Raw genomic sequence first — 57671 nt, forward strand, 5'->3', positions numbered from 1 at the left:
TTTCAAAAACCATTGCACTTTTAGTAAGAACAACAAAGTCCACCCATTATATTTTCCACTTCCATGCTCATATCCATATAAAATCATGAATATGTTTTTAATACGTCGTTAAGCGTTTCAACTAGCTGCAAAAAAATATAAAAATTTATGTTGACAGTAGAACCATATGATTTTATAATTATCCTTAATTAAAGATATTTTAATTCGAGATTTTAAATTGATGAAAAAATAGGAGGAATAAAAAATGGTGAGCATTGGTTTGTTGTTAATACGTTTAGTCATTGGGTTATCTTTTATGGCTCATGGAACTCAGAAATTATTTGGATGGTTTGGCGGGCACGGCTTAAAAGGAACGGGCGGCTGGTTTGAATCCATCGGAATGAAGCCAGGTGTTAGAATGGCGTTAATGGCTGGATTATCCGAGTTAGTAGGAGGAGCTTTATTTGCTGCAGGACTTCTTACACCGCTTGGAGCGCTTTTGATTGCGGGAACAATGGTCATGGCGATTGTGAAAGTACACGGCCCGAATGGATACTGGGCAACACAAAATGGGTATGAATATAACCTTACGCTTTTAGTTGTAGCAATCGGTGTAGCAATTGCAGGACCAGGTTATTATGCACTAGATACGTTTATTTTCTAAAAGAGAAAATGGGTTGAATAAGAAAGACGCTTTTATTTTTTGACTAATATCTCGAATTCGAGATATTTGCGATAAATAGTTGTAATTGTAAAAGGGATCACGAAACATATGACGAAAAATGTATCGAAGGAGATGGTGGTAATGAGTAAAAAAACAGCGGGTATTCATCATATCACGGCGATTGTAGGTCATCCTCAAGAAAATGTTGATTTCTATGCGGGCGTGCTAGGATTACGCTTGGTCAAACAAACGGTAAACTTTGATGATCCAGGAACGTATCATCTTTACTTTGGGAATGAAGGGGGAAAACCTGGAACGATTATTACATTCTTCCCGTGGGCAAATGCACGACAAGGAAAAATAGGTGACGGGCAAGTTGGCGTAACTTCCTATGTGGTTCCAAAAGGTGCGATGAACTTTTGGGAACAGCGATTAGCAAAGTTTGGGGTTCCAGCTACAAAGATGGAGCGATTCGGAGAACAGTATTTAGAGTTTGACGATCCTCATGGTTTGCATCTAGAGATTGTGGAAAGAGAAGAAGGCGAAAAGAATACGTGGCAAGCTGGTGAAATTAAACCTGATGTTGCCATTAAAGGATTCGGAGGCGCTACGTTATTATCTGTTAAGCCTCATGAAACAGCTCAGTTATTAGAAAGCGTAATGGGTCTACAAAAAGTAGGGCAAGAAGGAGATTTTATACGCCTTCAATCATCAGCTGACATTGGAAATGTGATTGATTTAAAATTAACAACCATTGGACGCGGGCAAATGGGCGTTGGAACGGTTCACCATATTGCATGGCGAGCAAAAGATGATGAAGATCAGTTAGAATGGCAGAAATACGTAGCCGACAGCGGATACGGAGTAACGGCTGTTCGAGATCGAAATTACTTTAATGCGATCTATTTTAAGGAGCACGGAGAAATTCTATTTGAAATTGCAACAGACCCTCCAGGCTTTGCACATGATGAATCACTTGAAACAATGGGAGAAAAGCTCATGCTGCCTGAACAGTATGAAACTCATCGAGATCAAATTGAAAGAGCTTTGATTCCTTTTGAAGTGAGAGACTTAGACTGAATTTTACTAAAAGAATTCTTTTAGTAATAGTAAAACACTAGTTAAATTCTAAATTAGGTACAAAGAAGGAATTAATTTATCTATATATAAAACTAATATCTATATTTGAAACACCGTGGTAATATGAAATTAATTCCAAGTAAGGAGGTGAATAGATGACAAAAACCATTGGTCTTATTTGTGGAAGTTTACGAAAGAATTCGTATAACCGAATGATTGCTGAGTCATTGACTACATTAGATGACTCAGCTCAATATCGCTGGATTGAAATAAGCAGCCTGCCTTTTTTTAATGAAGACTTAGAAGCTGACGGATCACCCGAATCTGTCGCATCCTTTAGAGCTGCGATTCAAGATGTTGACGGCGTTATTATAGTTAGTCCAGAGTACAATTCAGGAATTCCAGGAGTGTTAAAAAATGCCTTAGACTGGGCATCAAGACCTCGGACTTCTTCTGTTTTAAACAGAAAACCAGTTGGACTAATTGGCGCAACACCTGGAGGCTTCGGTACGGCTTTTGCTCAAATGCAAACGAGAGAAGTACTGGAAGCTATGCAAGTTAATGTTTTACCCTTTCAAAAAATGCTGATTTCGCAAGTTCACGAAAAAGTTGATGCTCAACAAAAGGTACTAACCGATGAATCAACAAAACGTTATCTTCAACGCTACCTACAGCAGTTCATTCATTGGATTGATCAAGCGCCTGTTCCTGTTCTAGATTAAGAAAGAGAACACACCTCACGAACCTTCACCTCAGAAATAGCTTTTCTTTCTATATATGTTTTACCTAACAGATCATAAATGAAATCCATAAAACCGTTCAAATTATAGACCGCTTGTAAGGAATGGAAGAGGTACATGTATCCTTACTTGCCTTAATTTAAGGAGGATTATAAAATGTCTGATCTTTACTCTCGCCTTTCAAAAGATGATGCTGCCGTGCTTTTAGTTGACCACCAAACGGGGCTTATTTCCGGCCTTGTACGTGACTATGGTGTTGATGAATTTAAAAACAACGTATTGGCTCTTGGTGATACGGCTAAATTCTTTAATTTACCGGTTATTTTAACAACTAGCTTTGAAAATGGACCCAACGGCCCGCTCATGCAAGAACTCATTGACTTGTTTCCTAATGCGCCAAAAATAGCTCGTCCTGGACAAATTAACGCGTGGGACAACGAAGAGTTTGTTAAAGCCATTAAAGCGACTGGGAAAAAACAGCTGATTATCGCCGGTGTAGTAACAGATGTCTGCGTTGCTTTTCCTGCACTTTCTGCCATCAAAGCAGGCTACGAAGTGTTTGTTGTGACGGATGCTTCAGGGACGTTCAATAAGCAAGTAGCGGATGCAGCATTAACGCGTATGGCTCACGGGGGTGCACAGCTTATGAACTGGTTTAGCGTAGCGTGCGAGCTGCAGCGTGACTGGCGCAACGACGTTGAAGGTTTTGGTAATTTAATTTCTAGTCATCTTCCTGGTTATCAAAACTTAATGGGCAGCTATAGAGGAGCTCAGCGCGATTTCAGCAAGCAGAGTGTCTAACATAGCGGAGCTTCATCTTGCTAAAGGTCGTTCTCTTTACATATAAGACATGAAAGTAGAATGGCATCTGTGGATCATTTATGTGACGGAGAAAACGTAACGACATAAGATAAATTGTTAGATAGGTGAGCCGGCTGATGAACAGCTGGCTCACCTATCTTTTACTACGCTACCTGTCATGATGCGTCTCTTGTATATAAAATAAAGTATATTAACGACAGCCTGATAAATGATAGGAAGGGATGCGGAGTAGTGGAAGAAAAAAAAGTTACGTGGCTGGAGCTTTTTTATGATTTGTTATTTGTGGCAGCCGTTGCGACTGCTACGCATGTTTTGCTTCACGTTGAACAAGGGTATATTCATGGAGAGTATTTGTTAAAGTTTGCACTGATCTTTATTCCGATATGGTGGGCGTGGACGGGACAAACGATGTTTATCAATCGATTTGGACAAGATTTTTTACATCAGCGCATCTTTATGATTTTTCAAATGCTGTTTGTTCTTATCATGATCTCAAGCCTGTCCGTAGATTTTGATCAATATTACGTGTCTTTTTTGATTGGCTATATCGGGCTAAGAGCGTTAACCTCAATTCAATATCTTATTGTTCAGAAATTTGAACAGGGTGAGAGAAAAAAAGTTGCTGTGTTTTTAGGAACATGCTTTGGAATTGGGATTTTTATCTCGCTTCTGTCGCTCTTTTTTGATTCATGGGTCCGCTACGCCGTGTTATATACGGGAATTGCAGTGGACATGATTTTACCTATTTTAGGACATAAACGGTTAGCGAAATTACCCACCAACACCGCTCACTTGTTAGAACGCTTTGCGTTACTAACATTAATTCTGTTTGGAGAATCCGTTGTCAGCATTCTTGCTGTGATACAGCCACAAAAAGGGGACTGGAATACCATTTTATTTGCGGTTATTTCATTTGTCCTGATCATTGCCATGTGGTGGCAGTACTTTGAGAACGTAGAAAAGAAAGTGAACAAGTCTATCCAAAGAGCCGGACAAACGATTATTTACGGACACTTACTTATCCTCATGTCTCTAAGCATGATTGCAGCATCGATTAAGCTGATGTTTTTACACGAAGTTCAGTACACATTCAGCTTATATTTTGTATTCGGATCCGTGCTGCTTTACTTCATGGCAACCACTCTTGTTTTTCACCAGTATAGATTCGAAGAACATCGTTTGAAAGTGTATCATTTAGGCTTGTTTTTAGGGATTTTAGCTGTGTTTTTTATTATTAACTTACTTTTAGTCGTCCCGAGCACCCTCATCATAGGAGAGTTAGCCATCTTTTTTATTATCTACGCTAGGTTTACGACCACTTAACCAAATAAAGAACGACTATATACTGGAGGTAGCGAAATGGCAAAAATTAATGTAGGAACAGAAAATGAAGCACCTATTGAACTATATTACGAGGATCATGGGACAGGGAAGCCGATTGTCTTAATTCACGGCTGGCCGCTAAGCGGACGATCTTGGGAATATCAAGTTCCGGCTCTTGTTGAGGCTGGACACAGAGTCATAATGTATGACCGCCGAGGATTCGGAAAGTCTTCTCAGCCATGGGACGGCTATGATTATGATACATTCGCTGCTGATTTACATCAGCTGCTAGAACATTTGGATTTAACAAATGTGACACTAGTTGGGTTTTCAATGGGCGGCGGAGAAGTAGCTCGCTATGTAGGAACTTACGGAACGGATAGAGTAGAAAAAGCTGTATTTGCAGGAGCTGTACCACCATTTCTTTATAAGTCAGAAGATCATCCTGAAGGAGCATTGGATGATGCAGGAATCCAAGAATTTGAAAACGGCGTAAAAAATGATCGCTTAGCTTTCCTTGATGATTTTACAAAAACATTTTTTGGGGTTGAAGCCGGAAATGACTTAGTCAGCGAACCATTTCGACTTTACAACCGGGATATTGCAGCCGCCGCATCGCCTAAAGGTACACTTGACTGCATAGCTGCTTTCAGCAAAACGGATTTCAGAGACGATCTAGCCAAATTTACAATACCTACTCTTATTATTCACGGTGATGCAGACGAGATCGTTCCATTTGAATATAGCGGAAAACGAACGCATGAAGCTATTTCTGGTTCCAAATTAGCTTTAATAAAAGGCGGTCCGCACGGCTTAAATGCAACGCATGCACACGAATTTAACGAAGCGCTGTTGTCATTTTTAAGAAACTGAATGCAAGTGAATGTTTGATAAGTAAAAACAGCTCGGCAAATAGTTAATGAACAGAAGAAGTGACCAAAGGGTCACTTCTTTTTTGTTTTTTTAAGCCGATAGAAAAGCTTACTATAGTAAGGGATGTCATTTAAATTGCTTTACTATAGATTTAAAAGATAAAAATCAAAAAATATACGTTTGTCATTCTGGGGTGCGTTATATTAAACTTTTAAATGGAAAATATAACCTTCAGTCCAATAGCTATTCTAAAACGACAACAAAGATTGGATTGAACAGTTATGTAATCGCTAACACTTCTATTTTATAATAAACATGAGGAGGATAATAAGATGTTTGATCATAAAACATTGCAGCTGCTTGAGCAGATGATTAATTACCCGAAGCTATCAATTCCGGAGTTGAGGCTTCAAATAAATTTATCACCTCGACAATTTGCTTATACGCTTGATAAGTTGAACAATGCATTAAGCAATTTAGATTTACCGAAAATTCAAGTGATTGATATAGAATTTAAGGTTGATGAAAGAATTAAAAACTATTGGAAACAAGAAGGAACATCGCTTAACCGTCAGCAGTCAGTTTTTCAAGAGACTGAGCGGATATACTTAATTTATTTATACACGTATATTCGAAAAGAGCCGATAGCAAATATACATTATCAGTCTTTTCTGCAGGTAAGCAGGAATACAGCACTAGCGGATATTAAAAAGCTTCGTTCGTACTGTGAGAAAGAAGGCATTCAGTTATCTTATAACCGGACAGATGGCTTTCACCTAGAAGGAGAAGAGAGGCTTAAGCGTCGATTTGCAACTATTTGTATTGGAACACTTTTGCAATTGCCAATGGGCATTTCAGGGATGAAGCAGGTTCTTAATAGTTGGAATTATGAAAATACAGGTTCAGCAATTAGAGAGAACGTAAATGATTTAGCTAAAAAATATCGGATTGATTTTGTTAGTAACCGGCTAGATCAGCTAGTTTATGAACTCTTATTTCTACAGTGCAGGTCAGGGCATCATAAACTGATTCTACCAATCCAGCAAATTAAATTAATGAAAGAACAGCCCTTACTAAAAATGGGGGAAGAGCTATCAGCATATTTATTTGATGAAGTGGCTGAAGCAGAGGTTATCTATCTAACGGTTCAATTGTTATCTGCTATGCAGAATATAGAAGAGCTCCATATTGATGAAAAGCTTGCCCTTGTATCGAGTACTATTATTTCAGAAGTAGAGCGCTTAATATTAGTACCATTTAAGGAAAGGCACATTTTAAAATCGCTCTTATATAAACATTTGGTACCAGCCTATTTTAGAATCATCTGTGAAGTGCCATTATCAAATCCGTTGATTGACACAATTAAAACAGAGCACGGTGTACTCTTTGAATTTGTTAAACAGGCGTTGAAGCCACTTTCTGAATATACGGGAAAATGTATTTCAGATGAAGAGATAGGGTATTTTACGATTTTATTCGGTGGGCATGTTCGAAAACTAGAGGCTAAACCTAAAGTGTATAGAGCCACAATCGTTTGCCCAAACGGGATTAGTTCCTCTATGATGCTGCGAACGCAATTACGACAATTGTTTCCGAAATTGCATTTTACAGAATCATATTCGGCTGCAGAAATCGAAAAGCTGTCACCAGACAGTTACGATATGATTTTTTCAACTATTTATTTGGAATCATCCAAGCCTGTTTATTTAACACGTCCATTATTAACAGCGCTAGAGGAAAACTATTTGCAGCAGGCTGTGGCAGCTGATTTCAATTTGCCGGTACAATCAACTATCCCAATGGATAAGTTAATGGCGACCATACGAAAATATGCAACTATTAAAAATGAAAAAGCGCTTTATGAAGATTTAACGAAACATTTAAGACAGAGCCATACACGTGAAAGGAGTTACGCCCCTATGCTTTCTGAACTTTTAACAGAGGATAAGATTCAATTCTCTGACGCTTCTCTAGAGTGGGAAGAAGCAATCCAACTAGCAGCAAAACCTTTGGAGGAACAGCATTATATTACTTCAGCCTATACTCAAGCAATGATTGATAGAGTTTTAGAAATGGGAGCTTTTATTCATATAGGGAAAGGGATAGCTATTCCTCATGCCCGGCCAGAACAAGGTGTACAAGAGCTTGGTATGTCCCTTCTACGAATGAAGAAACCAGTTTTGTTACTGAACCAAGAAGAACATGCAATTGACTTGTTTATCTGTCTAGCAGCTATTGATAACAAATTACATTTAAAAGCGCTGGCAGAATTGACCTCATTTTTAGTAAATGAAGACTCATTAAAACGTTTAAAAGAAGCTGAAACTTCAGCTGAAATTATAGCTATGATGCGAAAAAAAGGAGAAGATGAATAATGAAAATTTTAACAGTATGCGGATCAGGATTAGGAACAAGTTTTATGGTAGAAATGAATATTCAACAGTTGTTGAATGAGATGGGAGTAAGCGGCGTAGAAGTAAATCATTCTGATTTAGGTTCTGCAACACCAGAGGATGCAGACGTGTTCTTCCTTGCAAAAGATATTGCAGAAGGCGGTGCAAGCTTAGGAAACGTCGTAATTTTGGATAATATTATTGATTTAGAAGAATTACGCGCTAAATTAACAGGGGTTCTGCAAGAAAAAAATCTACTGTAAAGAAATTGAGAGGTGATAGAGATGAATCAGGTGTTAAATGTATTAATTAACGTTCTGAGTGAACCCTCAGTTTTAGTAGCCATAATTGCTCTAGTAGGTCTACTGGCACAAAAGAAAAATCTTTCAGATACACTAAAAGGAACAACAAAAACGTTTGTTGGATTCCTGGTTATTACAGCAGGTGCAGGGATTCTTCAGCAAGCCCTCGCTCCATTTGGAGAAATGTTCAAAGCAGCATTTAACGTAAACGGTGTCGTTCCAAACAATGAAGCCATCGTTGCGATTGCACTGAGTAAATATGGTTCTTCGACCGCATTAATTATGTTTTTTGGTATGATTGTAAACCTGCTGATTGCTCGTTTTACACGATTTAAATATATTTTTCTGACAGGACATATCACTTTGTACATGTCATGTATGATTGCCATCATTTTATCCGTAAGTGGTTTTACATCGTTCTCATTAATTCTCTTTGGTGCTTTAACGGTGGGAATTTTCATGACGCTTTCTCCAGCCCTCGTTCAGCCTTTTATCCGTAAACTAACAGGTAATGATAATGTGGCATTAGGACATTCTGGAGCAGTTGGTTTTGCAGTTGGTGGTCTCGTAGGGATGGCTGTAAAGGGAAAGAAAGAGATTGTATCAACAGAAAAAATTAACTTTCCAAAAGGGCTCGGCTTCTTACGAGACAGTACGGTTAGTATTGCATTAACTATGGCGATTTTCTACGTTATTGTCGCTCTTTTTGCAGGGCCTGGTTATGTCGAAGGAAAATTAAGTGACGGAAAAAACTATATTTTATTTGCGGTACTTCAAGCAGGAATGTTTTCTGCGGGCGTTTTCGTCATTTTAGCTGGTGTACGATTAGTATTAGCTGAAATTGTACCAGCATTTAAAGGAATATCTTCTAAAATTGTGCCAAATTCAAAGCCAGCATTAGATGTTCCAATTATATATACTTATGCACCAAACGCTGTATTAATTGGTTTCTTTTCAAGTTTTTTAGGCGGCATTGTTAGTATGTTAATACTAGTTTTATCAGGAGGAATCATTATTTTACCGGGTGTAGTACCTCATTTCTTTACGGGTGCAGCTGCAGGGGTGTTTGGAAATGCAATGGGTGGTGTACGCGGTGCGATTTTAGGCTCATTTGTGAACGGCCTTTTAATCAGTTTCATGCCAATTCTATTAATACCCGTGTTGGGAGATTTGGGTCTATCAAATGCTACATTTTCAGATTCAGACTTCGGTATAGTGGGACTATTCTTGAGTGGACTAGCTCATTTCGGTGGAAAAACTACTATTATGGTTGGTATTGGTTTAGTGTTGCTGATCATGATCTTGGCCAGTATACGCAAGCAAGAAAATCACGCAGTGCCTTACAAAAAAGTCGAGAAATAAAAAATGATATGCAAGAGCTTGAAGTAGTATCATCAATCCATTCATTATCAGTTCATGCAATTAACAAAGGCATTCTGACCGCTTCAAGGATTCTTTAGGATGCCGGCATCTGATTCGTAAGCATAAGGTTACAAATAAAATCCCTTAGAAGCTCATCAGTTTCTAAGGGATTTTAACTGCTCTTTCTAAATAAAATTGCTTCAAAAGAAAAGGTGGTACAACTGACTAATCTGTTAAAAAGAATGTAATAAAAAGTTCAATATAGTGTTTTGCAGGTCCTCATGAAACTCCTTGCGATTAAAGCCTTCCGAATCCTGAGAAGGGAGGAAGGTAGGAGATTTCATAAAGTCAGGAAATGGGCTAAGAAATGAAAAATGCCCTCCATTTTCTACAACGATATGCTGAACTTTTTCCGCATCAGAAACCCCGTTTAACACAAATCTCCCGTGAAAAGAAGGAGTAATCGTATCCTTTTCGCCTGTAATCATTAAAATAGGTATATTCACGTCTTCAAGAGCGCCTCTTTCTCTGAACCATCCGGTGGCTGGCGCTAAAAGAATAAGTGATTGAACTCGCTTATCCTGATCAACAGATAAACAATAAGGCTTTTGATCAGGAGATTCAGAGTGAAAAGAAGTGGGAACTCCACCTGCTACAGCAAGAGCCGTATATCCTCCCATTGAATGGCCAATAAGAGAAATATTATTTGATTTAATGGACGGAGAAAAGGGACTTTCTTTTAAAAACCAATCAATTACAGTACGTATATGGGTAGGCCGATTTTTTAGGTTATCTATTGTTCCAGACAGCGTATTATTTTCTCGATTATTAAACGGATGTTGAGGTACCCCTACAATAAAACCATTACGTGCTAAAAACTGGGCAAGGGTCCGATAAGCAAGAGGCGTGCTTCCATCGCCATGAGAAATAATGACTAAAGGAAATGAACCATTTAAAAGCGGAGCATCTTGCGCAGCGCTTATCGTGTAAGGTCCCATCTTTTCAACTTGTTCTTCTTGGTATGTAGGATACATAATAAGGAGAGGTAAGACGTTCTCATGTTCATGATCTTCTATATCTACGAATTGACATCCGGCATAAAATGACTGTCTTTCATGTTTTCTTATTTGCACTTATATACTCCTCCTTGCTTTTAAAAATCTTTATTATAACAAACTTATATATGAAATTTTTTTGAGTTAGCTCTCCTGAAAAAGAGTAACTAACTTTTATTTTAATTATTCCTTGGGCTGTTTTTGTATCGATAAAGCACATTATGATAACTAAATTTGTGCATGCACTTATATAATGAAGACAGTGATATGTATTAAGGGGGAAATCAAATGCATTGTTTAGAACCAAAAGATTATTACAAGATAAACAATATGTTAGAAGCGTCATTTAAGACTCCTACATTTGCTTTTTCTGTTGTTAATCATGTTATTCCAGGAACCGTGTACGTAAATGATATTGTGAGGCCATCATCAGGATTTCTTAGAATAGGTGCAGGTGACTATTATGTATTTGGACAAGGAAATGACGTGGTATTTAATAACTTTCTCTATCGTTATTTTGTTGAGAACGTGTATGGTAAGGAGAAACGATTTACAGTTTTTACTCCATCGACTGATTGGGAAACTGTTTTTGACGAAACTTTCAAAACGTATGTAAAGAAAATGACGCGTTCTAAGTATAGGTTTCTTCCTTCAAAAGTTCATTCCACGTACAGCCTGTCCAATCCCTATGAGTTAAAAGACTTTAACGCTGATTCTTTAAGGGAAAGTGAGAATTTCAATGAATTATATATAGTGGAGTACTGGGGATCAAAGAGTAATTTTCTGAAAAACGGATTAGGAGTTTGTCTTATCCATAAAGAAAAGATTATCGCTGAATGTGTGTCTATTTTTCATAGTGGAACAATAGCTGAAATCGATATTGTGACTAACCCTAACTATAGAGGACAAGGATTAGGAAAGATAGTAGGCCAGGCGTTTATAAATAAATGTTTGGAAAAGAACGTTATGCCCGCTTGGGATTGCGATAATAACAATAAAGCATCGAAAGCACTAGCCAATAAACTTGGGTTTTCGAATGAAGAGGATTACGCTTTATATGTATTAAAATGAAAAGAGAATGAGACATAGATAAATCAATACAATCTCCAGGCGAACGAATGGAATGCATAAGCAAATCGCTTGTTGCACTGGGGTTGATTTCCGTGCAAGACGTCGCTTTCCGCAGGCGGCCGATAAGCCTTGCCCTCTAATTAACAGAGCACAAGATGATTTTGCTGTAAGCTGAATCCTATGCTCGTTAGGTGTAACAGTATCTACTTTATTAAAAGATCCTGAATTAATACTTAAGCAGGGGGACCTTATGATATCACTTCATAGAGTGTTAAAATTACGTGATTTAGAAATTTTTCAAGTAGAAAGAGAGGGAACTATCTTTTCTTATGTAGTCATAGAAGACACGAGAAAGCCATTTACAGAAGAAGATAAAAAACTAGATCCATTATGTTATATGGAGGAAGAAGATATTAACGCAATTTTAAATGTATTTAGGATTGCATTAATTAATGATGAAAAATTAAGTGAAGAAGATTCACTTTTTCTAAAATCGTTCTTTTCAGATTTTGTTAACAATACAAATTTAACGAATTTTATTATTACGGAATACCTTCAAGAAGATTTGTATGATCATGACGTTAATATAAAATTTTTTAATAAAATTTTAAAGGATATAGGTTCAAATTATATTATTGAAGAATTTGATGAAAGGAACTGGATTTATTTATCTCAAGATTAAAATATAACGATGTATACCATATATAAAGCTAGTTTACATAAATACTTTTCTGGGAACTCAATTACATTTATTAATTTAAAAACATTCAAAAAAACGCCATTATAGTGTGAAATTACACTATAATGGCGTTTTTTCTTAACAGAGGGAGAAAGAAATGAATAGAAAGAGCATCTAAATGAATAGTTAGATGCTCTTTTTATTGTCTAGAACGATGAAGTATATTCTATATATGAAGAAAAACAACTTGAACTAGGTATATTTTGTATAATATGTTTCTAGAAGCGAAATCGTATAATTTTAGGGAATAGGAGTACAAAAATAGCATGAAGTGGACGAAAGTAAAGAAAAATATGGAGAATTTATTCTGTGATAAGTTGAAGTATAGATTGAGTATTCATTTGACTAAATATAACGTTTCTTTTGGAGAACAGGCACGTATTTGGATTACTCTAGATAAGAAGGAGATTTTTAATGCTTCTTCAGCAGAATATTTAATGGAACATGATAAACTTTGGAAGGAAGTACAGAGAAAAACAAGCAACCCCTTTCCAGAGTGTTTATATGAATGTTTCCCGGAGTTCATCGGGAAGGTAAGTGATATGGACTACACTGTAAGTATTCTAGAATATAGAGGTATTTTTAACGTTGATCATGTTTATAACCCCCTCATCCAGTATCCTCAGCTATCCATTGATCGAGCATTAAATTCTGGGAACGTTATTTCTCAAGCTCTTGCATTAGTAGATAGAAGGTTAGGGAAAAGGACGCTGAAAGCTCTAAAGTACAATTCGGACGTGCACCCTTTAATTATGCAATTTTATGAACTAAGATGTAAGGTTGAAAATAGTAAGCCCAGTTAATAAAAGAAGGAGGCTATACTGTGAAGCCCACAAATTTCTTCATTAAAGATATCAAAGAATTTCAATCCGCTAATAAAAATCTAAAAAATATCTTCAACACAAATAAGGAATTGCCCCATCAAGTATTTAACCAAAGGTGTGACTATTACTTATTTGAAGAGGTCTACTGGGGCATGTGTGAGGAGTTTTGGCCTACTGTACAATATTTAACAAAAATCTTTAGTGAAAAGGAAGTTACCGTTGCGGTTTTAGATCCACATCCCACAAATTATTTTTATAAAGAGTTTGGCTATTTTAATTACTTGAAGCTTCCTACTTCTTTATCAAGTGAAGAGTATAGGAATGTCCTAGAAATTGGACCGGAGGACTACCCTGCGGATGCTCCATACTATCATTCAGAAAAAATTGTATGGTTTTCTTCTTCTAAGAAGTGGGCGATATGGGGAGAGCGGAGCTTAGATATATGTGTCATAGGTTTTAATGAATCTGTTTTGTTAGACCATTTAATGAAATCACCATCTAAATGGTCGTATTTAAATGAAGATGTTGAAGATTTAATTGGCTTAAATTTTAGAGATATGAAGCTTCCTCAAGATTTTAAAGACAGCTTATCAAAAAACTATGCTCATGATAGAGATAGTGGATGAGTATTATATTAATCTGTAAAAGGGATCAAACTCTCTATAACTATAAAAAATCCTTCGCTTCCAGAGCAGAGGATTTTTTAGGTGAATACGTTATTCTACGTGAGTACTGATCTACGATAACGAAGATTTAATTACCTCTACAACATTCTTTTTTGTCTGACTCAAATAGGTTCTTTTTTCAACAGACATTAATAATCCTATAGGCATCTCAGGGTCAAACCCTTGTACTTTAAACGGGATATTAGTTGGTTTTAAACTGGTGCCACTAGGGATAATTCCTACTGCATATCCAAACATCATTTCTGGAATGAGGTGCAGGGCACTGCAGTTGTAGACTTGTTTAAAGGCTAAATTATTCTCGGATAAAAAGTGGTTGACGGATTGATAGTAATAGCAGCTATTTTCTCCTATTAAAATGGGATAGTGAATAATATCGGCTATTTCAACTGATTTCTGCTGTAGCAGCGGATGGTTAGGCGTATTCACAATAAATTGAATTTGTTCTTTACCAAGCGGAGTAAAAGTTACGCCGGAAAGGCTCATATTCTGTCCGCAAACAGCAAAGTCCAGGTTATCTTGACGTAATAGTTCTGATAAAAGTGCCGTGTTTCCAATGGTAAAATCGCAGTGGATGTAAGGTTTTTCGTCATTTAAATAGCTTAATATAGCTGGCATCAGCTTTTGAGCAATCGATTCTGATAAGCCTATTTTGATTGTTCCTGTTTCCTCTTTGCTTATACGCTGTGCTTGAGAGACTGAATACTCCCAGTGCTTCAATAAGCTATCTACTTCTTCTACAAATAGTGTACCTTCCTTTGTTAATTTTGCTTCCCAGCTCCGTTCAAACAAAAGAAATCCAAGATCTTTTTCTAACTTTTTAATATGAGCAGTGACGGTAGATTGAGCGTAATTCAATTTTTTTGCTGCAAGTGAAAACGTTCCTTCTGCCACAATTGTTTTAAACGTCGTTAATTCTTTAATTTCCACTTCCTAACCCCATCTCTATCGGTTTTTTCGATAATTATTAGACTTATTTTCAATTATACAAATGAAGAGTATGGAAGTACACTGGATATAGAAAGGAAGATGATAGATGCCATTTGTTAACGTTTATTATCCAGAATGTCAATTAAACGATAAGGAACTAAAAGAAGTAAGCAATTGTATTCATCAGTCTTTAATCCAACATTTTCACATTCCAAAAGACGATTATTTTCAACTGTTTTTACCGTATTCACCTCAGCATTTTTTCTATGATTCACAGTATCTCTTAGAAAATGGGGGAAAAAGAACAGATCAAATGATTTATATCTCCATTACATGTGGGGAGGGGAGAACGATTCAGCAGAAAAAGAATCTGTATCAATCTATTGCAGAGGAGCTTTCCACTCACTTGAATTTCTACAAACAATATTTTTATTACATTAAACGAGACACGGCTTGAAAACTGGTCATTTGGGCAAGGAATCGCACAAATGGTGAATCCAAAGGAGGAAAAATAGAATGAATAATCGCATTGAGTCTAAGCTACTGGAAGAAATGAGAGATCTGGCTCCTGACTTTGTGAAATATGGAGAAAATATCTTATTTGGAGAAGTGTGGAGAGACCCGACTTTAACCTCAAAAGAAAGAAGTTTGAGTACAATTTCTGCTTTAATCAGTATTGGCAACACCGAACAAATGTCTTTTCATCTGCAGTTGGCAAAAAAGAATGGCGTTACTGAAAAAGAAATGATCGCATTAATAACCCATATGGCTTTTTACGTGGGGTGGCCAAAAGCAGCTGCAGCATTGAATATAGTAGCGAAGCAATAATAAAAAATCAAAATTATGTTTAACAATAAGGGAGGGCGTTTAATCATTAGCGGCATAGAAAGTGGCAAGACTACTTCCTATGCTTCTTGAATTTTTGTATTATTTAGGTGTTTATGTTAGGTTATGGATATCCTTCTGTTATGTTAGAAAGGAGTGAATTCATATCTTAAAAATAGCAATTGCTTCAATCATTGCAGGCCTTTTGTTTAGTCTTTGTACAAAATTAGTGATGTATACAAGATGGTCCAAGCTGTTTGTAAAGGCTAATGAAGATACTCATAGGCCACTTAACTTTGCTCTTCTGGGGGCTTTATTTACCGTTATTATGTTCATTATGTTTTTAATTGTAAAACCTTTTACATAGGAATAACGTTATAGCTGGAGTGATCAATTATTAATCTTTCATATTTAGGAATAGGTTTTGTAGCTATTTTTTTCTGCGTTTTTGGTGAAAACGTTTGTTGCCAATGATACGCTATCTACTATTTTTTCAGTTTTGACTGCTGCTGTAGGAGCAGCAGCGATTTCTCACTTTCGCAGAAAATATAAGGAAAAATGAATTTAAACAGGGGCTGCAGTTAGTGTGGGGCTTAAAGCAACAATGCTTCATTTCATGTGACGGACTGGAAAATAAATAGAAAAAGCTCCCTTTCATAAGGGAGCTTTAAAAGATTTTACTTAATCCATTCAAATTCTTTTAAAGGCCAATAAGCTAATTTAGCTTTTCCTACGATTTTGTCCACGGAGATTGTTCCTACTTCGGGTGATCTGCTATCTAAGCTGTACATTCTATTATCTCCCATGACAAATAATTGACCCTTTGGAACGGTTTTGCTGCCTGTATGATCTCCAAGTTTAAAATCCTCAGTTAATGGGCCTGTTCCTATTTCTTTTTTATATTGATCTAAATAAGGCTCTTCATATCTTTTACCGTTTACATATAGCGTGTCATTGCGATATTCTATATGATCACCAGGTAAACCAATGACTCTTTTAATATAGTCTTTTTCCTTTGTAGCATGAAAAACGATAATATCAAATCTTTTTATATTATCTACGTTATTTTTACCCAGTTCATTAAGAATGATATGTTCACTATCTTTCAAAGTAGGCATCATCGATTCGCCGTCTACTACTATAGGGGTAAATAGGTACTCTCTCACCACAAAAGCTAGAATACAGGCAATAATAATGGATTTAATCCATGAAAACAATTCTTTCTGTTTCAAATTAAAACTCCTCTACAACCGTAATACATGTTTAAAAGTATAGCATAATATATAGAAAAAAACCTTTAATTTAACAATTGAAGGTTATATATGCTAGCACTTACAACGGAAAAGAAGTAATTAACTCTGAGTATATTGGAAATTCTAATTATGCATATAATATAGGGGAGAATTAGTATTTAGTAAAAAATCCTTACTTATGGGTGGCGGTGGAGTAGGAGTTGGACGACCAGAAGACTCTAAAGATAAGAAGACAATAAAAAAGGGTTACAATGTTGCTATCGTTCGTACTCGGATAAGTATGAATGAACACTTATAAAGAGCAGCCTCGTCATTGGCAAAAGAAGCTGCTCTTTAATTTTTTTAGATACTTGTCATACAAATTTTATTTTTCATCTTCACACGCAGAAAAGTTTGTGATATAATTCACATGTGAAGATATCCATAAGGATCTAACACACTCTTGAATGTAAAGTAGAAAAAGCTATTTCACTCCGATGCCAATACGATTGAAATAGCTTTTTTTGCGTTCAGATTATAGATGAGAAAAAATTGTTAGCATAATAAGGGAAGTTTATTTTTTGATTTTAACTAATGTTTTTTCAGGCATTTCAATAGCATCTATATCAAAATAATGGATGTTTAAAGTTAGTGCTCCTTCTCGCTGTTTAGCTTCTTCTCCTATCCAACAGCTATACAATTCAAAAAAATCTCCTGATTTAAGATAGTGATCCATCAATCGACACAGTGCAAGTAGTTTCTCTTTTGATTCTTTCAGTCTGCTTTTATTCATATATTCCGTAATTTCAATTCCCCAGTCACTTGACACTTCATAAACATAAGAAGTAGTAAAATGATGTTTCTTTATGTTTAATCGATGCATTTCATCTGAAAAGCAGCTCCCAATAGTAACTATATCATCCAGTTCGTCATTAATAGGTAATTCTACATTTGAACCTATATAGGTTGCTAAACTCATTTGTATTCACTCCTTTTTCCATCTGAATAATCTATTACATTTCATAGAATTAACCTAATAAAAACTTACATAGCATAATCAAAAGGGTTTTTCCTTAAATTTTATTATAGATGGTCAGGTTTTATTCAAGCTTGACTATTATTCTATTTAATATAAAGGGTAAAATTCTAATTTTTATAAAAAGAAAATATTGAAATGCCAGAAAAATAACTGTTTGTTAGAGGAGATGAAAGTGCCATTGAAAGGGTTTCTTAATAATTTAATTCCTAATGCAATTCAGTAATTTATTTCTCAACACTTTACAGAAACTTACTTCTTTGAAAGGAATCTTTTCAATTTCTATGGATAAAAAAATTGTTTTATCAGGTATATTGTTAAGTAGTACTTGCGTGTTTACGGTATTAGGTATGATCAGTATTTTTGGATGGCTACTCATGTACAAGACAAGAGATATAGATAACAGGAGCTCTACTGATAAACTATCTTTTTAAAAGAAAACATCTTACCGATAAAAATTATAAAAAGAGGGATGTAAATGAAATTTGATGTAGCTGAATTAGTTGAAGCAAAACGTCAAATTGATTCAACTTTACATAAACTCAGACAGACAGTAAAAACGTTTGAAGCTAAAGAAAACGCTGGTAGATATAAATCTCAAATCACCTTAGCTAAAAGACGGATACAAGCATTCGAAATTTCAGTAGCTCTTATTGAAAGGGAGATAAACACACTTTCTAAAAGCTAGATGCCAGCTTTCAGAAAGTGTGTATTCAACGACGTTATTTACCTTATGAATTACAAACCGTCGGAAAACGCTATATCACAGTAAAAGCATTTTAGTTCATCTTCAATTGTCGCTTAGAGTGGAATATTTTAAAAAAAGAAACCTTGAAAATACGAAGGTTTCTTTTTTTGTAATTAGTACTCTGCAGATGTCAGTATACCTTTTGAATTTTGGCTAAACCTGCTTCCAAAGCGGGCAGTCTTTGCACTTCTCAAAACGTATCCACGCTTTCTTTATCGCATTAAAAATAATTCATTCATTTATTTAAAAATAAGGGTTGAAGGTGACGCAACGTAATCTAATATAGTTGAACTATGACATATCAAGAAGGGGAGTAACGAAAATAAACAATCCTTTTTAGGAACGTTATTAGAATAAACGTAACGGGTGGGGGATAAGAAGTGAAGAATAAAAAACGAATTCGCTCTTTAGATATATTAAGAGGATTAGCGATTCTAGGAACATTAGGAACGAACATTTGGCTGTTTGCCTATCTGGGAGATATAAATTATATATTTACTTTTACCCATAACAAATGGTGGTTATCAGGAGATGATTTTTTAAGAATCCTTTTTCTATCCTTAATTAACGGGAAATTACTTGGGCTCTTAGCTATTATGTTTGGTGTTGGTTTAGAACTGAAATATCAGCAGTCAAAACGATTAAATCAGACTTGGCCAGGAAGGTACATATGGCTGTCTTTGATTTTATTAATGGAAGGGCTTTTGCACTTTATTTTTGTCTTAGAGTACGACATTCTAATGTCTTATGCAGTAACTGCCATTGTCGTATCGTTTATCGTAAAAATGCGGAAGACGATGATACGAATAACAATGATTAGTGCAGCAGCGATTCATCTTTTCTTTATAGTACTTGTGTTTTTAGGTGTGCTAACTAACTCAATAGGAGATGAGCTAGTTGCTGTCCCAAAAGAAGTGGTGAACCTTTACCAACATGGATCATGGATGAACCAAATGCAGTATCGACTTTTTCATTTTTGGGAGTTGCGCACAGAAGCAATTTTCGTCATTCCATTTAATATATGTATGTTTTTAATTGGTGTTTTACTAGTGAGAATAGGGGCTTTTGACAATAATTCCAATGGTATTAATATCAGAAAGAGGATGATGAAGGCGGGTCTTTTAGTTGGGTTACCTCTAAACCTATTATTATTTATTCCTGGAGGATACTTTGATTTTCCAGTAAGGTATGTGTTTGCCCCTATTTTATCGATTGGATACATGGGAGCCATTAGTTTTTTAATTGAAAAATTTCAGGCCTTTTCATTATGGAGCGTTTTAGAGAAAGTAGGTAAGATGTCTTTAAGTTGCTATGTGTTACAAAATGTTTTAAGCTCAATTTTATTTTATGGATGGGGCCTTGGATTGGGTGGACACCCTCGTTCATTCTTCGTCATTTTTGTTTGGGTATTAATCTGTTTGTTTCAAATGTTATTTGCTACTTTGTGGCTTCGCTATTTTAAAATGGGTCCTATGGAATCAGTGCGTAAACGCCTAGCCAATTTAACTATAAGGAAAAATATAAAGAAAGATCTTAAAATGTAAGTCAGCTTCTTTTGGATGAATATCAAACATGTTATAAGAAGCAAAACTTTTACATAGAATTTTATGTTAAAGTGATATTAGGTATTGGAAATTTTAACCAATCAATAGTCCGCAGAGGAGAATTAAAGAAAATGGCTACCTTTTTCTTAATACTTATCGGTCTCTTTATTATCATTGCAAATATCGTTGGATTTATCTCCTACAAAAAAAAGAAAAGTCTATACGCTGCTGCTTTTACAATATTGATACTGGCGGCTTTATTTGGGGCAATAGGCGGTATATTAGCACTGTTGATTATTAGAGACGCGTTTGCCATATTTTATGGTTTACAAGTTGGATACTACTTACTTATAAATAGCGCAATTGTTCTGTTACTGGCAGTTACAATTACAGTTATAAAACAATATAACAATAAATAAAAAATTTGCTTAGTAAGACTTATACTTCGTAAGTTTATAGTTGTCATAACCAGCATTACAGCAAGCTATAAATTAAAAAAAGGGAGATTACATTTGTGGACTCCCTTTTTCTTATATTGAAATAGTTATTATTGAATCAGCGTTATTTTTTTGATACTGGTATCCAAATCTCACTTTTAAAAGTCGGTGAGGTTACATCCTTATGTTCATTCCATAAAATTTCTGGTCCCTCTACTTGTTCGTAATTTGAGGATGGAAACCATTCGGAATAAATCCGCCCCCATACATCTTGTAAAGTATCAGGAAATGGCCCAACGGCTTCAAATACAGCCCATGTCAAAGCAGGTACTTCAAGCTTTATTAAATTATGGGGGCAATTCTTGGTTGTTGCTACCCCGATGTAGTGATCAAGCTCCCCCTTTTCCTCCATTCGTCCTTCAGAAAAATTTACAGACGCACTAAGCAGCCCTAATGGTTTAACATTAGAAAGTTTTTTTAGTGTATCTATTGTTTCACCCTGTAAACTTTCCCACATAGCAGCAATCTTTGGGTTAACTCCGTGAAAAATTATAGGAACTCTTTCTTTAATGCCGACTATACGAAATGCCTCTTTTTCTTCAATTCGATAGTTCATTTCATCTCCTCCTTTAATCGATAGCTGGAAGGTCATGGGTGGATAAGCCTTAAGTGAACGGCCATCCTTTTTGGCTTCTGAAGGGCTTATACCATGCAAGTTTTGAAAAGCTCGTGCAAAAGAATCCGGTGAGTTGTATCTGTATTTAATCGCAATATCAATAACCTTCACGTTCTTATCTTTAAGTTCGAATGCTGCAAGAGTAAGTCTTCTTCTGCGAATGTATTCTGACAAAGTGATACCTGCAAGAAAAGAAAACATTCTCTTAAAGTGATACTCCGAGCAAAGAGCTAGCTTTACTACTTCTCTAAAATTTATATCGTTAGTTAGATTCTCTTCAATGTAATGCAAAGCTCTGTTCATATTTTTAAGCAAATCCATTTTTATGACCTCCCTTATTGTCAGAATAGCAGGATTCAAACAATGCTATCCGACATTTTATGCACAATTATGTAGGTTTTTTCTCTATTCTAATCTATATAGGATATCCCTAACTAGTATACATAAACCGTTCTTTCCGGCACACAGCCAAAAAGAATCCTTGGTAGGGAAGGGGTTCAATGAAGCTACAATTTTTGTTTTATACCGTTCTTTATCCATCCTCGATATAACGAGTTTTTTTCTCTTTATGGAATAGCCCAAAGGTAGATGTTGAAACACTCTCTACGTGCCGCTCAAAATTGTTAACGAGGAGTTTATAAGAATAGGGTAGCCTTACTCCTCAAGAGATAGCTATAGAATTTTAGTATTATTTTTTTCTCTTTTTTTAAAAATAAAATAAAAAAACACTTGATAATTTGTATGCGTTTTCATATTATAAATAAAAAGGTAGTAACTTTTTTAAAAACGTTGTGATGTTATGGGAGGGGATGGTGATTTCAGTATCAACCTAGAGGAGATTATAAGTTTGGAAGTGTATCAAAATTGTAATCTCCTATGTGATGCATCTTTAATGTGAAGTCTTAAAATGTGTTAAACAAAGGGGGAGAACTTATGGAACAGCCATTGGTTCAAAATGTAGAACATTCAATTAATACACCTAAGAAACTAAGACTTAAAGAGAAGGTTGCTTATGGATTGGGAGATGTAGGAAATAACTTTATGTTAGACTTGGGTCAAATTTATTTGCTGAAGTTTTATACCGACGCGTTAGGCTTGCCTTCTGCAACAGCAGGTTTAGTATTTTTAATTACGAAAATATGGGATGCGTTCGCTGATATTACAGTAGGTACCTGGATTGATAACCGTAAGAAGATAGGTCCTAAAGGCAAATTTAGACCATTCTTTCTTTACGCTGCAATACCGCTTGCTTTGATAACAATAGTCAGCTTTACTAATCCGGATTTTTCACTAACCGGAAAGATTATATGGGCATATGTAACGTATATGGCATTTGGAACGATTTATAGCATTTCAAATATTCCTTATGGATCAATGGTACCTGCGATGACAAAAGATCCTGTTGAAAGAGCAGAAATGGCATCATTTAGACAAGCAGGTTCAAATTTAGGACTTCTTATTACAACTGTAGGGTTTATGCCGATTGTCTTAATGTTTAACAATCAATCTACGGGTTATTTAGTAGCTGTATCTATTTTTGCATTTTTGGGCGTTTTGTTACAAGTCTATTGTTATGCCAATGTAAAAGAAAGATATGTGTATGAAAAACCCCAAAATATAAATGTAAAGCTGACCGACAGCTATAAAGGGCTTTTTAAGAATACGCCTTTACTCATTCTTTGTTTAGTTAATTTGTTTACCTTTTCAGCTTTTAACGTCAAGCTTGCTGTACAAGTCTATTTTTGTCAGTACGTATTAAAAAACGTAGCAATCGTTCCTTACATGGGCTTTTTCAGTATTGGTTGTGTATTTATCGGTGTGGCAATGGTTCCTTTCATGGTCAAAAGGATTGGAAAAAAGTCTACGTACATATTGGGGTGCGCGATTTGGGCTGTAGGAGATATTTTAGCTTATGTTTTTGCAGATAATGCAGTGATCTTTATTACATTAGCCTGCTTTGCTTTCTTCGGAAGCTCATTTGTAAATAGTTTGAACTGGGCATTAGTTTCTGATGCTGTAGAGTATGGCGAATGGAAAACTGGCAATAGATCGGAAGGCGTCGTGTATTCTTTCTTTACTTTCTTCCGTAAACTTTCTCAAGCGCTTGCAGGCTTTATTCCTGGCGTTGTATTAGGGATAGTGGGTTACGTTCCAAATGCGGTGCAGAATGCAAATGTGCTGCAAGGAATTAGAGGATTAATGTTTATTTATCCAAGTACATTAGCCATTGCAACGATTATTGTAATGTTTTTCTTTTATAAACTTTCAGATGATAAATACAGTAAAATCGTAGCGGATCTTGCTAAAAGTAAAAATAGAATACCAATGTAAGATGATAGGTAAATTGGACGAAATACAAAATTAATTTAATAATCTAGCAAAAAGTACTTGAAATATTGGTGGCGTTTTCATATTATAAATACAAAGGTTATTACAAATTATATAAAGGTTATTATCTTTAAAGGGTAATAGTCACTTAACTGGAGGTATAAAGATGAAGTATTTTTTAGATAGTGCCATTTTAGAGGAAATTCGTTACGCGTATGAAAACTGGGCAATTGATGGTGTTACAACAAACCCTCGTCATATTATGAACAGCGGTAAGCCGTTCTTAACGGTTCTAGATGAATTTGCAAGTGAGTTTAAAGGAATCGAAAATTTCCCAATTTCAGTAGAAATCAATCCTCATTTGGATAATGCCAAAGATATGGTAGAAGAAGGGACAAAGATTGCTAAGTTATCTTCAAACTTTGTTATTAAAATTCCATGCACAGAACCTGGTTTAATTGCAGCAAAGGAATTTGAAAAACAAGGTATTTCTACTAACGTCACTCTTGTCTTCTCGCCATCACAAGCACTTCAGCCTGCAAGAATTGGCGCTAAATTTGTATCTCCATTTGTAGGTTGGAAAGAAAATAGCGGGGACGATACAACTCAATATATTCAGGATATTGTGAATATCTATAAAAACTACGATTACAACACAGAAATCATTGTTGCTGCTTTACGTAATGGTAAACAAATTGTAGATGCGGCAAAAGCTGGTGCGCATATTGTGACCTGCGGATTTGATGTATATAAAGAAAGCTTCCAGCATGCGTTCACAGACTATGGATTAAACAAATTCCGTAATGCTTGGGATAATACAGTCACAGAAGCTCCTGTCTTAAAATAAACATATATATTTTATAAAAGGCGCCTCTTAGAATCTTATTATCTTCTTTGAGGGGCTTTTTACATAGAAAAGGAGAGAAGAAAACGTTGCGCAGCTTTGAACACATGAAAGACTTAAACAAACATGTGCCTTTCTATCATATAGAGGACAGCAAATTTAAACCTTATGGAAGGGCAGTAAACGAATATGACTTCAGTGAACTAGAAACATATTTGGATAATTTAGCTATTCCTCAAGATCAGAATGTATATGTAGCATCCGTCGCGGAGATGGAAAATACCATTATTAAGAACCAACTTCAAGAAGCTTTTTATGGTGATATGCCTATTCAAATTGGATATTGTAATGGTCCTAATTCAACCTTAAATGGCCTTGAGTATCATAAAAGCAGTGAAATCAACATCGCTATAACAGATATGGTTCTTTTATTAGGAAAGGTACAGGACGTTGAGGATAACTTTTTTAATTCAAATGATGTAATCGCTTTCTTCGTGCCTAAAGGAACAGCAGTTGAGTTATATAGTACGACATTACATTTTGCTCCTTGTAAGGTAAATAATGAAGGATTTAAAACAATCGTTATTTTACCTAAAGGAACAAATGATCCGTTATCAACTAATATTCAAAAAAGAACAAAAGAAGATGAGTTATTGTTCATGAAAAATAAATGGTTAATTGCTCATCCTGAAAGAGAGCAATTAATCAATAAAGGTGCACATCCAGGTATAAAAGGAGAAAATATTAAAGTTTATCAATAGAGCGTATGAATGTTAGACAAAAGACTAAGCTCTATTAATTGATGGGAGAGATAAAAATGTCAGGTACCTTAAATGTAACTAAAGGGGTAAATGTGGAAATCTTACAAGATGGATTTGAAGTTGCTCTTAACGGTGTAGCTCTACTTCAGCATACCATACAAAAACCAATGCTGTTTGTTGGTTATGGAGAAGAAACGATTGAAATGTATAGAGGTAACTTTGATATTAAAGATTACGTTACTGAACGTGCAGCTCTTCGCTACGCAACTGTTGAGGAAGTAGAAGGCGCATATAAAATAGATTTCTCTAACTATGAAAATGGAGATAACATGCTGTCTCTTATAGTTAAAGAAGAAGAGAATCGTCTAAAAGTAGAATACCAAAAACACGATGCGAACATTAACCGCTTTTGGTTACGAGTAGCTGCAGATAAACAAGAGAAAGTATATGGATGCGGAGAACAACTCTCTCATTTTAATATGAGAGGGAAAAACTTTCCTTTATGGACATCTGAGCCGGGCGTAGGAAGAAACAAACAGACATATGTAACATGGCAAGCTGATGTAGTTGATAAGGCTGGAGGAGATTATTATAATACTAACTTTCCTCAGCCTACATATGTATCTAGTAAAAAGTACTATTGTCATGTTGAAACAACGGCATACGCGGACTTTGACTTTCGCAATGAGACATTCCATGAACTGCAGGTTTGGGAAGTACCTGAATATATGCTGTTTGAAACGGCGGATACGTACCTTGAACTAGTTGAAAAAATTACGGGTTTATTTGGAAGACAGCCCGAGCTACCAGACTGGGTATATAACGGCGTGGTTTTAGGTATTCAAGGTGGTACAGATGTTGTTGAACAAAAATTAGAAAAAGTTTTAGCAAAAGGTATGAAAGTATCCGGAGTATGGTGCCAAGATTGGCAGGGCAAACGTATTACTTCTTTCGGTAAACGTTTAATGTGGAATTGGAAATGGAACGAGAATGAATACCCAGAGTTAGATAAAAAAATTGCAGAGTGGAAAGAAAATGATATTCGTTTTCTAGGTTACATTAATCCATATGTAGCCATTGAAGGTGATTTATATAAGGAAGCTGAAGATAAAGGATACTTAGCATTAAATGCGGAAGGAAATACGTATTTAGTGGATTTCGGTGAATTTTATTGCGGAGTTGTGGATTTTACCAACGAAGAGGCTACTGAATGGTATAAACAAGTTATTAAAGAGAACATGATTGATTTTGGATTAGATGGGTGGATGGCCGACTTTGGTGAATATTTGCCAACGGATGTTGTGCTCAAAAATGGAGTCGACGCTAAGATTATGCACAATGCTTGGCCGACAATGTGGGCAAAAGCAAACTATGAAGCGGTATCAGAAGCAGGGAAACTTAGTGAGATTGTATACTTTATGCGTGCCGGATATACGGGCATACAAAAATACTGTACGCTTCTTTGGGGCGGAGATCAAAGCGTAGATTGGTCGCTAGATGATGGTTTAGCTTCCGTTATTCCTGCAGCTTTATCATCAGGAATGAGTGGTTGCGGCTTACACCATAGTGATATTGGCGGGTACACAAGCCTACATGGTAATAAACGTTCAAAAGAGCTGCTGATGAGATGGGCAGAAATGGGAGCCTTCACACCTATGATGAGGACACATGAAGGAAATCGTCCGGATGATTGTTTCCAGTTTGACGGTGATGAAGAAACATTAGAACATTTAGCAAGAATGTCTAATGTTTATGTAACGATGGCACCTTATATTAAATCGCTTGTAGAAGAAAATGCCCGACGAGGAATTCCTGTTCAGCGACCTTTGTTTATGCACTATGAAGAAGATGAAAAAACATATGATATTCAATACCAATATTTATTTGGTGAAGATGTACTTGTTGCGCCGGTTCATCAAGAAAACCAAACAGAGTGGGAAGTATATTTACCAGAAGATCAGTGGGTCCATGTATGGAGTGGTGAAGAGTACACAGGAGGATCGGTTACTGTTCAGGCGCCATTAGGTTATCCACCTGTATTTTACCGTAAAAAATCGATTTGGAGTGAGTTGTTTTCTAAACTAATTCACATCTAATTTAAAAGCTATTTATATAAGAAATGTAGTCAAACGGAAAAATAGTGTTGATAAAGGTAATGATGTATTTTAAAATGGTTATAACAAATAGTTTTATGACAAGGGGAACTCTATATGCAAAATACAACAGCTTTATATGTGCCTATAGGTAGAAAAACATTTGATATTGAAGCAGCTGAAATTTATCGTCAAAAAAGTATGGAGTGGCTGAAAGGTAACTGCAGTACTGTGATTGCGCCGGAGCAAATTATAACTTCGGTTGAAGAACTACAGGGGTTTCTTGATTCAATTAAAGGGGATAAGATTGATACCGTTTTATATCAAAGCGTTACGTTTGCCGATGGTGAATTTATGGTTAAGATATTGGAGTATTTTAAACAGCCTGTAATTGTTTGGTCCGTACGTGAGCCAAGCGTAGGTGGACGTTTACGTTTGAACTCGCTAACAGGTGGAAATAGCACCAGTAATGTACTGCGCAACCATCAGCATCCGTTTGCATTTGTATTTGGAAATCCAGATGAGAAAGCTTTACAGGATCGTCTATTAAGACAAATTAACGTTATGCGCGTGCTAAAAGCATTAAATGAATTAAAAATTGGGGTAGTGGGAGATTATCCACCAGGATTCTTTTTCTCAGCAACAAACGAAGAAGAATTAAAAAACGCACTTGGCGTAACCCTTCATAAGATGGATTTACAAGAAGCGTTTAAAGAGTGTGTAAAGCTTCCAGAACAAGAATGGATAGGAGAAGTTGAACGGGCAGAAAAGCAGGTGATTGGTCTAAATCGAAATGACGAGACCGTTACTAAATTTGCTCAATTTTCCACATATATTAAAAAGCACATTCAACGTGAAGAGTTAGATGCACTAGCTATGCGATGCTGGCCGGATTTCTTTAATGATTTAGGAGCTGCTCCGTGCTCAACGCTGTCTCAGTTTACGGAAGACGGAATGGTGACATCCTGTGAGTCCGATATTCATGGATCAATCTCCATGTTTATCCTGCGTGAGTTAGCAGGCGGAAATGCACCTTACCTTGGAGATTTAGTTCACATAGACGAAGAAAAAAACTCGGTTGTTTTTTGGCACTGCGGTGCAGGAGCATATTCACTTGCCAATCCTTCTACCGGAGCAACAGCAGGGGTGCATCCTAACAGAAAAATTGGTTTTGCAATGGATTTTGGATTAAAAGCAGGAGAAGTAACGATCTTCAGGGTAAGTCATACGCCTGATGGCTATCGTCTTCTAGTGATGAAAGGAAATGCATTAGATGTAGAGCAGCCTTTTACAGGTACATCTGTAGAAGTGGAACTGGCGACAAATGCATCAGACACACTTTATGAACTTATGCACGCGGGGTATGAGCCTCACTTTGCACTAGTGTATGGTGATGTGACAGAACATCTAATTGAACTAGGGCGTATGCTTAATTTAGAAACAAAGGTGTATGTCTAAAAAGATCCTACTTCTCTGCTACAGTAAAAGTTAGCCAATACTATATAATAATACCAAACGCTAACTTAAAAGGAGTTTGAGAAAATGAAAGATACAATAGGTTCTAATAAAAATATCGCGCTTTATCTTCAAGTAAAAGATGTCTTAATTAAACGTATACAAGAAAAAGTTTGGAAGCCCAATACGTTAATTCCAACAGAACAAGAATTAATGCAAGAGTTTGACGTAAGCCGTACTACCCTAAGACAAGCTATTTCTATGTTAGTACAGGACGGGCTGCTGGAAAAAAAACAAGGCAGGGGAACAATTGTAAAGCCTCAGCCACTTATCGGCGGCAGCTTAGGCAAGCTTAAAGGCCTAGCAGAAGAAGTAGCGGAAAAAGGATTAACACCGAATTCAAAGCTCATTCGTACTGATTTTAAAAAAGATTTGTATCATGAAACTTCCATGCTGGAATTGGATGCTGGAGAAGAGGTTTTAGTTATTGAACGAATTCGTTTTGCTGATGAAGTGCCTATTGCGATTGAACGTTCTTGCTGGCCTCTGCATATTGGGAAAATACTAGTTGAACAAGATTTAAATCGTGCAAAATTTTATGAAGTACTAGAAGAGAATGAAATATTCTTAAAACGAGCTAAAGAGAAGGTATCTGCCATTAACGCAACGATTTATGAAGCAGATCTGTTAGGCATACGGGGCGGAGAAGCTTTACTTGAAATGACAAGAGTAAGTTACGGTTTTGATGATAAGCCACTTGAATTTACGGTAACAAAATATCGCAGTGACAAATATCATTACAATATCGAACTTACAAGATAAAATGCTAATACAATTGGGGATGTGGAGATAATGACGAGTTTAACTCAAGTCAAACAATATGGTTTATATGTAAACGGGGAATGGGAAACAACAGCAGAAAAAATGGAAGTCTTAAATAAATATACACAGCAGCCTGCAGCTGAAATCTCAGTAGCAACAAAAAATGATGTAAATAAAGCTGTGGCCAGCGCGAAAGATGCATTAAAAAACACTTTTTCACCGTATGAACGCTACGAGGTATTAATGAAGGCAGCTAAGCTATTACTAAGCCGTCAAGAAGAATTTGCTGAAATTTTGGCTACTGAAGTTGGAAAGTCTATTCGTGAATCTCGCGGAGAAGTTGAGCGTGCGGCTACAACTTTACAAATTTCAGCGGAAGAAGCAAAGCGTATTCATGGAGAAGGTGTACCTGTTGAATCGGCTCAAGGCTCGGAGAATCGCATGGCTTTTACAGTAAAAGTCCCAGTTGGCGTTGTTGCAGCTATCACACCGTTTAATGTACCTATCAATCTAGTTTGTCATAAACTCGGACCTGCACTTGCAGCTGGGAACAGTGTAGTATTAAAACCTGCTGAAGTTACTCCAATTTGTGCGCTCAAGCTCGCTGAATTAATGGAAGAAGCAGGACTGCCAAAGGGGCGCCTTCAAGTATTGACTGGAGATGGGGCAGAAATTGGTGAATGGTTATTAGAAAACCAGGATGTTAATATGTTTACTTTTACAGGAAGCCCAAGAGTAGGAGAGCTCATTCGATCTAAGGCAGGTTTGCGTAAAGTTTCACTTGAACTAGGAAATAATTCGGCTACTATCGTACATAAAGACGCTGATTTAGAAAAAGCTGCATCTTTAATTTCTCAAAAAAGCTTTAATAATGCGGGACAGGTTTGTATTTCCGTTCAACGAATTTATGTTCACACGAATATTTATACTGCATTTGTTAATAAGCTAAAAGAAAAAACAGAAAAGTTAGTAGTCGGTAATCCAATGGATGAGCAAACGGATATTGGACCTATGATTCGTCTCAAAGAAGCAGAGCGAGTGGAAGAATGGGTAAAAGAAGCGGTGAAAGAAGGGGCGAAAATTGAACTAGGAGGAAAGCGTGATGGTGCTTTCTATCTTCCTACAATTTTGACCAATGTAAATGATGATATGAAAGTTTGTCGTCAAGAAGTATTCGGGCCAGTAGTAGCTATTGCTCAATATAATGAGATTGATGAAGTGATTTCAAAGGTAAATGATTCTGACTATGGGTTGCAGGCAGGCCTTTTTACGAACGACTTACAGTTTGCTATGAAGGCAGCTCGTGAAATCGAAGTAGGCGGATTAATTGTAAATGATGCTTCAGCGTATCGTGTCGATCATATGCCATATGGCGGTGTGAAAAAGAGCGGTAACGGAAAAGAAGGGCCGAAGTATGCAATTGAAGAAATGACTGAAGAACGTATCATTGTTCTAAATTTATAATTTATCAGTTTAAATGAAAGACCTAGATTTTTAATTTTCTAGGTCTTTCATTTGGAAAATAACAAAGAAAAAATGACGAAGGTGAACAAATATGGAGTTCCTAACAATCCTTCTTCCTATTTTCGGGATTTTTGCACTTGGATTTATTGGACAAAAGAAAATAGGATTTGATACAAAAACGATTTCAACAATGGCACTTTATTTGATGTCTCCAGTTCTCGTGTTCAAAACATTTTACACAACCAAATTTACGATTGATTACTTATATCTTACGTTATACACATTTGCACTTTGCTTTGCATTAATTGCTGTCGTCTATATGATTGCTTATTTTCAGCGATATTCTACTTCAGAAACCTGTGGAATGATATTAGCGTCTTCATTTATGAATAATGGCAACTACGGTACACCTGTTGTTTTATTACTTTTCGGCGTTACAGGCTTAGACTCTGCCATTATTCTAATGGTCATACAGCAACTGGTCATGTGTACAGTTGGAGTTTATTATGCCGCTAAAGGGAGTCCACAAGGAAATGGTATAAAATCAGCCATTGACGCAGTTCGACGAATACCAATTGTGTATGGGGGACTTTTAGGAGCTATATTTCAGTTTCTTCATATTCCATTAAGCAACTCTGTAAAAGAAGCGGTTGATTTAGTAGCGGGTGCAGCTATTCCTACCATCATGATTGTACTTGGAATGCAGCTAGCTAAAATATCAATTAGAAATTTAGCCAAAGCAAAAGTTTCATGGTCATTAGCTATCAAACTTGTGATCTCGCCATTTATCGCTTATATCCTAACACTTCTGTTACCGGTGGATGAGATGGTGAAACAAATTATGATTATTATGGCTGCTATGCCCACAGCTGCGAATACAACTATGTACGCGCTTCAATTTAATACAGAGCCGGAGTTTGTATCAAGTGCAACGTTAATTAGTACCTCCTTAAGCCTTGCTACATTACCTATCATTTTTCTAATTGTTTTATAAAATGACACAGAAACATGTTCGAATATAGGTTGAAAAATAATTTTATTATATGACTTTAAAAGGAGTAGTCAACGTGAATTCTCCTCATAACGCAGTTTTAAAAAGATATTTAAAATTTATTTTCTATTTTAGCTTTGTGTTCTTCTTATACTTCTACTTCACATACAGTTTTCAACACTACCTGACGAAATATTTGTTTCTTAATTGTTTGCTGACAGGGATATCTTTTCTCATTCGAAATTTAAGAGGTTATACGGAAAAACTGTAAAAGAAAAAAGCTATTTCACTGCGATGCAAATATCATTGAAATAGCTTTTTTACGTTCAGATTATATATGCGAAAAAATTGTGTTACTGGCACTTAAAGGAACAAGGAGCTTAATTTAAGCTCCTTGTTCTAATTTTTATCATAACCTTCAAAAACTTATCCAATATAGATTCGCACTAGCAACCAACCCAAAAGATGTAAATCCCGCAATTTTTACAGGGTGAGTAATTTTATATGCAACAAAGGGGTTAACTCTTCTTACTTACTTCTGCGAAGAGTAGAGTACCTATGGATGCGAGTGCTAGTCCAAGCAACAAAGCATTCTCCTTTAACTGAACAAAATCAAAAATTAAATAAATGAGAAAGACCCATAAATAAGCTAAAAAGATATTTAAAACAATAGATAATAAAAAATCTTTATTTTTCATGATTAGCTCCCATTACAATTTTTTCTAGTTTCTATGATTTTATCATGGAAACTTTTTTATATTGCTATTTATTAATCATTTCTCAGGAACTGTCATAAATATATTTATTTAATTTGTAAAAATATTTTGAATTAATGATCGGTCTATGATAATATTTAAATCAGTAAATCATATATAAAATTTAAAATCACATATGTGATTCAGAAAGGGTTTCTTCATGTCAGTAAAATCAGCAGAACGTGTATTGAGGGTATTTGAATTGATTGCTCAACATCCCGAGGGATTAACAGTAAAAGAGGTTAGTGATTTACTTTCGCTTCCGCAAAGCAGTACGTTTAACCTTGTGGGAACACTTCACAATGAAGGTTATTTGAATCAGGACTCATTAAAGAGGTACAAGCTAGGGCCAAAGCTAATTCAAATTGGGACAGCGGCTATGGAATCATTGGATATTTCTTCTGAAGGAAAGCCGTATTTAAAGAAACTGATGGAGGATGTTCAGGAAACGGTGTTTATGGCTTTGCTGTCAGATGGAGAATTAGTCTATGTTGTTAAGATTGACAATAATCGCTCGATTAGAACAACAGCTCAGCCTGGTAACCGTAAGCCGCTCTATTGTACAGGGTTAGGAAAAACCTTTTTAGCTTTTCTTCCTAAAGATCAGCGAGAGCAGCTGCTTGAACATATAGAGCTACTGCCTATTACGGATTATACAATCACAGATAAAAAAGTGCTTAATGATAATCTAGATTCTTTTATTCAAATGGGCTATGCAATTGATGATGAAGAAAATGAAGAAGGATTATTTTGCCTTGCTGCACCTGTATTTGGAGCAAAGGGAAGCATTGAAGCTGCTATTAGCGTAGCTGGCCCTAAGGAAAGAATGCTGAAACATAAGGATTTTATAGTAGAAAGGCTGCTTCAAACGTCAGCTAATATATCTTTTATCGCTGGATATGAAGAGGCAAAGAGATAAATGAAAAGAGGGGTAAAATGGATGTGATAAGCATGGGGGAAACGATGATTCTGTTTACCCCACACTCGAATGGAAAGATGCGATATGCTAAAGATTTTTCTTCGAAAATTGCAGGGGCAGAAAGCAACACGTTGATTGCCCTGTCAAAACTCGGTTATCAAACGGGATGGGTTAGCCGATTAGGAAAAGACGAGCTAGGAGAGCGAATTCTTTCAAGTATTAAAGGAGAAGGAATAGATGTAAGACATGTGATATTTGATGATAATGCTCCTACAGGTCTGTTTTTAAAACAAAAAACAAATGAAATGAACAGTAAAGTCTTTTATTACAGACAAGGTTCAGCAGCAAGCTTTATGAATCCGCGTGATATGAATGAAGAGTATATCTCTTCTGCAAAATACTTATACGTGACAGGAATTACACCTGCACTGAGCGATTCCTGCCACGAAGCTATTTTTCAAGCGATGAAAGCTGCTAAAAAAAATGGTGTGAAAATAGTGTTTGATCCAAATTTGCGAAAGACGCTGTGGGATGAAACAGCTGCGCGCCAAACACTAACTAAAATGGCTGCATATGCGGATATTATCTTACCAGGAATGAATGAAGGCCAGTTTTTATTTGAGAAGGATAATCCTGAAGATGTTGCATCAGCGTTTCATCAATTAGGTGCAGAACTAGTCGTTATTAAGCTAGGTGAAGAAGGAGCTTATTATTCGACTGAAAATGAATCCGCTTACGTGGAAGGTTTTAAAGTTGCTAGAGTGATAGATCCAGTAGGAGCTGGTGATGGGTTCGCCGCGGGGATACTATCGGGACTAATAGATAAATCCTCTTTAAAAGAAACGGTTAGAAGAGGGTGTGCTATAGGAGCTATGGTCGTAACCGTAGAGGGTGATATTGAAGGCTTGCCTGATAAGAAAGAGCTTTACGAATTTATGAATGCGATTACAAGAGAAGACGTTATACGATAAAAGAAAGGGGCTTACCAATGACGGATAGTTTATCACATTTATTAGAGCATAAAATCGTTGCGATTATTAGAGGAGCCAAACCGCAGGATGTAGTGAAAATTGCTTCTGCGCTTAATGACGGCGGTGTAAAAAATATAGAAATTACTCTAAATTCCCCTGATGCACTTTCAGCCATTAAAGAGGTTTCTACAGAGCTGGGTGATCAAGTGTTAGTAGGAGCAGGTACAGTGCTTGATCCTGAAACAGCACGTTCAGCTATTTTAGCAGGAGCAAAGTTTATCCTTTCTCCAACTGTTAACACGGAAACGATTAAACTAACGAAAAGATACGGTGCAGTTAGTATCCCAGGGGCTTTTTCACCTACTGAAATTCTAACGGCATATGAAAATGGCGGAGATATTATAAAAGTCTTTCCTGCTAGGCTGGGTGCTAGCTATATTAAAGATATTCGAGGGCCGCTTCCCCATATTCCACTTCTTCCAACAGGAGGAGTGAGCTTAGACAATATTCAAGAATTTGAAGAAGCAGGTGCCGTAGGGTTTGGTATTGGAAGTTCTTTAGTTGATACAAACTGTGAAATTACGCATGCATACCTGCAGGAGCTAACACAAAAGGCTAAAGCATACGTAGCCGCAGTGAATGGTATAACGAAAGGGGAAAAAGTACATGAAAATTACTAATTATGAATTGTTCCAAGTGCCGCCACGCTGGTTATTTTTAAAAATAGAAACAGACGAAGGAATTGTTGGATGGGGAGAACCTGTTATTGAAGGAAGAGCCTCTACTGTTAAAGCTGCAGTAGATGAGCTGATGGAGTATCTTATTGGCAAAGATCCATTAAATATTGAAGATCATTGGAACGTTATGTACCGAGGCGGTTTCTATCGAGGCGGACCTATTTTAATGAGTGCGATATCAGGAATTGATCAAGCATTGTGGGACATAAAAGGAAAATATTACGATGCTCCTGTACATCAACTGTTAGGCGGAAAAGCAAGAGAATCCATTAAAGTATATTCTTGGATTGGAGGAGACCGGCCTTCAGATGTAGGCGAAGCAGCAAGAGAAGTTGTTTCACAAGGATTTACAGCAGTAAAAATGAATGGAACAGAAGAGCTTCAATATGTGGATTCATATGAAAAAATTGATCAAGTAGTAGAACGTATTGCTGCTGTTAGAGAAGCAGTGGGACCTTATGTAGGAATAGGTATTGATTTTCACGGACGTGTACATAAGCCAATGGCAAAGATTTTAGCTAAAGAACTAGAGTCCTATCGTCCAATGTTTATCGAGGAGCCGGTTTTGCCGGAAAACAATGAGGCGCTAAGAGAAATTGCCAATCACGTATCCATTCCTATCGCGACAGGAGAAAGAATGTTTTCAAAATGGGAGTTTAAAAAGCTCTTAACGGACGGATACGTCGATATTATTCAGCCTGATTTATCACATGCAGGAGGAATTACAGAATGTAAGAAAATTATTTCGATGGCTGAAGCCTTTGATGTAGCGGCTGCGCCTCATTGCCCATTAGGACCAATTGCATTAGCGGCGTGTCTTCAAGTAGATGCAACGTGCCACAACGCATTTATTCAAGAGCAAAGCTTAGGCATTCACTATAACCAAGGCAGTGATTTACTAGATTATATTGTTGATAACCACGTATTTAAATATGAAGAAGGCTTTGTAAAAATTCCTGATGGACCTGGTTTAGGTATTGAGATTAATGAAGACCATGTTAGAAAAATGGCTGATATCGGTCATAATTGGCGTAATCCAGTATGGCGTCATAAAGACGGTTCTGTAGCGGAATGGTAAAGGGGAAACCATTTTAGTAAAAAAGATCTGATTGATAAATGACCGTCAGTCAGATCTTTTCTTAAACTATTATATACAGGGGGATAAGGGAATGAAGGGGTATAGCGAAAAGCCGACTCGCGTTAGATTTCGTGTTTTAGCATTTATTTTCGTGAGCGTTGTCATCAACTATATGGATCGAAGTAATATTTCTGTAGCTGCCACAGCCATGTCCAAAGATTTAAAGCTATCATCAGTAGAACTGGGTCTCATATTTTCAGCCTTTGGATGGGCTTATGCTGCGTTACAAATACCAGGAGGGGTAATGGCTGACCGCTTTGGCGCTCGTGCTACGTATGCCTTTAGTTTAATTACCTGGTCTATTGTTACGCTGCTGCAAGGATTTACTAAGGGATTTGTGAGTCTTTTTGGTCTGCGTTTAGCGACAGGAGCATTCGAAGCACCGGCTTTTCCGACCAATAATAAAGTAGTCACCAGCTGGTTTCCAAATCAGGAAAGAGCATCAGCTATTGCTTTTTATACTTCAGGACAGTTTGCAGGACTAGCATTTTTAACACCTACACTAGTTACCATTCAGCACTTTTTAGGGTGGAGAGGTCTGTTTATTACTACCGGGATTATCGGTATAGCGTGGGGCATTATATGGTATATCTTTTATCGTGATCCTTCTCAGCATAGTAAAGTAAATAAAGCAGAGTTACAGCATATCGAAGAAGGTGGAGGCTTAGTTAAAGCTGCTGATACGAAAGGAGAAAGAGCAAAGTTCGAATGGGGAAATCTTAAAGAAGCCTTTTCTCACAGAAAGCTATGGGGCATCTACTTAGGTCAGTTTGCCGTCAACTCTACTTTATGGTTCTTCCTTACCTGGTTTCCAACGTACCTTGTGGAATACAGAGGGTTAGATTTCTTAAAATCAGGATTCTTAGCATCAGCTCCGTTTTTAGCAGCGTTTGTAGGAGTATTATTATCTGGCTTTGTATCGGATGCCTTAGTGAAAAAAGGAGTATCATTAGGTATTGCAAGAAAAACACCTATTATCGTAGGGCTGCTTTTATCAACTTCAATCATTGGAGCCAATTATGTAAATAGCACATCTCTCATTATCACGTTTATGGCTATTGCGTTTTTTGGAAATGGCTTAGCTTCTATTACATGGGTCTTTGTCTCAACGCTAGCGCCTAAACATTTAGTCGGTTTAACGGGTGGAGTGTTTAACTTTATCGGAGGTCTAGCTTCTATCATCGTCCCAATTGTTATTGGTTTCTTAGCAAAAGGAGGAAACTTTGCTCCAGCGCTAGTGTTCATAGCGGCATTGGCCCTTTTAGGAGCACTTTCGTATATCTTCCTTGTAGGAAAAGTAGAAAGAATTAAAGTGGTTAAAGATGAAGAATTGAATCGAGATATTGTGTAAGGGTGTTTATCATTTTATAGGAATCATACATCTGGAATTATTTGTGGCGGGATTAAAAGAGAATTCTTAAAAATTCTATTAGAGAAAGAGCATAAATTTTGTTGGAGAGCAACGGGTTTATGCTTTTTTGTTACCTATAAAGAAGAACTTCAGTCCGTACAAGAATAAGATCATTAGATTAGGTAGTAGTGATATTCATGAATATAAAAAGCATGATAAAATATACAAAGTTCCTACCTTTTATTAACAATAGTCAAAGAATAATAGATAGAAAATGGTTATTAGACAATGGAAGGTGTATTTATGAAAAAGGTTTTAACAACTTCTGCTGTATTATTGCTAGTGGTATCAGTTTGCAGTAGTAATCAAAACAAGTAAATAAGAGCAGACCTTCTTTTACAGGGGCTGTTATTTCTCTACCTGTCAAAGTCAGCAATATAAGCAGGTTTTATTCATAGGTGATTGTTACAATACTAACAGTGCAGGTTCGATTAAAAGCCTAAGAAAGAAATAAAATCGGAGGTAGTAAAATGGGGAAAAGTGAAATGTTTAAAGACTTTAATTTTAAATTAGTGGTCATTGAAGCTTTATTAGATCAAGATCCGTTATTTCTAGAAGAATTAACCGATTTAAAAGATAAGTATACCAATAATTTTGAATGGTATTCTGGATCTGGACCCATTATTGAAATCAGAGATTATTTAGAAGAGTTAACGTTGGAAATGAGTGATTTGGAAAAGATTGAATCCCTTTGCTTTGATGGAGGTAATGAAATTTATCATATTCTAAAGCCAGACTGGGATGGAGAAGACAGTTCATTTGACGTACTATCTGTTGAAGGATTTCAGAACTTAAAGAATCTAAAAGCAGTGGACTATATTTCAATGTGCGATCCAGAAGTATTAGAACCATTCAAAGAAGCCGGAATTACGATTGAGGATTAATGAGAAGGACGTTATTGTAGTAAGGGAAGCAATTCGTCTTTATGAAGAATAAAGAGAGAACCAGTAATGAAATATAATGTTCAAATCTATGAAGATAACCAAGGAATGTTTATGTGGGATGATGCTGTTAGAAATAAATACGCAGAATAGAAATTAATTAATTTAAAAGTATGGTGGAGCCTTTATACGAGATGAAGAAAAAAATAAATCTCTTATAAAGGCTTCTTTTTGTTTCTTTTTAGTTAACATAAAAGGAAATAGGTATCTACAAAAATAAAAAAGAAAATTATTGTAATCGACCTTGTATATAATTAGGAATCTATATTGAGTTCATTAACTGAAAAAAGTATTCGGACTTCTGAGTTTTATTTAAGCTATACCACGAATCTAATGTATTTGATGCAAATACATCTAATTTTTTTAATACGTCTCTCGCGAATTCTAAAGGTGCTACTCCTGAAGCAGTAATCATGTTATTATCGGATACTACAGGTCCAATCTCATACAACTTCTCCCCTTTATAATTAGGACAGACCATTTTTGTATATTCTAAGTTATTAAGCGTATGCTTTCTAGAATCTAAGTATCCATTATTTGCAAGGGCATCAGTAGCACCACAAATTGCAGCTACAATAGTACCAAGCTCTAAAACTTCCCCAACTTTTTTCAATATAGGTTGATGAATCTCCTCACTCCATGTAGTTCCTCCCGGTAGAATTAAAAGATCTTTATCCAGAAGAGTGCACTCATCAAGAGAAATATCTGGCTGTATACTCAGCCCCCCCATTGTTTTAATAACTTCTTTATTAACTCCTACCGTCATTACTTTTAAAGGGGCTAAACCTTGCCTGAAATATCTTCCTGAATTTAGTTCAGCAATTAAATATCCATACTCCCAATCTGACATTGTATTAAATACATAAATATAAACTTTTTTTGTTTGCATATTAAGCCTCCCGAACTGACGTTCTCTATATTATACCATTTTAAAGGCATATATCTATAAAAATGTTAAAATATTCAGAAAAAACAAGGAGATTGAGAATCATTTGAAAGAAAACAAAATAGAAAAAGTCGTAATAGTAGGATTAACAACTCCACATTGTGTATCAACTGTTACTCGAATGAGTGATAATTTAGGGTTTAAAACGTATCTCGTATCAGATGCCACAGCTGCATTTGCAATAAAAGGAGCAGATAATGCATATTATCCAGCTGAACAAATACATACTGTGTCATTAGCAACTTTAGATAATGAGTTTGCCAAAGTTTTAACAACTGAAGAATTGATCAAAAAGTTAAATTTGACTGAAGCAATACAATCATAAGATCGTTATTTTAACTGTATATCTTCTACAGAATTAGTTAACATAATACCTCTGCTAGGAACAAAATAGCCTATACGACTCTATATATTATCTTGTCTTATTCCAATGAGATAGGTATCTATAAATAGTTGTCGAACTAATTCATACTCCCCTTAAAAAAGAGACAAAGTGAAAAATACAGTAAACGGAGGAATTAGCTTGCAAACTATGTTTCATTATAACTGGTTGGTTAGAGAAGAATGGTATCAATGGTGTGAGAATATTCCACTAGATGAATTGCTTCGGAAACGAACAGGAGGAGTAGGAGGAATCTTGCATACTCTCTTTCACATTGTTGATGTAGAGTGGAGCTGGATTCGTGTTCTACAGGGAAAAGATGATTTCCAAGAGGATTTTGAGAAATATCAAAGCTTAGAAAAAGTTCGCCAGCTAGATACAAGCTTTCAGTTTGAGATAAGAGAGTTTGTTAGGTCTTGGAATGCAGAAAAAGAAAAGAATATTCTTTATGATCCGCAACCAGACGGAAGTATAGCAACTGACACTTGGGGAGAAGTTATGCGTCATGTGATTGCTCATGAAATACATCATATTGGACAATTATCGGTATGGGCTAGGGAGATAGGGGAGAAACCAGTTTCAGCCAATCTTATTGGTAAAGAACTTAGTCATACATTGCCAAAAATTTAAGTTAATAAACTTTATTGATAAAACTCATGCTTGTAATTAAAAAAGTATGAGTTTGCACTTTTCGGCACCTTCTAGTATATACAATGAATTTCGCTAGTAAAGGTAGGAAGACGTTCTTAAGAATGGTTTCCTACCCAACTATACTAAAAATTCGTGTAATATGCCCCATTGATTTGTCCTTTTTAGTTTCCATAAACCCCTTTATCGGTACCTATTAAATAAATGAATTAAAATATGTTTCTTTATCACATATGAAAGCTTCAAGGTTTAGGGGTTTAATTGTATCCTCAATATTTGTATCTTTTGCTAAAAGCAATGTTATAAACGAATCATAGATCCCCATAAATGCAAAATCCATATTTTCATCTGTGATAATTGACTCGTTAGGAGATAAGTTAGCTATTTCTAAAGGTGACATATCATTGACTTTAAATGAACCGTTTGTGTCGTGAATAGGTTCCGAAAAATATAAAGTATTTGCCCCTTTTGAACAGAGGATCTTTACTAAACTATTTAGTATAAACAACGATGCACGATCTTCTTCGGGATAATAAAAATCAGGATTAGACTTAACATAGGAAGCTAATTTTTTATATTCATCACTAGGCGCACCAGTAAGGTATTGCAACGCTCTGAATAGTTCTTTGTAGGATTTTAAATTACTTTTGGACATTACTTCTTTCCATGATATTGGTTCTCCAAGTTTAAGCATTTCCTCATCACTAGGATATATATGCTGATAAGGGTTTTTCCTCTTTGATTTCTCCCAACCAGAGGGCATTTGAATAAAAGGGTGGAATAGAATAGCAGCAGAATTTATCTTATGTAAACTAATAAACCTAGAAAACAAAACCTCACCCTTGAATCAGTGAGGTTATATCATTCCTGTGAGGTTTTGTTGCAAGCAAAAACTATCAAATGGAAAAGAAGGAAGACAAAAGTAAAAGTGAAGCCGAATAGCACAGGAAATCTTTTGTATTTATCTACATAACAAACCTTTAATGGTATAATTTATTTCGTAATGACGCACCATGTCATTATATGGTCACATTTGTGCCCATCCCTATATATGCAGTTAGAGATCAAAACTCTTTATCTCTCAAAAAAGGCTGCCACTTAGTTTGCGGTCTTTTTTTAGTGAAAAATAAAATACAAGGGGTTTGTTATGAAAAAGAAATGGCTTTACACATCAATAGCATGTGCTTTCGTGCTACTTAGTGGATGTTCTTCAGACATTCAACTAGAATCTATTAAGCGAGTTACGGATTCAACAATCAAACATTCTATTCTTGACGACTATTTATCAAAGGGAACAAAAAGCTTATCATACTCGTATGATGGAGAAGGAGAAGGCAAGTACAAAATAAATATAGCTGCTAATGTTGATAACGCATTTTATGACAACAACCCTTTGGGCATATTTAATATTCTTTCTAGAACTACTGAGGGAATAGGTAGTGATTTAAGTAACTATTGTGGAAATACTAAATGTGAATTTGGTACGCTCACTGTATCATCATCTAAGGGTGACTCATATTCAATGAATATCAATAACAAGGATGGCGACGAAACGTTAGTACATAATGACGAAAAGATTAAAAGGGAGGATCTGCTAGAATACAAAGATCCTGATAGTGTACGGCCCGATGAAGAATATAGTGAGAATGAAGATGTTTCTATTTCCGAAGATGCGGTTTATGAGTTTATGGAAAATCAACTTGATCAGATGACAAATGGCGGACAGAATTATGTACCTGAAATACATTGCGAAAAAGCAATAAAGGCTACTACTAAACGATTTAACCTTACTGTGGAAGAGGTAGTTAACATCTACATAAGTAAAGCAAATATTTATGGCTCTCCTTATATAAATAACTTTTATCAAAGCGACGAAGCTTTTTATTAATACATAAACTTTAAAAGCAGCTTTCACTTAATAATCTAAGTAGAGGCTGTTTTTTATTTGTCTGCAATTTATAAACACATGCGAAAATTTATATTTTCTATTTTGCCTCACTTTTATAAGTATACTAAAGTCAATAAGACAAAAGAAACGAAATGCGTAGATCTGATTTAAGTTTATATGAGTAAATTACTAATATTAATGTGATTATCACAACATAAGCATCTTTATTCTTTTAATTTCAATTGGTTCCCATAGTTTATCTTATACCAACTCAAAAATAAAAAGCCCATGTACCCATCAGCAGTACATAGGCTTCTAGTATTGAAAACTATGAATATATACAATATTACTATTACCTCAATAACTGCTTCATCTTCTCTTCTGTCTCATTCTCCTCACGAGGCTGATAAACAGTCACTTTTAATTCAGGTGCATCATAAACTTGGAGGGTAATATGATCCATAATCATTTTTCCTGCCACAGGGTGAATAATGGTCTTTTTTCCACAAGGCGTACCTAAAACTTCATGGTTAGACCACCACTCATAAAACTGAGGGCTTTTCTCGCTAAGTTCACTAATCATAGCTTTAAACCACTCATCTCCGACAAAACGCGTGTAAGCTAGGCGGAATTGGGCAATTAGTCGTTGGGCATGATCTTCCCAATTTTGAAAAAGATTTTGATATTCTTGGGAAGTGAAGCAGCGCCACACTGCATTGCGGTTTCGTTCATCCATCTCGTTAAAGTCCCCAAATACCACCATAGCAGCTTTATTCCAGTCTACGATATTAAGTTTTTCGTCTGTTACATAGGCAGGGCAGTGACCTAATTGACTTAATAGATTTTTTACAACACGATCTATATTTTCTCTTTCATTCAGCACGGTTGCAGATGGAAGTGGCTGATTGCCTAATAAAAATAAATGCTCCATTTCTTCTTTGTTTAATTTAAAAATACGTGATATGGCTTCTAATACTTCAGAAGATACTTGTATATCTCGTCCTTGTTCCAGCCACGTATACCAAGTTATGCCGACTCCTGCTAGTTGAGAAACCTCTTCTCTGCGTAATCCTTTGGCTCTTCTCCTCGGTCCAATAGGCAAGTTAAAATCTTTTGGAGACAATCGCTCTCGTCTCATCTTCAGAAAATCCCCTAATTCTTTTCTTCTTTCTTTATCGCTTACCATGATTTTACTCCTTTGTGTAGGTAGTACTTTTACTACTAGTATAACTAGACTCCTATTACCATTATAATCCTTATTTTATGATCTAGGTAAGGGAGGTGAAACAGATGATAGTAAAAGATAGCAAAAAGACGTCTCATATATCAGGAGGATTAGTTCTTTTAATGGCTACTGTTTGCGGATTTACAGTGGCTAACGTCTACTTGAACCAAACTCTTTTAGTAAGCATGTCCGCTACTTTTCACGTTTCTGCAGCCAGCATAGGAATTATAGCTACCTTAGCTCAAATTGGATATGCACTAGGAAATCTTTTGTTAGTACCGTTAGGAGACATCTTTGAACGAAAAAAATTAATTTTGTTTTTATTATTCTCTATATGTATCATTCTAATTTTAAACGCTTTATCTATTAACAAAACGTGGATGATGGTTACAAGCTTAGCTTTAGGAATCGTAACGGTTGTTCCTCAAATTATCGTTCCGCTGGCTGCGAATATAGCTTCAGATCATAGTAGAGGAAAAGTTTTAGGAAATGTCGCCATTGGATTAGTTTGTGGTATTTTAGGCGCTCGGCTTGCTAGTGGTTTTATTGATGTTCATTTTGGATGGCGAATGGTGTATTGGACATCCGCTGTGGCTACACTTTTTATGATTTTGTTAGTTTGCATTTATTTTCCAAAAAATAAGGGAGGAAATGCCACTAGTTATAAACACTTGCTCATGTCGTTAGGTCCGCTGTTTATAAAAGAAAGAGCCCTGCAAAAAGCATGTGTAAGTCAGGGGATGATGTTTGCTTCTTTTAGCGCATTTTGGACCACGCTTGTCTTTTTATTACATACACATCCCTATTCGTATGGAAGTGACATGGTAGGGGTAATAGGGTTAGTCGGGATAGCAGGAGCGTTTGCTACGCCGATTATCGGACGTTTAATCGATACAAAAGGGGCGAGGGTTGCAAGTCTTTTGTGTATGTCCATATCTTTACTTGCCTTTATAGGCCTTATAAGGGGAGGGTACTGGTTGCCTGGGTTAATTTTAGGAGCTCTTCTCATAACGATAGGTACTCAAGCGAACCAAGTTGCCTGTCAGTTTACTATTTTTCAATTAGGAGAAGAGAAAAGAAGTCGATTAAATGGGTTATATATGGTTTCTACATTTTTAGGCGGGTCCCTAGGATCTTATGTGGGTTTACTTGCATGGACTAAATGGCAGTGGAATGGGGTGTGTGAAATAGCCATACTGATGATAGCCATTAGCTTTTGTTCTTTAATTCCAATGAACATTCCTAAAAAAATGATAGGAAATTTCATGAATAAGAAAGGAAGTAATATGTAATGAGAACACATACAGATAACTTTCAACGAGGATTAGATATATTAGCTAAGATTGATCCAGAGAACTACAAGGATATAATGGCAGGCTTTGAACAGTCAGCTCTCCCTGATTTGGGAAAGTTAGCTGTAGAGTTTAATTACGGACAAATTTTCTCGAGACCAGGCTTAGACCTAAAGTCACGCCTTCTTGCTGCAGTGGCTGGCCTAACTGCATTAGGCAATACGGAACAGTTGAAATTTTATATAAACGGGGCGTTGAATGTTGGATGGACACAGGAGGAAATTTTAGAAGTAATGTTACAAATGGTCATTTATGCTGGATTTCCTGTAGCTTTAAATACGATTTTGAAAGTTGCTAATGAAGTCTTTCATGAAAGAAATGAAAAGGAGAAACAAAATGATTATTGATAGTCATGCACATGTGGTTTTGCCTATAGAGAAACATATTAAAATGATGGATGACAGTGGAATAGATAAAACCGTATTGTTTTCTACTCTTGTTCATCCAGAAAAAAGCAGTAATGTTAAAGAATTTACAGCCGAAATGAACAGGTTAAATCAAATTCTAAATAACGAGGTGAATCCTCTACAAGCCCGCTTAAATGCGCTAGAAGAAGTAAGCGTTGCGATTAAGCAGCACCCGAATCGGTTTGTTGGATTTGGTTCGGTTCCACTTTCTTTTTCTTCTGGTGATGTCACTCTAAACGATTGGGTAGAGAAGCTTGTCAAAGAGCAAAAGATGAAAGGTCTTGGAGAATTTACCCTTGGCCCAGGTCAAATTCCATTGTTAGAACCTATATTTAAAGCAGCAAGTGACTATACGTCTTTGCCTATCTGGGTACATACTTTTCATCCTTTGAACTTAAAGGATATTCAAGAGTTATTTCTTCTCACTCAAAAATATGAAAATGTGCCGGTTATATACGGGCATATGGGCGGAATTCATTGGCTACAAACGATAGAGGTGATAAAAGACACTAAAAATGCTTACTTAGATATATCTGCATTTTATACAACATACGCCTTGTCTTTGGCTATAAAAGAAATACCTGAGAGAACGTTATTTAGTTCAGATTTTCCATATGGAGATCCATATTTAAATTTACAGGCCGTTAAGCGTCATACATCTAGAGGAGAAGTTGCAGACAGAGTGTTAGGTGGGAATATCTCGAATCTGCTAAATATATAAATTCAGCGTTTTTGTTTGATGTTGTGTTGCATAGGGTAACTAGCAGTGAATGTTAAAATTATTTTCTGCCTTGAAATAAAAAAGGCAGCCAAATAGAGGGCTGCCTTTTAAACAAGATTGAACAACTAGAATTACGTCTTATCATCACATATGATGAATTCCATTTGACATATATCATATTCTGTAGTCTTTCAGTTTCTTAATTTTCCTCTCGGAGATAACTTTAAAGACTCACATTATAGAATCTACTTACTTAATTTTGTTTATTGCTAACGAGAGTGACATGCGGAGTTTTGCTTTTTGATTTCCTCGATGAAAGATAAACGCCAGCAAAGATAATAAGTAGTCCAACGATTACGTTTGGAGTAATTGTCTCTCCTAGTAGTAAATAACCCCATACCATGGCCGAGGCAGGGATCAGGTAAGTAACCGTCGCTGCTAATTCAGGGCCACCATTTTTATTAATATAAAAATAGATTAACTGACCCAATCCTGAACCAAAACAGCCGAGACCCACAATCGCCAGAATCGGAAGTGGGTGAATCAATAAATCTGATTTAAATGGTTCGGTAATCAGCATCCCAATTAAACCAATGATAGCACCTGTTAGTAGGGTGAAGGTTGTTATAGTTAGTACGCTCACCTCAGACAAAAACCGTTTTGTTAACTGCCCAGCAAGCCCATAGCAGATACAAGCAACAAGCATTGTTCCAATCCCAACAAACCCTTTCCCGAAAATCTGACCAAATTGAAAATCCATAAGGACGAGTATCCCGAAAAAACCGATAAGAATACCGATCCACTGACGTCCGGTAAGTCGATAAGAAAAAAGAATAAATCCGATAAGACCTGTCCAGATTGGAGTGGTTGCATTCAGAATAGAGGCAGTTGTACTGTTTATCTCAGTTTCGCTTAAGGAAATTAATCCCCACGCCAAACCACAGTTAAATATGCCAACAACAATCAATGCCTTCCAGGGCAGTTTCTCTTTAACTTTTCTGCGCTTCCACCATAAAAACGGAAGCAAGATGATACCACCTGCTAAACAACGAAAAAATACAATTCCCCATATGCCAGCTGAGGGGAGCAGCCACTTCATAAATACAAAAGATAAACCCCAAATTAAACTAAGCCCAATTAAGGCTCCATACAATCGAAACATAATACACCTCCTTACTTCACTTATTATGGCAAATTTTGTTGATTATTTCATTCCGAAATTTTGCTTTGTAGAACATTTTCTCACGTTTTTTTGTTTTCGTTATCTTGATATCTTTCTCTAGGTATATAAGGTATTTCTTTTTTAATAAAATAATAAATTCCACGTTATTCATAGGAATAATTCGGAAAGTTTTAGAGTTTTTATTGAAAGGGAACGTTTGTTCTTATAAAATATAGGGAACGACTGTTCTTTTTTTGGAAGGTTCTTTTGATCGATTATGAGCAGCTGCCAAACAGATTCATTATATGTATCGACATGAAGGCATTCTTTGCTTTGGTTTTTTTTATATTAAATGCAAACGTTGAAGAAGGGCATTTCCTACATTTGAAGAATAGTAACACCATTAAATGAATGGACGGCTGACTATATTATTGCTAGAGCCACAGATTAAAAAATTGAATAGGGGTGTTCCTTGATGACAAACAGTAAAATGAATCCTAAGGTTGATGAATTTTTAACTAAAGCTAAAAAGTGGAAAGAAGAATATGAGACGTTGCGAAAGATTGTTCTTGACTGTGAGTTAACCGAAGATTTTAAATGGATGAACCCTTGTTATACGTTTGAGAAAAAAAACATTGTTTTAATGCATGGATTTAAAGAATATTGTGCACTGCTGTTTCCTAAAGGTGCTCTGCTACAAGATTCTCATGGTATTCTAATCCAACAAACGGAGAATGTACAAGGGGCGCGACAAATTCGCTTTACCGATGTGCAAGAAATAGCTGAAAAGGAAGCTATCTTAAAAGCTTATATTTATGAGGCCATTGAGTTGGAAAAAGCCGGATTAAAAGTCAAAGCTAAAAAGCCTGAAGAACTCATTATTCCTGAAGAGCTACAGCATAAATTTGATGAAATACCTGCGCTAAAAGATGCTTTTACTACATTGACTCCAGGACGGCAAAGAGCATATATTCTTCATTTTTCTGCGGCCAAACAATCTAAGACTCGAGCATCAAGAGTTGAAAAATGCATTCCGAACATTCTTAATGGAAAAGGATTAAATGATTAGTACATTTTATTTAAAACATCGCTAATATAAATCGTTAATGTATTTGAGTTGAAAATGAAATAAGGTTAAATGAACGATTGATGTTTGATTTGTATAAAAGTAGAGTAGATTAAAAAAATTTATTTGAGGAGAAAATGCTATGGAAGTTTTTGCAGAATATTTAGCGCGTATAGATAGCCCTGACCACCGTGACCGAACAGAGGAGGTTTTGGCTTGGGTTGCTAATACTTTCCCGAATTTGGAACCACAAATTAAATGGAATACTCCAATGTTTACTGATCATGGAACATTTATCATCGGCTTTGCCTCAGCGAAACATCATTTGAGCGTTTCACCTGAAGAAACAGGCATGGCGCACTTTAATCATGACATCACCCAGGCTGGATACAGCGCTACCAAAGGCCTGTTTCGAATTCTATGGACTGAGCCAGTAAACTATGAATTACTAAAAAAAATAATCGAGTTTAATATGTTAGATAAGAAAGACTGCTCAACTTTTTGGCGGAAATAAAAAGCAGATTATGAACGGAGAAGAAGGAGGGTACGGAACGGTGGATTTTGTAATGGTTATGAAAGAACTTGAAGCGCTTGGTACGGAACGAATTAAAAAGACTTACATAAATAATGGTGCACACGATCCACTTTTTGGAGTGGCAACAGGAAAAATGAAGACGATTGCAAAGAAAATCAAGAAAAATCAGGCTTTAGCCGAGCAGCTTTATGCGTCTGGCAATTACGATGCTATGTATTTTGCTGGTATCATTGCAGACCCAAAAGAGATGACTGCGGAGGATTTTGAGCGTTGGATTGATAAAGCGTATTTCTACATGCTATCCGATTATGTAGTTGCAGTAACGTTGTCAGAAACCGATTTTGCGCAAGTTGTTGCTGATAGATGGGTTGCAAGTGATGAAGAACTTAAAATGTCGGCAGGATGGAGTTGTTACTGCTGGCTTTTGGGTAATCGTCCTGACGATGAATTTAGCACAAGCAAGATTGCCGATATGCTTAATCAAGTGGAAAATACGATTCACGATTCTCCAAATCGAACGAAATCCGCTATGAATAATTTTATCTATACAGTCGGTGTTTCATATTTGCCGCTTCATGAGAAGGCGCTTGAAACTGCAAGGGCAGTAGGTCCAGTCGAAGTTAAGAAAGATAAGAAAAAAAGTAGTATTCTTCTTGCTGCCGAAAACATTCAAAAGGATATAGATAGAGGACGGCTTGGTTTCAAGCGCAAACATGTAAGGTGTTAGCATGATTTGTAATGGAGCTACACTATCTGAAACGAGACTAACAAGCATTTAATAATAATTAGTTTACTGTACGTAGGATGTTTGTTCCTTCATAAACCATCCGTTGAAGAAGTGGCAAGGGATAAAAGCTAAAAGACTCTTGAGAAAAGGAGAGGTTAAAAATGAAAACCCAAAAAGGAAATCTAAGAATCTGTCATAAAGGACACAAATATTATAAAAGCAGTAGCTGTCCGACCTGCCCCACCTGTGAGAAAGAACGCAAACCTGAAGACGGATTTCTTTCCATGCTATCAGCACCAGCAAGACGAGCATTGGAAAGCAAAGGGATAACTTCTTTGCAGCAGCTATCAACATTTAGTGAAAAAGAAATATTACAATTTCATGGTATGGGGCCGGCTTCTTTACCTAAACTTAGAACAGCTTTGCAGGCCAATGGATTAGCCTTTAAAAATTAAACAGATAGTTAAAGCAAGAAATAGATCTGGATGAAGTGTACGAATACGCTGAATTTCTGGATATGAAAGGATGTTAAGCGATAAAAAAGTAGTGGGAAAAAGAAGGGTTGGAGATTTAAGTTGAATAACAAACTAAGTAAAGCATTAGCGTTACGAAAGAGTGGAAATCACAAAGAATCTAACGAATTGCTAAGTGAGTTAGCTAAGGAATTTCCAGACGATGCTTTATATAACTATCAATGTGCTTGGAGCTTCGACATATTAGGAGAAGAAGAAAAGGCAGTACCCTTTTACGAAAATGCCATAAAGATAGGATTACCTTCTAAGGATATGGAAGGGGCAATATTGGGATTGGGCAGCACATATAGAGCCTTGGGGGAATATGAAAAATCAAAAGAGACATTTTTAAAAGGAATGGAGTTATTCCCAGATAATCATGTAATTAAAGTGTTTTATTCCATGACCTTATACAATTTAAAAGAACACAGCAAAGCGATGGAACTGTTACTGAAGTGCTTACTACATACGACAAATGACAATGAAATACTAAGTTATAAAAAAGCCTTACATTTCTACTCAGATAAACTAGATCAGACTTGGAAGTAGCTTATAAAATTCACTGAATATAAGTTCTTTTCTTGAAACGAGGAGAGGACTTTTTTGTAACAATATTGGCAGACTTCCTTTAATAAAATGATAGATTGTGAAGAAATACATTTAAACTATAGGAGGCTTTGCTAAAAAAAAGAAAGCCCTTACATATTATATCTGTCTAATATGTAAAGAGCCTTATAAGAATTATATTTGAAATAGGAAATCTTTTCTTTTAATTTTGCGGTTTTTGTTTTATTGAAGTACTTATGTTTGTACCACTCTATCCTTACTAAACTCTTGTTCAATTAGCTTATCCATGAGAAAATCGTAAAAAACTTGGTAATTTGTTTTAGTTAGTTTGTCCAGTTCCTGGTGAGTGATAATGTTATGTTGGATGAGTAAACCTATAGCAGCTGATATACAATTTACTTTTAAATCTTCTTCCCCTAACATATAAATCACCTTCCCTTAGTTACTAAGTAACCCATTCTATACAATAGGCATACTTAAGACACGGACTTATATAAGCTCTTTTCTCAATATTGCTCTCGTGCTGATAGAAAATGATAATAAAATGTTCTTAACACTTTTTAATGCATACTGTTATTTTTATATACTTCGCTTTCTTTTCCTGCAAAAAAAACTAAACGATTTACATTTTCCCTTATTTTGGAATATTGCATTTGTTTTTAACAATTAGGGAAGCTTTTGAACGCTCAGTATGTATCTGAATGTCAACACCAAGAACTTATGAACGCCATCTAATAAGGCTAAATAATGGAATTCATTTTAATGGGTTCTTATTATTCATCTTATGTAAATGCGAAATAAATGTGGTTTTCCTTTAAGGAAAAAAGGGAATTTTAACCATTACACAAACCGTCTCTGTAGGTAATTATTAAATTATATAGGGAAATCTATATTCCAATAAAATACTGTTATTACAAGGTAGGGAGGTAGAAGTATGAAAGAAACCAATAGTAAGAATTTAAAATCTGAAATTATAAAAAAGCATGAGGTATTATTTGCAAAGAGACTGGAACTTGAGAGTGAAGCAAGCCGGTTGATGTTAGAAATTAATTTATTAGATGCACAGAATACTCTTGATAAAGTAAGTCAGTTAAACCAACAGATAGATGATATAACCTCTGAAATGGATTATTTGAAACAAGCCCTTGAAGCTATCAATTAAGATATATATCAAAGTGTAACTAATTCTGTAAGTATAACCACGAGCAAATTAGAAAAAAGTAATCAACATGGAAGAGAAAGAAGGTATTTCTATGAAATCTGTATTGTTAATTGGACAATCAAATATGGCAGGCAGAGGATTTATTGAGGATGTACCGCCGATTTATAATGAGCATATACATATGTTGAGAAACGGTAGATGGCAAACGATGGCAGAACCGCTTAATTTTGATCGTCACATAGCTGGTGTTGGGCCGGCAGCCTCTTTTGCTCAAGCTTGGACAGAGGATCATCCTGGCGAGTCCATTGGGTTAATACCATGTGCTGAGGGAGGAAGCTCAATTGATGAGTGGACAATTGACGGACTATTAACCAGACACGCGATTTCTGAAGCAAAATTCGCAATGGAAACAAGTGAGTTAGTGGGAATTCTGTGGCATCAAGGAGAAAGCGACAGTTACGGAGAACGTTATAAGACGTATGAAGATAAATTGCTTTCGTTATTTAAACAGTTGAGAGAAGAATTGAATGCACCAGATATCCCGATTATTATCGGTGAGTTGGGACATTACCTTGGAGATGTGGGATTTGGAAAAAGCGCTGTAGAATATAAACAAATAAACCAGCTATTATCTAAAGTTGCCCATACTGAAAAAAATGGTTATTTTGTAACATCAAAAGGCTTAACAGCAAATCCAGATGGCATTCATATTGATGCCGTTTCCCAAAGAAAGTTTGGATTAAGATACTATGAGGCTTTTTCAAAACAAAAGCATGTTTTAGATGTTTTAGACGTTGAGCATGAATGGATTGAAAAGGAAGCAAAGCGTGAACTAACTAAAAATGAACGTATATTTGTTGAAAGTATGAAGTTTGCCTTGGGACAAGTAAGTTTTGAGGAGTTTTCTATTAATGTCTCTACTATTAATGAAAGTAAGTAAAGCAAAATTAATCCCATTTTATGAGGAGAAATCAATTGATTCCACTTTTAATCTTAGGTTTGTTAAAAGAAAAACGCGGTTCATATGGATATGAACTTTTGGCAATTATGAATGAGTGGAGTTAGTATAGATTTGTTAATTATGAAAACTAAAAAAAAGGAGAATCCTTTAAACAGGAACTCCAAAAAGCCGGTATTCAAGACACGCGAATTTTTTAAATACAACTAGTGGAGAGGTTGCAGACAGAGTTTTAGGTGGGAATATATCAAAGTTGCTGCATATATGAACTAAGCGGTTTTGTTTGATGTTAGCTTAAGTGCTATAAAAAAGACCTTGAAAAATGGGTTTCAAGGTCTTTTTTATATTTGTTAAAACTGCTGTTTCTCCGCTGTCTCTAATTTTTTATAGTGCGCAATTTTTTCTTCAATTCTCTGCGAATTTAACTCTAGTTCCTCTATCTTGCCTAAGACATCTTTATAATGTTCTTCTAACAATTCCTTTCTTGCCGTAATAGTAGACTCTCCTTTCTGTCGCAAATCAGAAAACTGCTTCATTTTAAGCATAGGCATTCCTGTAACACGTAAACGAATTAAAAACTGAATCCAAGCTAGATCAAAGTCTGTATATTGCCGATATCCGGTTTGGTCTCTTTGCACATTTTTTATTAATTCAATTTTTTCGTAATAACGCAAAGTATGTGTAGAAAGACCGGTCATACTTGCTACTTGTTGAATACTGAATAAATTTTCCATATTAATTATTATAACATGAGAAATAAAATGCTTGCTTTAGAGCGCGCTCTAAAGCGTAATATCTAACTTGTAAATAAACTAACTCAGTTGTAAGGAGAGATTCAGTTGACGAATGAACGTTACGAAAATGGTTGGAAAACGTTAATGGAAGTAGATGGAGAGGGTGGGGAACGAGTAATTGAATCATTAAAAGACATTGCTCCTGACATTGGGAAATATGTCATTGAATTTGCCTTTGGAGATATTTATACAAGAGAAGGACTTAACCTACAGCAAAAACAACTGGTTACAATAAGCTCACTCACGACACAAGGAGGGTGTGAACCACAATTAAATGTTCATATTAATGCTGCGCTTAATGTAGGTCTCACACCACATGAAATAGTAGAAGCCATTACTCACTGTATTCCATACACGGGCTTTCCTAGAGTGTTAAATGCTATTTTTATTGCTAAACGAGTTTTTACAGAAAGAGAATTAACCGTCACGGTGAAATAAAAGCATATGTATATATGGCAAGGCGATTTTAATATTACTCTTTTTTAGTTTTAGAGTGGACGGACAAGCTTTGTGGGATTAATTTGATTTTGGAATAGGTGAGAATAGTATCGTAAAAGAGACACATAATTAGTAAAACAATTATTGTTGTTTAATGTGTCAAGAGATGAAGATTTTACTCATTTTTGGAGGAAGTTGTAATGGAGAAAGATCAAACGTTGAAAAATGCGATGAATGAATGGGCACGTGTAACTGAGGATCCACAAATGTTAATGACTTATGAAGTAAACCAGGAATTCCAAGTAGATAAAACATTGACATTAAAAAAAAGCTGAAAAACAAGGGGGAAAAAGAGCTATTAAGAGAGTAGCGTTAAGAATGCTGCAAAAAGGTATGGATAATCAAACAATATCTGAATTAACGGAGCTTACAGAAGAAGAGATTGGACAGATTCGTAAATAACGAATGTAAACCGAGGGTAGGAAGGAATAGATCCAAAACAACATTTTAGTTTATCACGATAAAAAAAGGGCTACCCCAAAATAGGAAAGAGGTAGCTTGCTCTATTCAAGCAAAAAGTTGAATACGTTGGTTGAGTTAAAACAACTACATTATTTTAACATGTATAAAATTTTTAGTAAAACGCTATCATTTCCAGTTTTATTACCTAATTTCCTCTGCTAAAATGGAATCATAGGGATGAAAAGAGAAGGGTAGATGAGGCATATGAGTACGAGTCTATTGCTAACTTTAGGGGTTATATTTTTGGCAACAATAGCTATAGCCATTTTAATTAAGATTCCAGAAGAAGATTAAACTGAATAATAAAATGAAAAGCTATCTCAAATTATGAATGAGATAGCTTTTTTACTGTTTTATGTCTCAGTTGAAAAATTAAAATTGATTTTATATAGAGGAATTAAATGCATAAAAATTAATTAAAAACAAATACTTTCACTGTCATAAATAAAAAGGAGGCTAGATAAAGATGGATGCACAAAGAGCACAAGAAATTGCCGATTCAGTGGACATGGCCAATGTCATACATAACGGGAAAAGCATTTACATTGAGCATGTAGACCAACAAAATGGGGTAGCTACAATTCATAACCTGGATGAACCAAATAGTAAGCAAAGTGTTTCTATAACTGAACTAACAGAACAATAATTTACTCTTAGAATAAAAAAGCCGTTTTATGTAGGCTTTTTTATTTTTCTCCCATTTTTATGGAGAGGATAAGAAGAAAAATAACCGCATCAGAAAAGTGTTGTCAGATCAAGGATGTATAAAAATCTAATCGTAATGAACTTCACTTTTAAGTGGAGGACTCAATATAATGAAACACGACTCCTTATAACTTCCACCTTTCAAAGGAATCCCTTCCCAACAACAGAAAATCAAGCAAAAAACATTGAGAGTTAGGAGATATTTTTTCGTTTATGTTGACTTCTACGAAATTTCATTGTAGGATAATCTATATCATCAATAAACACATTAAATACTTATCCTACGATGTACGTTATGCCCTATTTGTTTTGAACCGTACTGTTTATTTGGGATTCCTACATTTGTTGACGGATGCCATGCCTGTCTTTGACACAGGATCGCTGGAACGTTAATATGCGGAAACCCACCTGCGAGATCGCGGGTTCACAAAACAGATTGGGAGGACGACATAGGTGGGAATCCCTTAACTATACATACCGTGCTAGACGGGGAGATGGCGGTGCCCTGTAACCTGCAATCCGCCTTAGCAGGGTTTAATTCCTAACAGAGGTATGAGTCAGGTAAGGTCTGACTTGGACAAGTGGTGTTGACAACTAGGTCCTGAACAACAGAAACCTATGAACATGGTCAGGTCCGGAAGGAAGCAGCCATAAGTAGATTCTTCTGTGTGTTGCAGCACAACCCGGTCGAGCTAACTGTACAAGTAACGCTTATTTGATCATGTCAATGACGGGTGCACGGTGTTTTTACTTAGCAATTTTTATTTAGTGTAAAAAAACTATCTTTAATAGGTCTGGTGGCAATAGCAGAGAGGTCACACCCGTTCCCATATCGAACATGGAAGTTAAGTTCTCTAGCGCCAATGGTAGTGGGGACTTTGTCCTCGTGAGAGTAGGACGTTGTCAGGCAAAAAAACAGCCCATCATTGATATGATGGGCTGTTTTTTTGTATATTAATTTCGTTTAAATTGATTTCTACGAAATTAAATGGTATGTTTTACGTAATTTATTAGTACATGTAGGAGGATTTAGAGTGAAAAAAAATAGCCTAGAAGTTATTCCGTTGATTGATGACTTTAGCCAATGGTTAATAGAATCAGGCAAATCTGATAATACGATTAAAACCTATCGAGCAGTGCTAAACCAATTTCATGAATGGCTTCTAAGTGAAGGTAGACATTTAGATCAAGTAACAAGAAATAATGTCCAAACTTATATGGTTAACCTTGAATCTAATAATAAAAGTGCGTCGACTATAGAAAAAGTTTTTGTAACAATTAGCGTTTTTGCACGCTTTCTTGAAAAACCAGAAATTGTTCAAAATATTGAACGTAAACAAAAAGAGAAAAATAACGAGGTTGTACCAGAGTCATTAGAAGCAAGTGAGCGTGACCGCCTTTTATCTGAAGTAAAGCAACAGGGAAACCTTCGTGATATTGCTATTGTATATACTTTATTACATACAGGGATTCGAGTATCAGAGATTTGTGCTTTGAATCATAAAGACGTAAAGATTAACCAATCTGACGGTTTTTTAATTATTCGTAATGCTAAAGGGTCTAAAAAGCGACTTGTTCCTCTTTCTACAGAAGCAAGAAATAGTTTAAAGAAATATATTGATTCACTTGATTCTAGTCATGAAGCTTTATTTGTCTCTAATTTTGATAGAAGAATGTCTGCACGTACGGTTCAGTACATGTTAAAAAAATATAATGTAAATCCTCATAAATTACGCCATACTTTCTGTCATGAGTTAGTTAAGAAAGGGATAGATATTGCAACAGTTGCCGAATTAGCAGGCCATTCTGATGTGAATGTTACAAAACGATACCTAAAATCTTCTACAAGAGATTTAGAAAATGCGATTACGCAAACCTTTTTATAAAAAAACTCTGTAACAAGAATCATGATTCTTGTTACAGAGTTTTTTTATTTAGGTGTATGTTCCTACTTAATAATTGCAAAATTAAGTATTAAAACACAAT

At 35.9% G+C, this 57671-nt stretch carries 60 protein-coding genes, 1 rRNA gene, 2 other RNA genes and 2 pseudogenes; 53 read left to right on the plus strand and 12 right to left on the minus strand.

Annotated features, from left to right (window positions below):
- Positions 1–244: 244 nt before the first annotated feature.
- The 9 genes from AC2YJL_RS05980 (at position 245) to ulaA (ending at position 9538) form a co-directional block, all read left to right on the plus strand.
- Entirely contained in the window at positions 245–643 is a 399-nt protein-coding gene (locus AC2YJL_RS05980; RefSeq protein WP_013084346.1) for a DoxX family protein, read from the plus strand.
- Positions 644–784: 141 nt separating this feature from the next.
- Entirely contained in the window at positions 785–1723 is a 939-nt protein-coding gene (locus AC2YJL_RS05985) for a ring-cleaving dioxygenase (protein WP_230933288.1), read from the plus strand.
- A 155-nt stretch (positions 1724–1878) separates the two neighbouring features.
- Positions 1879–2445, plus strand: a complete 567-nt coding sequence (locus AC2YJL_RS05990) for an NADPH-dependent FMN reductase (RefSeq protein ID WP_043980920.1) — start codon at positions 1879–1881, stop codon at positions 2443–2445.
- Positions 2446–2619: 174 nt separating this feature from the next.
- Complete coding sequence (ycaC, locus tag AC2YJL_RS05995) at positions 2620–3264, plus strand: isochorismate family cysteine hydrolase YcaC (protein WP_230933287.1); 645 nt, start codon at positions 2620–2622, stop codon at positions 3262–3264.
- Positions 3265–3516: 252 nt separating this feature from the next.
- A complete protein-coding gene (locus AC2YJL_RS06000; RefSeq protein WP_230933286.1) occupies positions 3517–4608 on the plus strand; it encodes a low temperature requirement protein A in 1092 nt (363 codons plus the stop codon).
- Positions 4609–4644: 36 nt separating this feature from the next.
- Positions 4645–5481 carry an alpha/beta fold hydrolase gene (locus AC2YJL_RS06005; protein ID WP_230933285.1) on the plus strand — a complete coding sequence of 279 codons (837 nt, stop codon included), beginning with the start codon at positions 4645–4647 and terminating at the stop codon, positions 5479–5481.
- Between the two features lie 332 nt (positions 5482–5813).
- Positions 5814–7856, plus strand: coding sequence for a BglG family transcription antiterminator (locus AC2YJL_RS06010; protein WP_230933284.1), 2043 nt, complete (start codon positions 5814–5816; stop codon positions 7854–7856).
- On the plus strand, positions 7856–8137 hold the full coding sequence (locus AC2YJL_RS06015) for a PTS sugar transporter subunit IIB (RefSeq protein WP_028414844.1): 282 nt from the start codon (positions 7856–7858) through the stop codon (positions 8135–8137). Before AC2YJL_RS06010 ends, AC2YJL_RS06015 begins: the two co-directional genes overlap by 1 nt.
- A 21-nt stretch (positions 8138–8158) precedes the next feature.
- Positions 8159–9538, plus strand: coding sequence for a PTS ascorbate transporter subunit IIC (gene ulaA / locus AC2YJL_RS06020; RefSeq protein WP_116514421.1), 1380 nt, complete (start codon positions 8159–8161; stop codon positions 9536–9538).
- Positions 9539–9771: 233 nt separating this feature from the next.
- Here the strand turns inward: ulaA and AC2YJL_RS06025 are convergent, their stop codons facing one another.
- Positions 9772–10671 carry an alpha/beta hydrolase family protein gene (locus AC2YJL_RS06025; RefSeq protein ID WP_230933283.1) on the minus strand — a complete coding sequence of 300 codons (900 nt, stop codon included), beginning with the start codon at positions 10669–10671 and terminating at the stop codon, positions 9772–9774.
- A gap of 210 nt (positions 10672–10881) precedes the next feature.
- Between AC2YJL_RS06025 and AC2YJL_RS06030 the strand changes: the two genes are divergently transcribed.
- The 4 genes from AC2YJL_RS06030 to AC2YJL_RS06045 all read left to right on the plus strand — a co-directional run bounded on the left by AC2YJL_RS06030 (position 10882) and on the right by AC2YJL_RS06045 (position 13853).
- On the plus strand, positions 10882–11664 hold the full coding sequence (locus tag AC2YJL_RS06030; RefSeq protein WP_230933282.1) for a GNAT family N-acetyltransferase: 783 nt from the start codon (positions 10882–10884) through the stop codon (positions 11662–11664).
- 250 nt (positions 11665–11914) lie between these two features.
- Positions 11915–12346 carry a terpene synthase gene (locus AC2YJL_RS06035; RefSeq protein WP_230933281.1) on the plus strand — a complete coding sequence of 144 codons (432 nt, stop codon included), beginning with the start codon at positions 11915–11917 and terminating at the stop codon, positions 12344–12346.
- 323 nt (positions 12347–12669) lie between these two features.
- Positions 12670–13206 (plus strand): SF0329 family protein, encoded by a 537-nt coding sequence (locus AC2YJL_RS06040; RefSeq protein ID WP_230933280.1) that lies wholly within the window; start codon positions 12670–12672, stop codon positions 13204–13206.
- A 20-nt stretch (positions 13207–13226) separates the two neighbouring features.
- Positions 13227–13853 carry a hypothetical protein gene (locus tag AC2YJL_RS06045; protein ID WP_230933279.1) on the plus strand — a complete coding sequence of 209 codons (627 nt, stop codon included), beginning with the start codon at positions 13227–13229 and terminating at the stop codon, positions 13851–13853.
- 111 nt (positions 13854–13964) lie between these two features.
- On the opposite strand, the gene AC2YJL_RS06050 is transcribed toward AC2YJL_RS06045, so the two are convergent.
- Complete coding sequence (locus AC2YJL_RS06050) at positions 13965–14840, minus strand: LysR family transcriptional regulator (RefSeq protein WP_098332776.1); 876 nt, start codon at positions 14838–14840, stop codon at positions 13965–13967.
- A gap of 106 nt (positions 14841–14946) precedes the next feature.
- On the opposite strand from AC2YJL_RS06050, the pseudogene AC2YJL_RS06055 reads away from it, so the two are divergent.
- Positions 14947–15355 (plus strand): annotated as a pseudogene (locus AC2YJL_RS06055) (tautomerase family protein).
- A gap of 1 nt (position 15356) precedes the next feature.
- Positions 15357–15668, plus strand: coding sequence for a carboxymuconolactone decarboxylase family protein (locus AC2YJL_RS06060; RefSeq protein WP_098332774.1), 312 nt, complete (start codon positions 15357–15359; stop codon positions 15666–15668).
- A gap of 674 nt (positions 15669–16342) precedes the next feature.
- Here the strand turns inward: AC2YJL_RS06060 and lepB are convergent.
- Together lepB and AC2YJL_RS06070 are read right to left on the minus strand one after the other, a co-directional pair.
- Positions 16343–16897 carry a signal peptidase I gene (lepB, locus tag AC2YJL_RS06065; protein ID WP_098334159.1) on the minus strand — a complete coding sequence of 185 codons (555 nt, stop codon included), beginning with the start codon at positions 16895–16897 and terminating at the stop codon, positions 16343–16345.
- Positions 16898–17471: 574 nt separating this feature from the next.
- Entirely contained in the window at positions 17472–17876 is a 405-nt protein-coding gene (locus AC2YJL_RS06070; RefSeq protein ID WP_098526232.1) for a hypothetical protein, read from the minus strand.
- A gap of 535 nt (positions 17877–18411) precedes the next feature.
- On the opposite strand from AC2YJL_RS06070, the gene AC2YJL_RS06075 reads away from it, so the two are divergent.
- The 3 genes from AC2YJL_RS06075 (at position 18412) to AC2YJL_RS06085 (ending at position 20644) form a co-directional block, all read left to right on the plus strand.
- Positions 18412–18621 carry a hypothetical protein gene (locus tag AC2YJL_RS06075; protein WP_221840932.1) on the plus strand — a complete coding sequence of 70 codons (210 nt, stop codon included), beginning with the start codon at positions 18412–18414 and terminating at the stop codon, positions 18619–18621.
- Between the two features lie 440 nt (positions 18622–19061).
- Positions 19062–20225, plus strand: coding sequence for a DUF418 domain-containing protein (locus tag AC2YJL_RS06080; RefSeq protein WP_230933278.1), 1164 nt, complete (start codon positions 19062–19064; stop codon positions 20223–20225).
- Positions 20226–20356: 131 nt separating this feature from the next.
- Complete coding sequence (locus tag AC2YJL_RS06085) at positions 20357–20644, plus strand: 3-isopropylmalate dehydrogenase (protein WP_230933277.1); 288 nt, start codon at positions 20357–20359, stop codon at positions 20642–20644.
- Positions 20645–20786: 142 nt separating this feature from the next.
- Here AC2YJL_RS06085 and AC2YJL_RS06090 read toward each other — a convergent pair whose 3' ends face one another.
- Complete coding sequence (locus AC2YJL_RS06090) at positions 20787–21659, minus strand: AraC family transcriptional regulator (protein ID WP_230933276.1); 873 nt, start codon at positions 21657–21659, stop codon at positions 20787–20789.
- 612 nt (positions 21660–22271) lie between these two features.
- Between AC2YJL_RS06090 and AC2YJL_RS06095 the strand changes: the two genes are divergently transcribed.
- The 8 genes from AC2YJL_RS06095 (at position 22272) to AC2YJL_RS06130 (ending at position 32099) form a co-directional block, all read left to right on the plus strand.
- Positions 22272–23669, plus strand: coding sequence for a glycoside-pentoside-hexuronide (GPH):cation symporter (locus AC2YJL_RS06095; protein ID WP_230933275.1), 1398 nt, complete (start codon positions 22272–22274; stop codon positions 23667–23669).
- Positions 23670–23832: 163 nt separating this feature from the next.
- A complete protein-coding gene (locus AC2YJL_RS06100) occupies positions 23833–24513 on the plus strand; it encodes a transaldolase family protein (RefSeq protein WP_102812841.1) in 681 nt (226 codons plus the stop codon).
- Positions 24514–24617: 104 nt separating this feature from the next.
- Entirely contained in the window at positions 24618–25271 is a 654-nt protein-coding gene (locus tag AC2YJL_RS06105; RefSeq protein WP_369361319.1) for a DUF4867 family protein, read from the plus strand.
- 56 nt (positions 25272–25327) lie between these two features.
- Positions 25328–27367, plus strand: a complete 2040-nt coding sequence (locus AC2YJL_RS06110) for an alpha-glucosidase (protein WP_230933273.1) — start codon at positions 25328–25330, stop codon at positions 27365–27367.
- Between the two features lie 114 nt (positions 27368–27481).
- Complete coding sequence (sftI, locus tag AC2YJL_RS06115) at positions 27482–28822, plus strand: sulfoquinovose isomerase (RefSeq protein WP_230933272.1); 1341 nt, start codon at positions 27482–27484, stop codon at positions 28820–28822.
- 84 nt (positions 28823–28906) lie between these two features.
- On the plus strand, positions 28907–29641 hold the full coding sequence (locus AC2YJL_RS06120; RefSeq protein ID WP_050690316.1) for a GntR family transcriptional regulator: 735 nt from the start codon (positions 28907–28909) through the stop codon (positions 29639–29641).
- A gap of 30 nt (positions 29642–29671) precedes the next feature.
- Positions 29672–31105, plus strand: coding sequence for an aldehyde dehydrogenase family protein (locus tag AC2YJL_RS06125; RefSeq protein WP_487374670.1), 1434 nt, complete (start codon positions 29672–29674; stop codon positions 31103–31105).
- A gap of 91 nt (positions 31106–31196) precedes the next feature.
- Positions 31197–32099 carry an AEC family transporter gene (locus AC2YJL_RS06130; RefSeq protein WP_230933270.1) on the plus strand — a complete coding sequence of 301 codons (903 nt, stop codon included), beginning with the start codon at positions 31197–31199 and terminating at the stop codon, positions 32097–32099.
- Between the two features lie 515 nt (positions 32100–32614).
- Here AC2YJL_RS06130 and AC2YJL_RS06135 read toward each other — a convergent pair.
- Positions 32615–32794 (minus strand): hypothetical protein, encoded by a 180-nt coding sequence (locus tag AC2YJL_RS06135; protein ID WP_230933269.1) that lies wholly within the window; start codon positions 32792–32794, stop codon positions 32615–32617.
- 217 nt (positions 32795–33011) lie between these two features.
- Here AC2YJL_RS06135 and AC2YJL_RS06140 point away from each other — a divergent pair, with 217 nt between their 5' ends.
- The 6 genes from AC2YJL_RS06140 to AC2YJL_RS06165 all read left to right on the plus strand — a co-directional run bounded on the left by AC2YJL_RS06140 (position 33012) and on the right by AC2YJL_RS06165 (position 38911).
- Positions 33012–33770 (plus strand): IclR family transcriptional regulator, encoded by a 759-nt coding sequence (locus AC2YJL_RS06140; protein WP_230933268.1) that lies wholly within the window; start codon positions 33012–33014, stop codon positions 33768–33770.
- A gap of 17 nt (positions 33771–33787) precedes the next feature.
- The gene (locus AC2YJL_RS06145; protein WP_230933267.1) at positions 33788–34741 is read left to right on the plus strand and encodes a sugar kinase; all 954 of its coding nucleotides are present in this window, start codon (positions 33788–33790) and stop codon (positions 34739–34741) included.
- Positions 34742–34758: 17 nt separating this feature from the next.
- Positions 34759–35421 (plus strand): bifunctional 4-hydroxy-2-oxoglutarate aldolase/2-dehydro-3-deoxy-phosphogluconate aldolase, encoded by a 663-nt coding sequence (locus tag AC2YJL_RS06150; protein WP_230933266.1) that lies wholly within the window; start codon positions 34759–34761, stop codon positions 35419–35421.
- Entirely contained in the window at positions 35408–36556 is a 1149-nt protein-coding gene (gene dgoD, locus AC2YJL_RS06155) for a galactonate dehydratase (RefSeq protein WP_028414811.1), read from the plus strand. Before AC2YJL_RS06150 ends, dgoD begins: the two co-directional genes overlap by 14 nt.
- A gap of 91 nt (positions 36557–36647) precedes the next feature.
- Positions 36648–37967: an MFS transporter gene (locus tag AC2YJL_RS06160; protein WP_195696244.1), complete on the plus strand. Its 1320-nt coding sequence runs from the start codon at positions 36648–36650 to the stop codon at positions 37965–37967.
- Between the two features lie 530 nt (positions 37968–38497).
- Positions 38498–38911, plus strand: coding sequence for a DUF6892 domain-containing protein (locus tag AC2YJL_RS06165; RefSeq protein WP_230933265.1), 414 nt, complete (start codon positions 38498–38500; stop codon positions 38909–38911).
- Between the two features lie 319 nt (positions 38912–39230).
- Here AC2YJL_RS06165 and AC2YJL_RS06170 read toward each other — a convergent pair whose 3' ends face one another.
- Entirely contained in the window at positions 39231–39857 is a 627-nt protein-coding gene (locus AC2YJL_RS06170; protein WP_230933264.1) for a type 1 glutamine amidotransferase family protein, read from the minus strand.
- Positions 39858–39948: 91 nt separating this feature from the next.
- Here AC2YJL_RS06170 and AC2YJL_RS06175 point away from each other — a divergent pair.
- Both AC2YJL_RS06175 and AC2YJL_RS06180 read left to right on the plus strand, forming a co-directional pair.
- Positions 39949–40239, plus strand: a pseudogene (locus AC2YJL_RS06175) (isochorismatase family protein); the annotation flags it as partial.
- Positions 40240–40437: 198 nt separating this feature from the next.
- A complete protein-coding gene (locus AC2YJL_RS06180) occupies positions 40438–40926 on the plus strand; it encodes a DinB family protein (protein WP_230933727.1) in 489 nt (162 codons plus the stop codon).
- Between the two features lie 214 nt (positions 40927–41140).
- Here AC2YJL_RS06180 and AC2YJL_RS06185 read toward each other — a convergent pair whose 3' ends face one another.
- The gene (locus AC2YJL_RS06185) at positions 41141–41776 is read right to left on the minus strand and encodes a DUF2711 family protein (protein ID WP_230933263.1); all 636 of its coding nucleotides are present in this window, start codon (positions 41774–41776) and stop codon (positions 41141–41143) included.
- A gap of 315 nt (positions 41777–42091) precedes the next feature.
- On the opposite strand from AC2YJL_RS06185, the gene AC2YJL_RS06190 reads away from it, so the two are divergent.
- Positions 42092–42832 (plus strand): hypothetical protein, encoded by a 741-nt coding sequence (locus AC2YJL_RS06190; protein WP_230933262.1) that lies wholly within the window; start codon positions 42092–42094, stop codon positions 42830–42832.
- Positions 42833–43184: 352 nt separating this feature from the next.
- Here AC2YJL_RS06190 and AC2YJL_RS06195 read toward each other — a convergent pair whose 3' ends face one another.
- Entirely contained in the window at positions 43185–44018 is an 834-nt protein-coding gene (locus tag AC2YJL_RS06195; RefSeq protein WP_230933261.1) for a helix-turn-helix transcriptional regulator, read from the minus strand.
- 104 nt (positions 44019–44122) lie between these two features.
- Here AC2YJL_RS06195 and AC2YJL_RS06200 point away from each other — a divergent pair, with 104 nt between their 5' ends.
- From AC2YJL_RS06200 to AC2YJL_RS06210, 3 genes are read left to right on the plus strand one after another with little or no spacing between them, the layout of a single operon-like run.
- Entirely contained in the window at positions 44123–45349 is a 1227-nt protein-coding gene (locus AC2YJL_RS06200) for an MFS transporter (RefSeq protein ID WP_230933260.1), read from the plus strand.
- Positions 45349–45756, plus strand: a complete 408-nt coding sequence (locus AC2YJL_RS06205) for a carboxymuconolactone decarboxylase family protein (RefSeq protein ID WP_230933259.1) — start codon at positions 45349–45351, stop codon at positions 45754–45756. The genes AC2YJL_RS06200 and AC2YJL_RS06205 overlap by 1 nt, the downstream gene beginning before the upstream one ends.
- Positions 45746–46537 (plus strand): amidohydrolase family protein, encoded by a 792-nt coding sequence (locus tag AC2YJL_RS06210; RefSeq protein ID WP_230933258.1) that lies wholly within the window; start codon positions 45746–45748, stop codon positions 46535–46537. The genes AC2YJL_RS06205 and AC2YJL_RS06210 overlap by 11 nt, the downstream gene beginning before the upstream one ends.
- Positions 46538–46790: 253 nt before the next feature.
- Here AC2YJL_RS06210 and AC2YJL_RS06215 read toward each other — a convergent pair whose 3' ends face one another.
- Positions 46791–47699 carry a DMT family transporter gene (locus tag AC2YJL_RS06215; RefSeq protein WP_230933257.1) on the minus strand — a complete coding sequence of 303 codons (909 nt, stop codon included), beginning with the start codon at positions 47697–47699 and terminating at the stop codon, positions 46791–46793.
- A gap of 475 nt (positions 47700–48174) precedes the next feature.
- Here AC2YJL_RS06215 and AC2YJL_RS06220 point away from each other — a divergent pair, with 475 nt between their 5' ends.
- From AC2YJL_RS06220 to AC2YJL_RS06240, 5 genes are all read left to right on the plus strand, one after another.
- Positions 48175–48768 carry a YdeI/OmpD-associated family protein gene (locus tag AC2YJL_RS06220; RefSeq protein WP_230933256.1) on the plus strand — a complete coding sequence of 198 codons (594 nt, stop codon included), beginning with the start codon at positions 48175–48177 and terminating at the stop codon, positions 48766–48768.
- 139 nt (positions 48769–48907) lie between these two features.
- Complete coding sequence (locus AC2YJL_RS06225; RefSeq protein WP_230933255.1) at positions 48908–49279, plus strand: iron chaperone; 372 nt, start codon at positions 48908–48910, stop codon at positions 49277–49279.
- A gap of 40 nt (positions 49280–49319) precedes the next feature.
- The gene (locus AC2YJL_RS06230) at positions 49320–50027 is read left to right on the plus strand and encodes a DNA alkylation repair protein (protein ID WP_407818725.1); all 708 of its coding nucleotides are present in this window, start codon (positions 49320–49322) and stop codon (positions 50025–50027) included.
- Between the two features lie 161 nt (positions 50028–50188).
- Positions 50189–50482 (plus strand): RNA polymerase alpha subunit C-terminal domain-containing protein, encoded by a 294-nt coding sequence (locus AC2YJL_RS06235; RefSeq protein ID WP_230933253.1) that lies wholly within the window; start codon positions 50189–50191, stop codon positions 50480–50482.
- Positions 50483–50602: 120 nt separating this feature from the next.
- Positions 50603–51088, plus strand: a complete 486-nt coding sequence (locus AC2YJL_RS06240; protein ID WP_230933252.1) for a tetratricopeptide repeat protein — start codon at positions 50603–50605, stop codon at positions 51086–51088.
- Positions 51089–51340: 252 nt separating this feature from the next.
- Here the strand turns inward: AC2YJL_RS06240 and AC2YJL_RS06245 are convergent, their stop codons facing one another.
- Positions 51341–51529, minus strand: a complete 189-nt coding sequence (locus tag AC2YJL_RS06245) for a hypothetical protein (RefSeq protein WP_230933251.1) — start codon at positions 51527–51529, stop codon at positions 51341–51343.
- 511 nt (positions 51530–52040) lie between these two features.
- Here AC2YJL_RS06245 and AC2YJL_RS06250 point away from each other — a divergent pair.
- Positions 52041–52268 carry a hypothetical protein gene (locus AC2YJL_RS06250; RefSeq protein WP_016765065.1) on the plus strand — a complete coding sequence of 76 codons (228 nt, stop codon included), beginning with the start codon at positions 52041–52043 and terminating at the stop codon, positions 52266–52268.
- A gap of 91 nt (positions 52269–52359) precedes the next feature.
- A complete protein-coding gene (locus AC2YJL_RS06255; RefSeq protein WP_230933250.1) occupies positions 52360–53208 on the plus strand; it encodes a sialate O-acetylesterase in 849 nt (282 codons plus the stop codon).
- 368 nt (positions 53209–53576) lie between these two features.
- On the opposite strand, the gene AC2YJL_RS06260 is transcribed toward AC2YJL_RS06255, so the two are convergent.
- On the minus strand, positions 53577–53960 hold the full coding sequence (locus AC2YJL_RS06260) for a MerR family transcriptional regulator (protein ID WP_195696770.1): 384 nt from the start codon (positions 53958–53960) through the stop codon (positions 53577–53579).
- Positions 53961–54065: 105 nt separating this feature from the next.
- On the opposite strand from AC2YJL_RS06260, the gene AC2YJL_RS06265 reads away from it, so the two are divergent.
- The 8 genes from AC2YJL_RS06265 (at position 54066) to AC2YJL_RS06300 (ending at position 57571) form a co-directional block, all read left to right on the plus strand.
- Complete coding sequence (locus AC2YJL_RS06265; protein ID WP_230933249.1) at positions 54066–54458, plus strand: carboxymuconolactone decarboxylase family protein; 393 nt, start codon at positions 54066–54068, stop codon at positions 54456–54458.
- 200 nt (positions 54459–54658) lie between these two features.
- Positions 54659–54793 (plus strand): hypothetical protein, encoded by a 135-nt coding sequence (locus tag AC2YJL_RS06270; RefSeq protein WP_369361295.1) that lies wholly within the window; start codon positions 54659–54661, stop codon positions 54791–54793.
- Between the two features lie 58 nt (positions 54794–54851).
- A complete protein-coding gene (locus tag AC2YJL_RS06275; RefSeq protein WP_487374726.1) occupies positions 54852–54920 on the plus strand; it encodes a hypothetical protein in 69 nt (22 codons plus the stop codon).
- 526 nt (positions 54921–55446) lie between these two features.
- Complete coding sequence (locus AC2YJL_RS06280; RefSeq protein ID WP_028409545.1) at positions 55447–55626, plus strand: small acid-soluble spore protein H; 180 nt, start codon at positions 55447–55449, stop codon at positions 55624–55626.
- A gap of 334 nt (positions 55627–55960) precedes the next feature.
- Positions 55961–56149, plus strand: a non-coding RNA gene (ssrS, locus tag AC2YJL_RS06285) — 6S RNA.
- A 13-nt stretch (positions 56150–56162) separates the two neighbouring features.
- Positions 56163–56427, plus strand: an RNA gene (ffs, locus tag AC2YJL_RS06290) — signal recognition particle sRNA large type.
- 51 nt (positions 56428–56478) lie between these two features.
- Positions 56479–56594, plus strand: a 5S ribosomal RNA gene (gene rrf, locus AC2YJL_RS06295).
- 125 nt (positions 56595–56719) lie between these two features.
- On the plus strand, positions 56720–57571 hold the full coding sequence (locus AC2YJL_RS06300) for a tyrosine-type recombinase/integrase (protein ID WP_230933246.1): 852 nt from the start codon (positions 56720–56722) through the stop codon (positions 57569–57571).
- Positions 57572–57671 lie beyond the last annotated feature (100 nt).

It is taken from the genome of Priestia sp. SRI_019 (genome assembly GCF_057586255.1).

Bases quoted from the DNA above. Each gene is read 5' to 3' on its own strand.
- AC2YJL_RS05980 (WP_013084346.1), top strand. From the start codon at position 245: ATGGTGAGCATTGGTTTGTTGTTAATACGTTTAGTCATTGGGTTATCT.
- AC2YJL_RS05985 (WP_230933288.1), top strand. From the start codon at position 785: ATGAGTAAAAAAACAGCGGGTATTCATCATATCACGGCGATTGTAGGT.
- AC2YJL_RS05990 (WP_043980920.1), top strand. From the start codon at position 1,879: ATGACAAAAACCATTGGTCTTATTTGTGGAAGTTTACGAAAGAATTCG.
- ycaC (WP_230933287.1), top strand. From the start codon at position 2,620: ATGTCTGATCTTTACTCTCGCCTTTCAAAAGATGATGCTGCCGTGCTT.
- AC2YJL_RS06005 (WP_230933285.1), top strand. From the start codon at position 4,645: ATGGCAAAAATTAATGTAGGAACAGAAAATGAAGCACCTATTGAACTA.
- AC2YJL_RS06010 (WP_230933284.1), top strand. From the start codon at position 5,814: ATGTTTGATCATAAAACATTGCAGCTGCTTGAGCAGATGATTAATTAC.
- AC2YJL_RS06015 (WP_028414844.1), top strand. From the start codon at position 7,856: ATGAAAATTTTAACAGTATGCGGATCAGGATTAGGAACAAGTTTTATG.
- ulaA (WP_116514421.1), top strand. From the start codon at position 8,159: ATGAATCAGGTGTTAAATGTATTAATTAACGTTCTGAGTGAACCCTCA.
- AC2YJL_RS06030 (WP_230933282.1), top strand. From the start codon at position 10,882: ATGCATTGTTTAGAACCAAAAGATTATTACAAGATAAACAATATGTTA.
- AC2YJL_RS06035 (WP_230933281.1), top strand. From the start codon at position 11,915: ATGATATCACTTCATAGAGTGTTAAAATTACGTGATTTAGAAATTTTT.
- AC2YJL_RS06040 (WP_230933280.1), top strand. From the start codon at position 12,670: ATGAAGTGGACGAAAGTAAAGAAAAATATGGAGAATTTATTCTGTGAT.
- AC2YJL_RS06060 (WP_098332774.1), top strand. From the start codon at position 15,357: ATGAATAATCGCATTGAGTCTAAGCTACTGGAAGAAATGAGAGATCTG.
- AC2YJL_RS06070 (WP_098526232.1), bottom strand. From the start codon at position 17,876: ATGAGTTTAGCAACCTATATAGGTTCAAATGTAGAATTACCTATTAAT.
- AC2YJL_RS06075 (WP_221840932.1), top strand. From the start codon at position 18,412: ATGAAATTTGATGTAGCTGAATTAGTTGAAGCAAAACGTCAAATTGAT.
- AC2YJL_RS06085 (WP_230933277.1), top strand. From the start codon at position 20,357: ATGGCTACCTTTTTCTTAATACTTATCGGTCTCTTTATTATCATTGCA.
- AC2YJL_RS06090 (WP_230933276.1), bottom strand. From the start codon at position 21,659: ATGGATTTGCTTAAAAATATGAACAGAGCTTTGCATTACATTGAAGAG.
- AC2YJL_RS06095 (WP_230933275.1), top strand. From the start codon at position 22,272: ATGGAACAGCCATTGGTTCAAAATGTAGAACATTCAATTAATACACCT.
- AC2YJL_RS06100 (WP_102812841.1), top strand. From the start codon at position 23,833: ATGAAGTATTTTTTAGATAGTGCCATTTTAGAGGAAATTCGTTACGCG.
- AC2YJL_RS06105 (WP_369361319.1), top strand. From the start codon at position 24,618: ATGAAAGACTTAAACAAACATGTGCCTTTCTATCATATAGAGGACAGC.
- AC2YJL_RS06110 (WP_230933273.1), top strand. From the start codon at position 25,328: ATGTCAGGTACCTTAAATGTAACTAAAGGGGTAAATGTGGAAATCTTA.
- sftI (WP_230933272.1), top strand. From the start codon at position 27,482: ATGCAAAATACAACAGCTTTATATGTGCCTATAGGTAGAAAAACATTT.
- AC2YJL_RS06120 (WP_050690316.1), top strand. From the start codon at position 28,907: ATGAAAGATACAATAGGTTCTAATAAAAATATCGCGCTTTATCTTCAA.
- AC2YJL_RS06125 (WP_487374670.1), top strand. From the start codon at position 29,672: ATGACGAGTTTAACTCAAGTCAAACAATATGGTTTATATGTAAACGGG.
- AC2YJL_RS06130 (WP_230933270.1), top strand. From the start codon at position 31,197: ATGGAGTTCCTAACAATCCTTCTTCCTATTTTCGGGATTTTTGCACTT.
- AC2YJL_RS06135 (WP_230933269.1), bottom strand. From the start codon at position 32,794: ATGAAAAATAAAGATTTTTTATTATCTATTGTTTTAAATATCTTTTTA.
- AC2YJL_RS06140 (WP_230933268.1), top strand. From the start codon at position 33,012: ATGTCAGTAAAATCAGCAGAACGTGTATTGAGGGTATTTGAATTGATT.
- AC2YJL_RS06145 (WP_230933267.1), top strand. From the start codon at position 33,788: ATGGATGTGATAAGCATGGGGGAAACGATGATTCTGTTTACCCCACAC.
- AC2YJL_RS06150 (WP_230933266.1), top strand. From the start codon at position 34,759: ATGACGGATAGTTTATCACATTTATTAGAGCATAAAATCGTTGCGATT.
- dgoD (WP_028414811.1), top strand. From the start codon at position 35,408: ATGAAAATTACTAATTATGAATTGTTCCAAGTGCCGCCACGCTGGTTA.
- AC2YJL_RS06160 (WP_195696244.1), top strand. From the start codon at position 36,648: ATGAAGGGGTATAGCGAAAAGCCGACTCGCGTTAGATTTCGTGTTTTA.
- AC2YJL_RS06165 (WP_230933265.1), top strand. From the start codon at position 38,498: ATGGGGAAAAGTGAAATGTTTAAAGACTTTAATTTTAAATTAGTGGTC.
- AC2YJL_RS06170 (WP_230933264.1), bottom strand. From the start codon at position 39,857: ATGCAAACAAAAAAAGTTTATATTTATGTATTTAATACAATGTCAGAT.
- AC2YJL_RS06190 (WP_230933262.1), top strand. From the start codon at position 42,092: ATGAAAAAGAAATGGCTTTACACATCAATAGCATGTGCTTTCGTGCTA.
- AC2YJL_RS06195 (WP_230933261.1), bottom strand. From the start codon at position 44,018: ATGGTAAGCGATAAAGAAAGAAGAAAAGAATTAGGGGATTTTCTGAAG.
- AC2YJL_RS06200 (WP_230933260.1), top strand. From the start codon at position 44,123: ATGATAGTAAAAGATAGCAAAAAGACGTCTCATATATCAGGAGGATTA.
- AC2YJL_RS06205 (WP_230933259.1), top strand. From the start codon at position 45,349: ATGAGAACACATACAGATAACTTTCAACGAGGATTAGATATATTAGCT.
- AC2YJL_RS06210 (WP_230933258.1), top strand. From the start codon at position 45,746: ATGATTATTGATAGTCATGCACATGTGGTTTTGCCTATAGAGAAACAT.
- AC2YJL_RS06215 (WP_230933257.1), bottom strand. From the start codon at position 47,699: ATGTTTCGATTGTATGGAGCCTTAATTGGGCTTAGTTTAATTTGGGGT.
- AC2YJL_RS06220 (WP_230933256.1), top strand. From the start codon at position 48,175: ATGACAAACAGTAAAATGAATCCTAAGGTTGATGAATTTTTAACTAAA.
- AC2YJL_RS06225 (WP_230933255.1), top strand. From the start codon at position 48,908: ATGGAAGTTTTTGCAGAATATTTAGCGCGTATAGATAGCCCTGACCAC.
- AC2YJL_RS06235 (WP_230933253.1), top strand. From the start codon at position 50,189: ATGAAAACCCAAAAAGGAAATCTAAGAATCTGTCATAAAGGACACAAA.
- AC2YJL_RS06245 (WP_230933251.1), bottom strand. From the start codon at position 51,529: ATGTTAGGGGAAGAAGATTTAAAAGTAAATTGTATATCAGCTGCTATA.
- AC2YJL_RS06250 (WP_016765065.1), top strand. From the start codon at position 52,041: ATGAAAGAAACCAATAGTAAGAATTTAAAATCTGAAATTATAAAAAAG.
- AC2YJL_RS06255 (WP_230933250.1), top strand. From the start codon at position 52,360: ATGAAATCTGTATTGTTAATTGGACAATCAAATATGGCAGGCAGAGGA.
- AC2YJL_RS06260 (WP_195696770.1), bottom strand. From the start codon at position 53,960: ATGGAAAATTTATTCAGTATTCAACAAGTAGCAAGTATGACCGGTCTT.
- AC2YJL_RS06270 (WP_369361295.1), top strand. From the start codon at position 54,659: ATGGAGAAAGATCAAACGTTGAAAAATGCGATGAATGAATGGGCACGT.
- AC2YJL_RS06280 (WP_028409545.1), top strand. From the start codon at position 55,447: ATGGATGCACAAAGAGCACAAGAAATTGCCGATTCAGTGGACATGGCC.